This window comes from Methylophaga sp. UBA3192 (assembly GCA_002363955.1).
Lineage (GTDB): Bacteria > Pseudomonadota > Gammaproteobacteria > Nitrosococcales > Methylophagaceae > Methylophaga.
This window is the reverse complement of the sequence record DEXE01000004.1, coordinates 173,015-228,477: the sequence shown is the minus strand read 5'-3', so window position 1 is coordinate 228,477 and position 55,463 is coordinate 173,015. Positions and strand designations below refer to the sequence as shown.

The window sequence follows — 55,463 nt, the reverse complement described above, 5'->3', positions numbered from 1 at the left end:
CAACCTTATTTAGGACGGGTCACAGACATAAAAAAGGGCAGGTAAAACCTGCCCTTTTTGTTATGTCGAGAATGACTTAGTTAGAATTATTAGTGAATTCTGGGTATGCTTCCATACCACATTCCACCAAATCCACACCTTCGTATTCTTCTTCTTCGGTCACACGCAGACCCATAATCATTTTCAGTACACCCCAGACAATTAAGCTGGCAACGAATACCCAAACAAAGATGGTTACTGCACCGATGATTTGTGCTGAGAAAGTGGCATCTGGATTAGTCAGTGGCACTGCCAGCAGACCCCAGATACCCACTACACCATGCACAGAGATGGCGCCGACAGGATCGTCAATCTTGATTTTATCCATAAAGACGATTGAGAACACCACAATGGCGCCACCAACTGCACCGATAATGGTTGCAATTAATGGAGTAGGTGTATCAGGGCCAGCGGTAATAGCCACCAGACCTGCCAATGCACCATTCAGAATCATGGTTAAATCCGCTTTGCCAAACAGCAGCTTGGCAACGATAAGCGCAGCAAGCACACCACCGGCCGCCGCCGCATTGGTGTTCATGAAGACAACGGCAACAGCGTTTGCATCAGCAACAGAGGCAGTCGCTAAGACTGAACCACCGTTAAATCCAAACCAACCCATCCACAGAATGAATGTACCCAGAGTGGCTAAAGGCAGGTTTGCACCCGGAATCGGGCGAACTTCACCATTAGGACCGTATTTACCCTTACGAGCACCCAATAAGATAACGCCTGCTAATGCTGCAGCAGCACCGGCCATGTGAACGATACCTGAACCGGCAAAATCGAGATAACCAATATCACCCAGGTTGAACAAACCAAATACATCTTGTCCGCCCCATGTCCAACTACCTTGTAAAGGATAAATAAAGCCCGTTAAAACGACGGCAAATGCAGCAAAGGACCAAAGTTTCATACGTTCAGCTACAGCACCCGAAACAATAGACATTGCAGTCGCAACAAAAACTACCTGAAAGAAAAAGTCTGCAGAGGGAGAGTATGTCCACTCATCTGCAACACCATCTTCAAGAATCCCGGAGAGGAAGATTGCGCCATCGTACATAATGCTATAACCGACAATCATGTACATGGTGCAGGCAATAGCAAACAACATAACGTTTTTAGTCAGGATTTCAGTGGTATTTTTTGCCCGAACCAGACCCGCTTCAAGCATAGAAAAACCAGCTGCCATCCACATGACAAAGGCACCACTTATTACGAAATAAAAGGTATCTAAGGCATATTGGAGTTCAAAGATTTCATTTTCCATTATCAATACTCCCTAAGCTTACAGGGCATCTGGGCCGGTTTCGCCTGTGCGAATCCGAACCACTTGCTCAAGTGGGTAAACGAAGATTTTGCCATCACCGATTTTGCCAGTGTTAGCACCCTTGATGATAGCTTCGATAACCTGTTCAACGATGGCATCATCAATTGCGATTTCCAGTTTTAACTTCGGCAGGAAATCGACAACGTACTCCGCACCTCTGTATAACTCAGTGTGCCCCTTTTGACGTCCAAACCCTTTTACTTCAGAAACCGTTAAACCTTGCACACCGATTTCGGAGAGTGATTCACGGACATCATCAAGCTTGAACGGCTTGATAATAGCTACAACTTGTTTCATAAGCGTATTCCTTCTTTAGAATAATCGCCCTGCAATAGCAGGGCGATTCACAGATAAGGTCTTAGAATGTTTTCGAAACACTGAAAGAAAAGATATTGTCGACCAGATCTTTATCACCAGCGAAGTCTTCACCATCACTGTCAGTGTCAGTCCATGTTAAGGCGAAATCCAGGTCAAACATGGTTTTAGAAACACCAATCAGATAATCAGTGTAGCTTTCACCGATATCGCTATCTAAGTCCTGATAACCGATACCAGCCATCAGGGTGATGTCATATGGCAGACCGTATTCAAAACCAAGATTATAGTATGTGCCGTCTTCATCCAGATTCAGGAAGTTGCTGGAGTGTGCAATACCGAAACTGAAATAACTGTAGCTTAAGCTACCGTAGATTTCATTAAAGTCAGCACCGCCACCTGTACCAGGATAGTAGTAACGAATCGCACCGATATCATAGCCGATACCAGTTTCGCCAATTTCATTGGCAAAACCACCGTAAAGGTTGAACTCTGAACTAAAATCGGCATCATCAAAATCTACATTTGATGCCCAGGTACCGACATACAATCCAGAGGCATGGCCGTAATCAATCCCGCCTTGAATGGTTGGGTTGTTATCGGTTTGTGAAATACCACGGAAAATGTAATCACTACCTATTAAGACGTTGGCTGTTACTGAATGTGCACCGTCTTCGCTTTCCCATGCCATTGCTGATGAAGTCGCTAAAACTGTTGTGGCAGCAAGACACATTGCTGAGAGCGTTTTGAATTTCATGTATATCTCCTCGTTTGAATTGTTTTAGTCTTTTTTGAATCCGATGCGTTGATTTTTTACAACACCGTGTATTCAGACTGCCACAACTAACGCAGTTTACATGCCAGTTTTAAAAAGTATTTATAATTCAATTAGATATGGTAATTTGCGGCAAATATTTCATTACTGAAAGGATTATTTTGGTGCGACCATGAAAATCCCACGCCCAAAATTGGTGCAAAATTCTGTTAATGAAGATTCATAGCGGGCTTGTTATGATGCGTGCACCAAAGTCTATGAGAACAAAATATGAATTACCCGCAGATTGATCCTGTTGCGCTTGAGCTCGGTCCATTGGCCATTCATTGGTATGGTTTGATGTATCTGTTTGGTTTTGTCGCGGCCTGGATGCTAGCCAGATGGAGAGCGAATGATTATGGCTGGGAAAAATCTCAGGTAGAAGATTTGCTTTTTTATGGCGCGATCGGGGTGATCCTGGGTGGCAGGATTGGTTACGCCTTATTCTATGATTTACTCAATGTTATTAATAATCCACTGAACCTGTTTAAAGTCTGGCAGGGAGGCATGTCTTTTCATGGAGGCTTGTTAGGAGTTTTGATAGCCATCTGGCTATTTGGTCGAAAATCCGGAAAATCTTTTTTTGAAATCAGTGACTTTGTTGCACCATTAGTACCGTTAGGCTTATTTTTTGGGCGGATAGGTAATTTTATTAACGGGGAATTATGGGGCAGAGTATCGGATGTCCCCTGGGCAATGGTGTTTCCGACAGGAGGACCGCTGGCTCGGCATCCTTCACAGCTCTATCAGGCATTGTTGGAAGGCTTGTTGCTATTCGTTATTTTGTGGTGGTTTTCGGCCAAAACGCGTCCACGGGCGGAAGTATCAGGTCTGTTTTTATTAGGATATGGCAGTTTCCGCTTTGCAGCAGAATTTTTCCGGGTGCCCGATCCGCAATACGGCTATCTGGCGTTTGACTGGTTTACTATGGGGCAGCTGTTATGTGTTCCGATGATCATAGCCGGATTGGTTATGATGTTTTGGGCTTATCAACGATCTAATCCAGCAAAATCATCAACCAGGTAGCAGCACTCAATAACAAAGTCAGTAACACAGCAAGCGATCCATAGTCCTTGGCTCGGCCAGACAGTTTGTGTACATCGGTGCTTACCCGATCAACAACACACTCAATGGCCGAGTTAAGTGCCTCAACAATCAGTACAGCCACTAATGAGGCAATCATCAACAGTCTTTCCGCGGGTGTAACATCAAGAAAAAAACTGACGATTCCCAGCAATAACAGCAAAATAAATTCCTGCCGGAAGGCAGATTCATAACGAATTCCGGCATACAGTCCTTGTAACGAATAGACTAAAGCAAACATTAACCTTTTTATGCCAGTGTTTTTTTCAATCATGAGATCTCTGCCGGATTGTGATAATCAAAATTAATGAAGATTCAGTCAGGCATTTTTGTCATAACTGAACCATAAATGATTGAAATATTAGGCAAAGATTATGACTGCCATGTTAAAATCTGTAGTCTTTTACAAGTTTTTTATCGCGGGTGAGTTATGCAGTATCAGGATCAATATGATGTGATAGTCGTTGGCGGTGGTCATGCCGGCACCGAAGCTGCGTTAGCGGCAGCTCGCCAGGGCGTAAAAACACTTCTGTTAACACAGAACATCGAAACATTAGGGCAGATGAGCTGTAACCCGGCGATTGGCGGGATCGGTAAAGGTCATTTAGTCAAAGAGATTGATGCATTGGGCGGCATCATGGCCAAAGCGGCTGATCTCGGCGGTATTCAGTTCAGAATTCTGAATGCCAGTAAAGGTCCGGCAGTGAGAGCTACTCGTGCCCAGGCCGATAGAATCCGTTATAAAGCCGCCATTCGTGCTGTGCTGGAGTCACAACCCAATCTCTATTTATTCCAGCAGGCTGTTGATGATTTGATCGTTGAAAACGGTCGCGTTGCCGGTGTTGTCACCCAGTCGGGTTTACGGTTTGGTGGTAAAGCCGTGGTACTCACTGTCGGTACGTTCCTCGGTGGTGTAATTCATATCGGTATGCAACGTCATCAAGGTGGTCGGGCGGGCGATCCTGCCTCTGTTGCATTGGCTGAACGTTTGCGTGCGTTACCTTTCCGCGTTGATCGTCTAAAAACCGGTACACCGCCCCGTATCGCCAGTAACAGTATTGATTATTCACAATTAGCCGAACAGCCGGGAGATAATCCGACACCAGTATTTTCATTTCTTGGCAAACGTGAACATCATCCGCAGCAGATTTCCTGTCATATCACCCATACCAATGAAAAAACGCATGAGGTGATTCGTAACAATTTGGATCGTTCACCAATGTACAGTGGCGAGATCGAAGGCATTGGTCCACGTTACTGTCCATCAATTGAAGACAAAGTGGTGCGTTTTGCCGATCGTAACTCACACCAGATTTTCCTCGAACCCGAAGGGCTGGACTGTAATGAAGTCTATCCCAATGGTATTTCCACCAGCCTGCCGTTTGATGTGCAATATGAGATCGTGCGTTCAATGAAAGGTTTGGAAAATGCCCATATCACTCGTCCGGGTTACGCTATTGAATACGACTTTTTTGACCCACGTGATTTAACACCGTGGCTGGAAACCAAACACATGCCGGGCCTGTTCTTTGCCGGTCAGATTAATGGCACGACGGGTTATGAAGAAGCGGCTGCCCAGGGTTTGATCGCCGGTCTGAATGCCGGTTTGCAGACACGTGAACTTGAGCCCTGGTATCCACGTCGTGATGAGGCCTATATCGGCGTATTAATTGATGACCTGATTACTTCCGGCACCAAAGAGCCTTATCGTATGTTCACCAGTCGGGCAGAATATCGTCTGATGTTACGTGAGGATAATGCCGATTCCCGTCTGACGCCGATTGGTCGTCAGTTAGGTATTGTCGATGATGCGCGTTGGGCGGTATTCAGTGCCAAGCTGGAAGCGATTGAGTCTGAAAACAACCGTCTGAATACCACTCGGATCTCCCCGGAAAAGATAGATCAGCAACGAGCCATTTCAGTGTTGGGTGAGCCACTGGCCAAAAGTAGCACAGCGATTGAATTATTACGCCGTCCCAGTGTGGATTATCAAGGCTTGATGACCTTATTGAATGAAGAGCAATTGGTCGCAGATGATGTGGCCGAGCAGGTGATGATCCAGGTGAAATATGCCGGTTATATCAATCGCCAGCAGAATGAGGTCAACCGTCTGCAACGTAATGAAAGCACCATATTGCCAGCCGATCTGGATTATCACAATGTGCGGGGTTTATCCAATGAAGTTCGTGAAAAACTGCAAAATGCCAAACCCCAGAGTTTAGGTCAGGCTGCCAGGATTTCCGGTGTCACGCCCGCTGCCGTCTCGTTGTTATTGGTGCATCTGAAACGTTCCGGATGGAGTGAAGCGAGCTGATGGGTTCAGATTTAAAAGCACAGCTCGATAAGGGCTGTGCTGAACTGCAATTACAACTTTCCGAAGAGCAAAAAACACAGCTACTGGATTATCTGGCACTGCTGCAAAAATGGAACAAGGTCTATAATCTGACCTCGGTGCGTGATCCGCAAACCATGTTGACGCGACATATCCTTGATAGTTTGTCATTAATTCCGTATCTGAACTGCACTAGCCTGTTAGATGTTGGGAGTGGAGCAGGACTGCCCGGTATTCCAATTGCTATCTGTTTTCCGCAAATGTCAGTCACCCTGCTCGATAGCAATATCAAAAAAACACGTTTTTTACAGCAGGTGAAAGCCGAGCTGAAATTGAATAATGTGACGGTAATACATGGCAGAGTAGAACAAATAACTTTGCCAAAATTTGACGTTGTAACCGCTCGGGCATTTGCCACAATCGCTGAGATTATTGATTTAGCCGCGAGACACTGCGATGATGCTGGCAGCCTGGTTTTGATGAAAGGCGTCTATCCGGAACAAGAACTCGCAGCAATTAAAAGCGGTTTCAAACTGCAGGATATTGTCACGCTGAACGTACCGGGAGATCAGGCTGAAAGGCATCTGGTAAGACTGATTAAGGATTAGCATCAGTGGGAAATATATTCGCGGTTACCAATCAGAAGGGCGGTGTCGGTAAAACGACCACCACAGTAAATCTGGCGGCTTCACTTGCTGATTCTGGCAAGAAAGTATTAATGATTGATTTAGATCCGCAGGGTAATGCGACCACCGGTTGTGGCATTGATAAAGATGCCATCGAAATCAGCAGTTATGACGTTATTATGGCTGAAGCCAAAGCCAGTGATGCGATCATTCGCCCGGAAGGCTTGGGTTTTGATGTGATGCCAACCAATACCGATTTGACGGCAGCAGAAGTCCAGTTGCTGGAAATCAAACTTCGTGAGCACCGGCTTAGATTGGCGCTGGAATCCAGTAAGGAAAAATACGATTTTATCCTGATTGACTGTCCGCCATCTTTGAGCATGTTAACAGTCAACGCGCTGGTCGCTTCAAAAGGTGTCTTGATTCCGATTCAATGTGAATACTATGCGTTGGAAGGACTCACCTCGTTGTTGCGTACTATCGAACGGGTAAAACAACGCGCCAACCCGGCATTGGAAGTCACCGGTATGGTGCGCACCATGTTCGATGCGCGTAATAATCTGGCCAATCAGGTGTCACGCCAATTGATAAGTCATTTCCAGGGTAAAGTCTTTCATTCGATAATTCCGCGTAATGTTCGCTTAGCCGAAGCGCCCAGCCATGGTCTGCCTGTGTTAAATTATGATCGAACTTCGCGTGGCTCAATTGCCTATATGGCTTTAGCCAGTGAATTGATGCGACGTGATAAAAAAGCGACAACGGCAAGCTAACACACAGGTATTCCTAAATATGGTAAGTAAAAAAAGAGGATTAGGCAGAGGACTGGATGCACTGTTAGGTGACGTCAATCAGGACGAAAACAGCCTGAATGACAGCTTGCAACATTTTCCGCTGGACATGATTCAACCCGGCAAATATCAGCCACGCATGGATATGTCTCAGGAATCCCTTGAAGAACTTGCCGACTCCATCCGTTCTCAAGGTCTGGTGCAACCGATTGTGGTGAGACCGATTGACGGCGGGCATTACGAAATCATTGCCGGGGAACGCCGCTGGCGGGCTTCCAAGCTGGCTGGCCTGGAAAGTGTTCCGGTTTTGATCAAAGATGTGTCGGATCGCAATGCAATCGCGATGGCATTGATTGAGAACATTCAACGCGAAAATCTCAACCCGATGGAAGAGGCCAATGCCTTGCATCGACTGCGTGAAGAATTTGAATTAACCCATCAGCAAACGGCTGAAGCTGTGGGGAAATCCCGCGCCACCATCACTAATTTACTGCGTCTGCGTAATCTCAATGATGATGTGAAAAAGTTGCTGGAAAACTGCGATCTGGAAATGGGCCATGCCCGAACGTTATTGGCTCTGGAAGGTAAAAGTCAGTCAGAAGCCGCTTTGCAGATCGTTGAAAAGGGTCTGTCTGTCCGTGAGACAGAACAGCTTATTCGTCGTCTGTTGAAATCCTCCCCTGCAGATAAACAGGAAGTCCCTCAGCCATCATTGGAAGAAATCGAGCGACTCGAACAGCGTCTTGCTGAAAAACTGGGTAAAGGCTTTAGTATCAAGCACCGCGCCAATGGCAAAGGAAAACTGGTTTTCGATTATTCCAATGTTGATGAGCTAAAACACCTGATTAAACAAATTGGGGTTTAAATAGATAGTCAGAGATCAATTTGCACAGAACGTGTGAAGTCTATGTTTCACTCTGGTGCAACTTTGTTTACCTTACTGCAAGTTAGATGACCTCCATTCAGCACCGTTTTTTCTAACGTCTCATTTTTAAAAGCATTCCATATCCATTCACGCGTGTCAGTCATTGCTGGACTGACAATTGCATAGCTCTGTTGAATCGACATTTATGGAATCAGCAATGAAACTGTTGGACAGAATATTTAATTCATCAGAGTTCAATGAGCCTCCGATTGCAAATTCTTTGGAGCAGGATGAGGCGACATCCCCCCAACAATTTTCTGAGGCAGAAAAGCGTTTTTATCGTTCCCTGCAATTAGTAAGCAGCCAGACAGCACAGCTTTCACGACAGATTTTCCGCGCGCTTGAGGTACAGCAAAACTTTTTATCAGAAATCGGCCAGCGTACTGACAAACTGGATAGTGAACTCAGGCAGGCTAATGATTACCTGAATAGCTCAAACTCTACGGTTGGCGCATTACAGGCACAAATAGACGTGGAAGTGCGGGATGTGAATGGCGCTGTCGGGCAGGCAATGCAAGACATATCACTTACCCTCAATGAAAAATCCAATAGTGTTACGCAAGTGCTGGATGGCATTTTGGAAATCGGGCGTGGCGTGAATATGCTGGCGCTAAATGCGGCTATTGAAGCAGCGCGTGCCGGGGAGCACGGCCGGGGATTTGCCGTCGTGGCTGATGAGGTTCGAAGACTGGCTGCCGTAACCATGGAGCAGGCGCAGCAAGCAGCCAAACAGCTGGATTTTACAGAGGTTAACACTGAACTGGATCATATCCGCGAAACCAATACCGAAAGACTGAACAGTTTTGTTGAGGTTATTCAATCTGCTACCGGTCAGCTCACCGAATTGTTTCAATCTATCAGTGAGCAACTGCGAGCGATTATGGAAAACACGGCGGTGATTTTTGAAACGCTGGATTTAAACAAAGGCGTTATGCAGCGCATACATGGCAAGAACAAGATCATTAACGATGTGGTTGAAGATATGTCCAGCGGTTTGGAAAAAATTGATATTCAGTCAGCGCAGATCGAGCCAGCCGTAAAAGCAATGGATAACACGCTGAAAAAACTCTTTTTAGTGCCGGATGCATCGCATGACCAACTCGATGATATTTTGCGGCGAGGAACATTGCGAGTGGCGATAGAACCCAATTTTGTTGGTCTGTCATTTCGTGAAAAACTCGGTGAGCCACTGAAAGGGCTGGATGTAGATTACGCCAGAGCATTTGCACGGTTCCTTGGCGTTGAATGTGAATTTATCGAAGCGCCATGGGATATGTGTACTGAATTACTTACCGCAGGTAAAAAATATGGTGAGCCGCCTGCAGACGTTGTGATCAGCGCACTTCCCCCATCCGCAGAATACGACAATGTTGCTTATTCCGAGGCCTATACCTATCTGCATTGGGTGTTGGCTCGCAGAAAGGGTGACAGCAATATCTCCCGGCTGGAAGATCTCAATGGCAAAGTAGTGGGTATTATCAATGATCCAGCCGCTTTTCAGGTGCTTGAAGATCAAGGTTTGCGCTGGAGTAGCAACGAAGGCAAAGCGGATGGACGGATTAAACTGGAAAATTTAATTGCCTATTCCGATCAGACACGAATTCATAATTGTCTGTCGGATGGCGTTGTCGACGCTTTTGGCGTAGATCTGCCTATTTATTACTGGGCCTGTGAAAATCCAGCCAGCCCCTGGTTTGGCAAGATTGAAATTATTCCGGGAAATATTGCACCGCAACCGTATTACTACACGATGGCCGTGAATGCGTGGGGATCAAGCTATCGGCTGTTGGCCAAAGCCAATGAATTTATTGCCTGGTTCAAACAACAGCCTGAACGTAAACAAATTGAGCAAAAATGGCAGGGGTCGCCAGTCAGTGGTGAAATCAGCTATCGCGATGAACCGGGTAATTTGATGGGAGAAGCGGAGCTTAAAAAGTTATATCAGGCGCATTGTTTAAAATTCGATCTGCAACCTAAATCCCTTGATCTTCAAGATTAAGCCGGGTTCCCAATGCATCACCTTTAAAAGCCTGATGAGCTGAAATAATGCTTTCTTCGGGAAAATATCACAGGCAAGTTTTTGCAAAACCAGAATCATAAATGGAATCTTTCACAGTGAAAAAATCAGGATTAAGCGAATTCATAAATCTGCAAATTTAATCTGCCTGAAATAAATTAAGCGAGATAGTCGTTGACCATGCAAAGCATAGGTCTATATAATTCCCTGATTTGCTTAAGGCAAAACTAAGATCCAGCGGATAAAAATGGAGCAATTAACTAGGGTCAGGCCCGTCAATCAGCTGCTAAAAACCCAGTTTATAGCGTTGCTGATCATAGTGGCTTGTGTCTCATGGTTACATGGCAAGGATGTCGCCATAGCCGTATGCTTTGGAGGCATGATTAGTGTGGCTAACACACTATTGCTGAAATGGCATTTACTGAGAACAGTCATGAAGGCTGGTGCCAATCCGGCAAAAAATCTCGGTGGCATATACAGGTGTATTGCAGAACGATGGGTTTTTACCCTGGCCATGTTTGTGGTTGGCTTCGTGGTGTTTGAATTTACCGCGTTACCGCTACTGCTCGGCTTCGTCGCGATACAAGTGGTTTTATTGTTTGGAAATATGAAACGGGCTTGAGACAAACATGGCGGAAGAATTAACAACTTCAGGATACATCAAGCATCACCTTCAGAATCTGACTTTCGGTCAGAAACACGAAGAGATAGAGCCGGGCGTATGGGCTCCGACAGGTGATTATGGTTTTGCGATGTCTTCTGGTGAGGCGGCGCAAATGGGTTTTTGGTCCATCAACGTCGACACCATGTTTATGTCGATTTTACTTGGCGGTTTGATGATGTGGTTTTTCCGCAGCGTTGCCAAAAAAGTCTCCGCCGGCGTCCCGACCGGCACACAGAATTTCGCAGAATGGATAATGGAGTTTATTGACGACACGGTTCGTGGTTCATTCAGCGGCGGTAAAAATACTCTGGTTGCTCCGATGGCATTAACCATCTTTGTCTGGGTTTTCCTGATGAACCTGATGGACTTAATTCCGGTAGATGTTATTCCCCTGGCCGTGGCTCACGGTGCATCAGCCATATTCGGTGTTGATCCGCACGATGTGTTCTTCAAAATCGTCCCGACAACCGATCCAAATGCCACGCTTGGCATGGCATTATTCGTTTTCTTACTCATGCTTTATTACAGTTTCAAAGTCAAAGGCGTCGGTGGTTTCGTTGGCGAACTGACCTTGCAGCCTTTTGGTAAATGGGCGCTGCCTATCAACCTTGTGCTGGAAACTGTCACCTTGATTGCAAAACCATTTTCACTGGCATTACGGTTGTTCGGCAACATGTATGCAGGTGAAATGGTGTTCATTTTGATCGCTACCATGTACGGTGCCGGTCTTGTTCTGGGTTCTTTTGCCGGTCTGTTACAGGTTGGCTGGGCGATTTTCCATATTCTGATTATTACGTTGCAAGCATTCATCTTTATGGTGCTGACCACGGTATATATGGATATGGCACATCAGGAACATCATTGAGTTTGATTGAGTTGTAACTTTATTTTTTTAGTCTTTAGACGTTCGTAGGAGAGAAAAATGGATATGGGTTTAGTTTATATTGCGGGTGCACTGATGATTGGTCTGGGTGCTCTGGGTGCGGCCGTTGGTGTAGGTCTGTTAGGTGGTCGCTTCCTGGAAGCTGCTGCTCGCCAACCTGAATTAGTGCCAATGTTGCGTACACAGTTCTTCCTGGTTGCGGGTCTGGTTGACGCGGTACCAATGATCGCTGTTGGTTTGGCAATGTATGTACTGTTCGCGGTAGCTGGTTAAGATCATTAACTCAACTCCCAATAGCGATAAACAAGAGGTACAGGCATGAATATCAATGCAACCTTGATAGGCCAGCTAATTGCCTTTGCGATTTTCGTCGCATTCTGCATGAAGTACGTCTGGCCGCCTATCATGCAGGCGTTGGAAGAACGCAAAAAGAAAATCGCTGATGGTCTGGCTGCGGCAGAACGTGGTCGTCATGAACAAGAGTTGGCAGAAAAACGTGCCCAACAGGTAATTCATGAAGCAAAAGATCAGGCAAGCGAAATCGTTTCTCAGGCACAGCGCCGCGGAAATGAAATTGTCGATGAAGCCAAAGGCACTGCGCGTACTGAAGGTGAGCGAATTCTCTCTTCTGCCCGTGCAGAAATTGAGCAGGAAGCGAACCGCGCCCGTGATGAACTGAGAGCACAAGTTGCGACAGTTGCACTGGCAGGTGCTGGCAAAATCCTTAGTCGTGAGATTGATGACAAAGCCCACACCGACCTGCTCGATGAGTTGGTCAGCCAAATCTAGAGGAATCATAGGATGGCAGAATCAATAACCATCGCTCGCCCCTACGCATCAGCCGTATTTGCGATTGCACAAGAAAAAGGCGACATGCAGTCATGGTCTGAGCTGCTTAGTGTACTGGCGCAATGCGCTGCTACTCCCGAGGTGCAATCCATATTGGTGAGCCCTGCGGTCAGTGATGAACAGGCAGTTAATCTGCTTGCCGATATCACTGGTGAGCTCAGCACAGATGCTCGTAGTTTTCTGCTGCTTCTGGCAGAAAACAATCGATTGCTGCTGTTGCCGGAAATTGCAGAGCTATATGAACAGTTACGCGCCGATGCGGAACAAATGCTGTCAGCCGATGTGATAACCGCACGGCCGTTGACGGATGAACAAAAAAGCAAGATTGCTGCTGCACTTAAAAAACGCCTGGGTAAAGAAATCACCCTCAGCGAAAGCGTAGACGAAAGTCTGCTGGGCGGCGCAATCATTCGGGCAGGCGATCTGGTAATCGATGGATCTGCCTTAGGTAAATTGAACAGACTGGCCAGCGCGATAAGCTAAGCGGCCCGTAAAGAGGAAACAGAGATGCAACTGAATTCAGCAGAAATCAGTGACCTGATTAAAAAGCGAATTGAAAGCTTTGACGGGGCTACTGAAGCACGAACAGAAGGCACCGTAGTCGGTGTTACCGATGGTATCGTGCGTATTCATGGTCTTGCCGATGTCATGTCCGGGGAAATGCTTGAGTTTCCAGGCAACACTTTCGGTATGGCTCTTAACCTGGAGCGCGACTCAGTCGGTGCCGTTGTTCTGGGCGCATACCAACATATTTCTGAAGGCGACAAAGTCAAATGTACTGGTCGTATTCTGGAAGTTCCAGTAGGTGAAGGCCTGTTAGGACGTGTTGTTGACTCACTGGGTAAACCAATTGACGGCAAAGGTGACATTCAAGCCACCGGCTCTTCTCCAATTGAGAAAGTCGCGCCAGGCGTTATCGCACGTCAATCAGTTGACCAGCCATTACAAACCGGTCTGAAATCAATCGATGCGATGATTCCCGTCGGCCGTGGTCAGCGTGAGTTGATTATCGGTGACCGTCAAACGGGTAAAACAGCGATTGCGGTTGATGCCATCATTAATCAAAAAGGTACAGGCGTTAAATGTATCTATGTGGCGATTGGTCAAAAAGCGTCTTCTATCGCGAACGTCGTTCGCAAGCTGGAAGAACATGATGCACTGGGTCACACCATCATCGTTGCCGCTTCTGCTTCTGATTCAGCTGCTTTGCAATTTATTGCGCCTTACGCGGGTTGCTCAATGGGCGAATACTTCCGTGATAAAGGCGAAGATGCACTGATCATCTATGATGACTTAACCAAACAAGCCTGGGCTTACCGCCAAGTATCTTTGTTATTACGTCGTCCACCAGGTCGTGAAGCTTATCCTGGTGACGTTTTCTACCTCCACTCACGCCTGCTGGAACGTGCAGCACGGGTAAACGAAGATTACGTAGAAAAAATCACTAATGGTGAAGTAAAAGGCAAAACCGGTTCACTGACTGCGTTGCCAATTATTGAAACCCAGGCCGGTGACGTTTCTGCTTTCGTACCGACCAACGTAATCTCAATTACAGATGGTCAGATCTTCCTGGAAACAGATTTGTTTAACGCCGGTATCCGTCCTGCGATTAACGCCGGTCTGTCGGTATCACGTGTGGGTGGTGCTGCTCAAACCAAGATCATCAAGAAACTGGGTGGTGGTGTTCGTCTTGATTTGGCTCAGTACCGTGAACTGGCAGCGTTTGCTCAGTTTGCTTCTGACCTTGATGAAGCAACCCGTGCTCAGATCAGCCGTGGTCAACGTGTAACTGAGTTGATGAAGCAGAAACAATATCAACCATTGTCAATTGCTGAAATGGCGATTTCTTTGTTCTCTGCCAACGAAGGCTTCCTGGATGATGTTGACGTTAGCAAAGTCGGTTCATTTGAAGCGTCATTGCTGTCAACCATGCGTTCACAGCATGCTGAACTAATGGACACTATCAACACTACTGGTAATTTTGATGACAATATCGCTGGCCAGATGCGCAGCGCGATTGAAAAATTCAAAGCCAACGGTAGCTGGTAAGCGAGGCATAATTCATGGCTAGCGGTAAAGAGATACGTACGCAGATAGCAAGCATCAAAAGCACGCAGAAGATCACCTCTGCGATGGAGATGGTGGCTGCCAGTAAAATGCGTAAGGCTCAGGAACGCATGGCGGCAACACGTCCTTATGCTGACAAGATTTTAAATGTCATTCAGCATCTGGCTTACGCCAATCCGGAATACAGACATCCTTATTTGCAGGATCGTGAAGAGAAACAACGCGTAGGTTATATCGTGGTTTCTTCGGATCGTGGTTTATGCGGCGGTTTGAACAATAATCTGTTCAAGGAAGTGCTGCACGAAATCAAATCCAAGTCAGATAAAGGCCTGCAGGTTGATATCTGTGCAATTGGTCAAAAAGCCTCAGCATTCTTCAGCCGCTTGCCAGTGAACATGGTTGCACAAGTCACCCAATTGGGTGATGCACCACGCGTTCATGAATTGATTGGTAGCATCAAGGTTATGTTGGATGCTTACGAGTCTGGTCATATTGATAGTCTGTACCTTGTTTATAACCAGTTTGTGAACACCATGACGCAGGAAGACACGTTTATTCGTCTGTTGCCTGCGACTCCGGGTGCGCCAAGCGAGGAAATGTCTCATCACTGGGATTATATTTACGAGCCGGATGCGAAAGAAGTTTTGGATGATTTGCTGGTCCGTTACATCGAGTCAGTGGTTTATCAAGGCGTTGTTGAAAACATTGCTTCTGAACAAGCATCACGCATGATTGCGATGAAAAATGCGTCTGACAATGCCGGCGATCTTATTGATGACCTGCAACTGGTTTACAACAAAGCTCGCCAGGCTGCGATTACACAGGAAATCTCTGAGATTGTTGCGGGTGCCGCTGCGGTCTAACTGAATTAAAAGGGCTGAGCAGCCCGAACTTATTTGAAAGAGGAAGCAAGATGAGCTCTGGAAAGATTGTACAAATTATCGGTGCGGTCGTTGACGTGGAATTTCCCCGCGACAGTCTGCCAAAAGTCTACGATGCCTTAATGGTTGAAGAAGTCGGTTTGACCCTGGAAGTACAACAACAATTAGGTGATGGTGTTGTTCGTGCAATCGCCATGGGTACGACAGATGGTCTGAAACGCAGCCTGGCAGTCAGCAACACTGGCAAGGCGATCAGCGTTCCAGTCGGTCAAAAAACACTGGGCCGTATCATGGACGTATTGGGTAACCCAATCGACGAGAAAGGCGACATCGGTGAAGAAGAGCGTTGGGGTATCCACCGTAAAGCACCTGCATTTGATGAACTGTCTGCCAGTAACGAATTGCTGGAAACAGGTATCAAAGTTATCGACCTGGTTTGCCCATTTGCTAAGGGTGGTAAAGTCGGTCTGTTTGGTGGTGCCGGTGTCGGTAAAACCGTCAACATGATGGAGCTTATCCGTAACATCGCTATCGAGCACAGTGGTTTCTCGGTATTCGCTGGTGTTGGTGAGCGTACTCGTGAAGGTAACGACTTCTATCACGAAATGACCGATTCAAACGTAATCGACAAAGTATCACTGGTTTACGGTCAGATGAATGAGCCACCAGGTAACCGTCTGCGTGTAGCGTTGACTGGTTTGACCATGGCGGAATTCTTCCGTGATGAAGGCCGTGATGTATTGTTCTTCGTTGATAATATTTACCGTTACACATTGGCCGGTACTGAAGTATCCGCCCTGTTAGGCCGTATGCCTTCAGCGGTAGGTTATCAGCCAACACTGGCCGAAGAAATGGGTGTTTTGCAAGAACGTATTACCTCAACCAAAACCGGTTCTATCACGTCTATACAAGCGGTATACGTACCTGCGGATGACTTGACCGATCCATCTCCTGCAACCACCTTCGCTCACTTGGATGCGACCGTTGTATTGTCACGTTCAATTGCCGAATTGGGTATTTACCCTGCGATTGACCCGCTGGATTCAACGTCACGTCAGCTGGATCCATTGGTTGTTGGTAACGATCATTATGATATTGCTCGTGGTGTTCAAAACACCCTGCAACGTTATAAAGAACTGAAAGATATCATCGCGATCCTGGGTATGGATGAATTGTCTGAAGAAGACAAATTGTCTGTATCACGCGCTCGTAAAATTCAGCGTTTCATGTCACAGCCATTCTTCGTTGCTGAAGTATTCACCGGTGCACCTGGTAAATACGTTTCACTGAAAGATACTCTGGCTGGTTTCCGTGGCATTCTGGATGGTGAATATGATTCACTGCCAGAACAAGCGTTCTACATGGTTGGCACCATTGATGAAGCGATTGAGAAAGCCAAAAAGTACTAATCTCTTGGGAGGTAGCTGATGGCTATGACAATTCATGTTGACATCGTAAGTGCTGAAGAATCCATTTATTCTGGATTGGTAGAAGCGGTAATTGCCTCGGCACAAGAGGGTGAGGTGGGTATTTACCCACGTCACGCTCCATTGCTGACACGGTTAAAAGCCGGTGAAGTGCGGTTATTAAAAGACGGTAAGGAAGAGCAGTTTTATATTTCCGGTGGTGTGCTGGAAGTTCAACCTCATATCGTCACTATTCTGGCCGATACCGCATTACGCGCAGATGATGTAAATGAAGCCGCTGCTTTGGAAGCCAAAGCCGCAGCCGAAAAAGCGCTCAACGATAAATCAGCCAAAATGGACTTTGCGGAAGCACAAGTTCAACTGGCAGAAGCGATGGCACAGTTACGCGCCATTGAAAGAGCACGTAAAACACGTAAGCATTAATCACGAAAGTGATGACCCAGAAAAGGCTGTCTTCGGACGGCCTTTTTTGTTTGCAGGTCTTTGCTAAACTACAGAGCTGATACAAGGAATCTTTTATGTCTCTGGCTATTATTATTCTCGCTGCCGGTAAAGGCACCCGCATGAAATCCGCCAAACCCAAGGTGATGCACACTCTGGCAGGCAAACCCATGTTACAACACGTTATTGATACCGCTAAACAGCTTTCTCCAAGCCAGTTAGCCGTGGTCTGTGGTAATGGTGCTGACGAAGTCGTGCCGTACCTGCAAAATCAGCAAATCGATGTTGTGATGCAGCATGAACAGAAAGGCACCGGTCACGCAGTAGAGCAAGCCAAAGCCAGCTTTACTAATAGTGAACAGGTGTTGGTTTTGTATGGGGATGTGCCATTAATCACACCAGAAACATTGCAGGACTTGATTGAATCAGGCGACAACAACAGCCTGAAAGTGCTCACAGCAGTGTTGGATGATCCCACCGGCTATGGCCGTATTGTGCGTGATTATGATGACAATATGCTGTGCATCACCGAAGAAAAAGATGCCGATGAAGAAACCAAACTCATCAATGAAATCAACACCGGCATTATGTGCATCCCGGCTAAATGGCTCACAGAAGCCTTGTCCCAGCTTGATAACAACAATGCCCAGGGCGAATATTATCTGACCGACTTGATTGCCAAAGCCGTTAACCAGGGTATCGAAATCAACTCCGTCACCTGCGAAGATGAAATGGAAGTGGCTGGCATCAATAATCGCGTCCAACTGGCGGAAGTCGAAAGTTACTATCAGCAACTCAAGGCAACAGAGTTGATGATGTCAGGTGTCACTTTCCGTGATCCGGCAAGAGTCGATATACGTGGTGATATAAAAGCAGGGCAGGATATTACCATCGATATCAACGTCATCTTCGAAGGCAATAACACCATAGCCGACAATGTCAGCATCGGTGCCAACTGCATTCTTATTAATAGCATCATCCATGAAGGAGCAGAAATCCTGCCTAACAGTATTATTGAAAACGCCGAAGTGGGTGCTAACTGCTCAGTAGGACCCTTTGCCAGACTGCGCCCAGGCACTAAGCTCGCCGCCAAAGCCAAAGTCGGTAACTTCGTAGAAGTCAAAAATGCCAACATCGGCCTGGGTTCCAAGATCAACCATCTCAGCTATATCGGCGATACCGATATGGGGGCGGATGTAAATATTGGGGCAGGTACCATTACCTGTAATTATGATGGGGCGAATAAACATCGTACGGTGATTGGCGATCGGGTGTTTGTTGGTTCGGATACGCAGTTGGTTGCACCGGTTACTGTTGAGGATGGAGCTACGATTGGGGCGGGATCGACGATTCGGAAGACTGCTCCTGCTGATGCGTTGACATTGACTAAGTCGGAGCAGAAGACGGTTAAGGGGTGGGTTAGGCCGGTTAAGAAGTAATTATTAACTTAAAATATTGTTTATGAAAGGATAAATTAGTTAAAATTGTAATCAAATATTTTGCAAATTTGACTAATTAGTATGTAGAATCATTTCCTAGCAAATAGGAGAAATAGAATGGAAAGAATCCTTCAGCTTATAGGATTTGCACCTTCTGAGAATGAAAAGGAGTTATTGAGGGAGCTTGGTGTCAAGGCTCCTAAATCAATTCAAGTTGTTGGACGAGGAACTTTAACAATGAGTGTCAAGGATGCACGTAAAACTGAAGATTCACGGCGATTCATTTCAGAAAATTCAGATAAAAAATTCAATAAATCATAATGATACTTTTATTACTGCTACCAATATTGGTGGCAGGCTTCATTGTGATTACGAAACATCCAGCATGTTTTTATAAATTACATAGATATGATGGGCAACTACTTTACTTGAGCACTGCATATCAAGGCCTAATCTGTACATTGATTGCAGTTGTAATCGTATTTTTACTAAATACATATATACCGAGTCATATATTGGTAGCCAATAAAGCTATACCAATGGATATTTTTGGTTGGCTTGAAAATCTTATAACCCCCCTTAACCCATCTGATCAGATTGCTTGGTTTATTTTGATCTCTGTCACTTCAATACTTGTAGCTCAAATAAGAATTATTTTATTTAGGATCAGAGCTTGGATTAAATATTCAGGTATAAATTGGAAGAAGCAAAACAAATCTGAGCTCAGCTCAAAAGTACTTTCAGAGATTGCGTTAATTAGATCGATTCTTAAAGACAGTCCCCTAGATTCAATGTTATATGACTCATTCGTTTCTTCCTCCCCAGAAAAATATTTAATGTTGACCATGGATGATGGGAAAGTATACGTAGGTAAAGTAGTGAGCCTAGGTGAGCCAACTGAATCTGAAGGGATGGATCAAGAAATTGTGATAACACCTTATTTGAGTGGTTATCGAAAAAAAGAAACTTTAAAAGTTAATTTCACAACAAAATATTCAGAAATTGATGAAGATATAGCTCTTGTTTTAAAGCAAGATAAAATAATATCTGCCACCGTATACAACTCAAAGATATATGATGAATTTCAAAAGCATAATCATTACAGGAGCAAGAATAATAAAACCACATTTAGACAACGTTTAAGGTCCTTAAAAAAGAATACGTAAAAATCAATTGAGCTATTACGATATGTTGGGTTGAGGAACAAAGCCCAACGTTAAATTCTATATCTCAATTCACATACATCGGTAACAGTTTAATTCAACTACATCGGTTACACCCGGATCGCCCAATAACTTGTAGTGTGACCCCCAACTTAGCGATTTCGGACTAAAGCACGGTAGGTTGGGTTGAGGAACGAAACCCAACAATCAGAACCATACTCATAATTTTATCGCTGCCGCTGGGCGTTCATTTATTTTGCTTGTCCAAAATAAACGAACCAAACAAAAAGACAGCCCATGCTCGCCCTGCGGGTACCCTGCGCTTCTCGATCTGGTCGGGCATGACGGAAACTCCCTTCGGTCAAACAGCCGTCATGCTGATCCGACCAGCTCTCCGATGCTCGGCTTCGCATCAGGGCGTTAGGGAGAGCCGGTGAAGTTGGAGACAAAATCCCCTTTTGTATTGACGACAAATTTGTCTGGAACAAATTTGGACGCTGAAAGCGCCCGAAGGGTGAGTGGCACGGATGCCACGAATTAGTAGCGGCTTTTTGTCAGGATTAGAGACTTACCTGTTTGAGCGAAGCGAGTTTGGTGAGTCTCCCTGACAAAAAACGCAACGCAGTGAAGCCGCAGGCCAACACAAGGGGTGCCCTTGGGTTGTTAGGGGAATGGGCACGCATTCCCCTGACTCGACATTTAGTCGAAACCAAAGTTGTACTGTTAAAAACCTATTTTTAGGTTTCGTTCCTCCGCACAACATACGTATTTAAATAATCAAAATTCACCATCATCATTTCAGGAAAATTCCTATATAAAATCGGATTAATACTGAGCAACTGTTTTTATAACAAAGACTAATATTGGACGATTTCCAAAACAACAGATTTATCTCCATACCAACTTTTAAAAGGACATTATTGTGAGAATTCTACTAATCATTTCAATGTTGTTTAGCTTTACTGCAACGGCATTTGCAGAAGACCAGATTGAGCGGATGACGGCGGAGAAAATGCAGTCATTTCGTGCTGATGAGGTAAATTGGCAACCAGAGGCGATTCTGCCAAAAGGTGCTGAAAGCGTGATTTTGCTGGGGGACCCGACTAAAGAAGGTGTGTTTATCGCCTGGTTGAAATTCCCACCAAATTACCCGATTCCAGCCCATACGCATCCCTACACTGAAGTTATTACCGTGCTGAAAGGCCAATTAGGTAATGGCATGGGTGAGACGTTTGATAAGGAAAACGGTGAGGTGTTGAACGTAGGTGACAGCTTTGTGTTACCAGCAGGGCATGCTCATTATGTATGGACTTCGGAAGAGGAAACCATTGTGGAATTGATCGCTACCGGACCGTGGGATATTACCTATATTAATCCAGAGGATGATCCGAGGAAGTAAACTTACAGCTTTCCCGGATCTACATTTCGAGGGTAGGTTGGGTTGAGCTTGCGAAACCCAACATCTTATTTACGATTGTTGGGTTTTATTGCATTCAACCCAACCTACCATTCGGTCATTAATGAAATCTTCAGGCTTCAGCCAAGGTCATGGCCTGCTGGTAATTTCTCAAACCCATCTTATCAATCAGGCCCAGTTGCTGTTCCAGCCAGTGGGTGTGATCTAACTCAGTATCTTCCAATTGTTTTAACAGCATCTGACGGGTTTCGTAATCTTCTTCCGCTTCACACAACGCGATGCCTTCTCGAAGATTTTTGACCACAGCGTATTCCAAATCCAGATCGTTTTGCAGCATTTCCGGGACAGTGTGGCCGACATGTAATGGTTCACGATGGGCCAGATTCGGCATGCCTTCCAGAAACAAAATGCGTTTGATCATCTGATCGGCATGATCCGTTTCATCCTGCATTTCATGGGCAATGCGGTTGTATAATCTTGTCAGGCCCCAATCTTCGTACATTCTGGAGTGGATGAAGTATTGATCCATTGCGGTCAGCTCACCGGCAAGTAGCTTGTTGAGCAAATCGATAACTTTCTGGCTGCCTTTCATAAGCGTTTTCCTTTTGTTGCTCTCTGGGGCTTCAGAGCGTGTTAAGAGTAATAAGCTTGCATTATCTGCGACTGGTTGTCACTGTTTTGCCGATATTTAGGACATTCTGGCGGCATGCGTAACCCGTAATTGTCTAGATCTGAGAAGGAGCGATGGTCACACTAAAACCTCCTTATAGTGTCTTCTCTGACATAGTTTCCGGCAATAATGCTCAGGCTGTAAAAACAATGCCGTGCCTGTAAGACTCCCGCAAGATCAACAGAAAGATTAAGCATTGTAGTGACAAGAAATAGATATGATGTATCATAGCTATTAGTGTTTTAACCAAATTCTGCAATGAAGCGGCGTCTCTGAACACCTTGCATCTTATTTTCGAGCTTTGAGAACTGAAATGAAAAAACAAACTCTGATTTCCAATGAGTTAGCTGTCTTAATGCCTTCAAAATTCCGGCTACATCGACTTTTCTTAGCCAGTCTCGCGTTAAGCTGGTCGTTTAATGCGAGTGCTGAAAGCAGCGTGAAAGCAGATCCTCAGAGTGACGAAACATTACCTTCGATCACGGTCAGGGGCTGGGCTGATGCTACCACTGAAGGAAGCGGCAGTTATGTATCACCGGTTTTGACTATAGGGGGGAAAGCTGCCGTGCCGGTGATGGAAATCCCCAATTCAGTCAGTGTGATCACGCGCCAACGTATAGAAGATCAAAATATAGTCCGGGTGGAAGATGCATTGGCCCAGGTCACCGGTGTTACCGTAACCCCTTGGGATGGTGCGACTTACCAGATTCGTTCACGCGGTTATTTTCTGGAACCCAGCTATGATGGTGTACCGGCTTTTGGCGGTCTAAACGCCACCCAGCAATATGATGTAGCAATGTTTGATCGGATAGAGGTGTTGCGTGGGCCGGCGGGTTTGTTTCAGGGATCTGGACAGCCAGGCGGAACAGTTAACTTCGTTCGCAAGCGTGCGCCTGGTGAGACACAGGGATCTCTGGCGCTGACTCATGGTTCGTGGTCGAATAACCGGGCCGAGTTCGACGCTGGCACCCCATTAAACGATGACGGCAGTCTGCGGGGACGGTTCGTTGCCACCTTGCAGGATCGCGAGTTCTATTATGATGACGCAAAGAGTCGTAAGAACTTTGTATACGGCACACTTGATTACGATCTGACCTCATACACTAGTTTCTCATTTTATGTGGCATCTCAAGACGATAAAACCAACCCGTTTATGGGGCTGCCTGCCTATACCGACGGAACACTGATTGATACATCTCGATCAACCACAACCATGCCGTCATGGGCGCGCAATGAAACGAGAAATACCACCATAGGATTTGAGGCTGCCCATCATCTGGATAACGGATGGCAACTAAAAGCACTGGTTGGACATGCTTCGCGGGATTGGCGCTTAAATGATGCTTTCCCCACCGGCGGTGTCGATCCAGCGACTGGACTAATTGGCAATTATTTACGCAGAGGTTGGGATTACGAGTCCACACGTGAATCGTTTGATGTCTATGGCACCGGTCCATTCTCATTACTTGGCAGGCAGCATGCCGCGACTGTTGGATTTAATTATGAACGTTTAAGTGAAGAAAGACTTTCCGGGGCGAACTCTTCCATTGCCAACGTTCCGTTCGGACGTGCAGATCTGGTACCCAAAAACAGCATTAAGCCCTATGTCGGAGGTTTTGGGTATGAAACGACCCAAAACGGTATGTACAGTCAGCTCAGATTTTCATTGACTGACCCGTTAACTGTGGTGCTTGGCGGCCGATTTAGCAATTACACATACCGTAGCCGAAATGTTTCACCTTCCCCTTCCACATCATGGGATGAAAGGTCACGTGAACGTAATATCTTCACGCCTTATGCTGGTGTGGTCTATCGCATAAACCAGCACCTTGCCTTGTATAGCAGTTACGCTGATATCTTTATGCCACAAACGCAGCAAGCGGTCAGTGGCAGAAATCTGGACCCTCGCGAGGGTAGGCAGATTGAAGTCGGTATCAAAGGCGAATTCAATGATGGCAAGCTACAGTTTGGTGCATCGGTCTTCCGGACCCGCGATGTTAATCGCTCGTTTAACGATCTTGATAATCCCGGATTCTTCCTTTCTGCTGGTGAAGTCGAAGTAAAAGGTGCCGAAGTAGAGATCAGTGGCAGTCCGACAGCTAATCTGCAACTGATGGCTGGTTATGCCTACATAACGAGCAGCTTCGAGGTTGACCGCCTTAGGGAAGGTGAACGTTTCTCGCTGTTTGAGCCGCGGCACTCGCTCAAGCTCTACGGGACCTATCGGTTTGCCGGTACACCCTGGCGCGCAAGTGCTGGTATGACGGCAAACTCAGCGGTCATCGGAACAGGCGAAAAAGGCCTAAGAGAAGGCACCGGTTACGCTGTTTTTAACGCCCAGCTGGGATATGACATCACTCAGAAAACCAGCCTTACAATTGCCGTGAATAACCTGACAGATCGCAAATATTACGAGCGTATTGGCGGGCTAAATACCTACAACACCTATGGTGAGCCACGTAGTGTCTCGCTTAATCTGAGAACCAGCTTCTGATCGATAACTTAAATACTCTTCACGGACGAAGGGCAGCTAACTATTCGAGAGATTATTTGACGTAAATTAAGAAAATCGCTCATAGCTTTAACGGAATATAAATAGTCATTTTTACTATTTGTCTGCTGGCAAATTATCTTCAAAATCCCATTATCACTCGAAAGTAAAGCAAGTAGCTGGATATAAGTTTATCTACGACAGCCCTTACATTTATATGGTTGGTTAAGGGAGTTTCCCGTAAAGCCACAATTGACAGGCTTGTTACACTCCTTTACATTACGCAAATCTAAATCACTATCATTTAGCTTTAATTTAAACAAACTGGGAAATGTAATGTATCCACCTGTTCAAAAGCTCCGGCTGTTTTGTGCGCCTGCCGTATTGGCTATGTTTGTATTTACACCAAATGCAATCGCTGAGGAAACTGAAGAAAAGTCATTGGATCTGCCTACCGTTGAGGTTACATCGACAAACGCAGATACGTTAGGTTATATCGAGCTGGAAAAAGAGCCTGTTGTTGGAAAGTTAAATGTGCCGATTATGGATCAGCCCTTTTCCATGTCCATCATCGATGATGATTTCATGAAAGATACCGGGGCAAAAAATATCCAGGATGCGTTGCAATATACTTCCGGTGTTTACTCTGGCGCTTTTGGAGCTGATACCCGCATTGACAGTGCCAAGGTACGTGGTATTGCTCCAGGGCTTTACCTTGATGGTTTAAGACAGATTTATGGTTCTTATAACAGTGTGCGAACCAATGTTTATGCGTTGGAAAGCATTGAGGTACTAAAAGGACCCTCTTCAATGTTGTATGGTCAGGGGGATCTGGGTGGGGTTATTAATTCGGTATCAAAATTACCCAAAGCCGAGCAGCAAGGTGAGATATGGGGACAATATGGTTCACATAATCGTAAGCAGATTGCGTTTGATGTAACGGGACCTGCAACAGATGATGGCAAACTGCTCTACAGGGTTGTTGGCTTGCAACGCGATGCCGATACTCAGGTGGATCATGTTGAAGATGATGGCTATGTAATTGCTCCTTCAATTACGTGGAAACCAACAGACGATACAACGTTTTCACTCTTATTAAACCGCCAGGAAAACAGAGGCCAGGTATCTGCTCAGTTTTTGCCACAAACCGGTACGCTTGATCGAGGACCTTTTGGTTATGTTGGATCAGAAACCTTTGTCGGTGAGCCTGACTGGGATAGATATGACAGAGAGAAAACAGAATTAACGTTCTTTTTTGATCATAAATTCAATGATAGCTGGTCATTTTCCACAACAGCCCGTTACACAGAATCCAGTACCAAAACCCGTGAGCATTGGGCACAAGTTGGAGGCGTTGTTTCTCCTGAAGGCAATATTGCACGCAGTATTCATACAGCCGATCGTCAGACCCGGATATTTAATCTGGATACACGTCTGTCAGGTGTCTTTGATCTGGGGATAACCCGTCATAATGTCATTATTGGCTGGGATAGACAGGATGCGTTATGGGAAGAAGAAAATTATGTTTCTAATTCAACCGGTGGCGGAATTATTAATCTTTATGATCCACAGTATGGGAATTTAAATACTGCTGCATTAGCCAATCCGGTTGACCGTGATGATAATGAAATACAGCAGGTTGGTATCTATCTGGCTGATCATATTGAAATCGGTAAAGTGGTGTTATCTGCTGGTTTACGACGTGATTTCGCCAAAAATCGGAAACTTGCTGTAACCGGACCCAATACTACCAGTGATGAACAGGAGACAACCGGACGTATTGGTTTGATGTACCGGTTTGATAATGGGCTATCTCCATACATTAGTTATGCTGAGGCCTTTAGCATGAACCTCGGTACCGACGGCACCTCGGCCGCCAATACCTTAAAGCCAACTACGGGTGAACAGGAAGAAATCGGTATTAAATATCTTTCACCAGATAAAACCTTGGCTGTGACAATGGCCTATTTCGATATTACAGAAACCAACCGGATCGTGCAGGGACAGACACCAGGTGGTGTTGAACAGGTTGGAGCAGTAATTGATGGCTGGGAACTGCAAATTAATAAACGGTGGAATAACTTTGAAACCCAGTTTGCCTATACTGATTTAAATGCCAAAAATGATAGTACCGGAGATCGACTGTCTGCTTTGGCTGAGAAAACGGGTTCATGGTGGAATAAACTCTATCTGGGTAATCATTGGCGCGTTGGTGCCGGCATTCGCTATATTGGTGATGTTGTCGGCGGTAGTGGGGCTCCTGAGATTCCATCCGAAACCTTATATGACGCAATGATTGGTTATGCTGTGGGTGATTGGGACTTTACCGTTGATGCAAAAAATCTGACGGATGAAGAGTTTATTTCATGGTGCCGTGGCGAAGGCTTCGATTGTGGCTATGGTGAACGCCGCTCTGTAGCTGCCAATGTCCGTTATAGCTTCTAGGATTAAAATAACAAGGCCCCTGAATTGGGGCCTTATTCATTTCAAATCATACTAATCTGACTTCGGATTATCGATAGTAGCGATGATCCCGATGTCCGTAATTCCGATGATTTCCTCTGGATTCATATCGATAATGGTCACGGTTATGTCCGTGTCCACGGTAGGATTTCGGATGATGTTTATTTTTTGAATAATATTTTTTTGGCTGGTGGTAATGGTGTTTATGTTTTGAATAATACTTTTTCGGCTGATGGTAATGATGCTTGTGATAGCTGTATCGGGGAGCATGGTGTTGCACAACATAACCATGATGTCGATGATCTACATAACCGATTGGATAACCTAATCCTATATTGATTCTGACATCTGCTTTGGCGGTATTGACTGAAAAGCCGATAAGTAACAGTGAAAACACCATTAAAGTTAATGTTTTTGTCTTTGTTGAATTTAACATTGTGTTTACCTCGCTTGATAAGGCCGTCACTGGAAATCAGGTTAAGCCTTTTCTCTGTAAGTTTGGTTCAAGCTATGTAAATGTTTGTAAGTGATATAAAAATTTTTATGGGCTGGTTTATCACGAATCTGAATATCAACTAACACGATCATTCAGTTATCCAAATTAATAACTGAAAATTGTTCATCAAAGTGTCATAGATGAGCATTAAATTGCATGAGTGAATTTCAATAAGAGTGATCGCTCATGTCTACCATTACCCAGCAAAACCCCTCATTAAACGCACAGGCATCACAATCTAATTGGCAGGCATGGTTGATGGTGGCGGCATTGATTTATCTGTTGCTGGCTTCAGTGGGTGCCATTGGCAGTGGTTTTAAAATGGCGACAGCCAGTAATGCCAAGGAATTATTTTCTTTTGCCTCAAATCCGGTTATTGCTCTCATTATCGGTGTTGTCGCTACTGCATTGATTCAAAGCTCCAGTACGGTCACCTCCATTATTGTCGGTATGGTGGCCGGTGGATTGCCGTTAAGCATTGCCATTCCTATGGTGATGGGCGCGAATATCGGTACCTCATTAACCAGTACATTGGTGAGTCTGGGGCATGTTCGTAACGGAGAAGAATTCCGCCGTGCCTTTGCCGCTGCCACAGTGCACGATAGCTTCAACATCCTTGCTGTACTCATACTGTTACCGCTAGAGCTTTTATTTAAACCCTTACAGAATACTGCTGAGTTTATGTCAGGGTTTTTCATTTCGGATGCCAGCGTCAGCATGAGTAATGTAAATTTCATGAAGATCTTGCTGGCACCGGCAGACGATGCATTGAAGTTTATAACGGGTTGGCTGCCTGAAGTCTGGGCGGGTATTGCGTTGATAGTGATCGGTATTGCGTTGATCCTGTTTGTGGTTTCAGCGATTGGTAAGTTACTGCGTAAAGTGATGGTGGGCAAAGCAAAAGACATTTTGCATAAGGCGGTGGGCAGGGGGCCGATTGCTGGCATGACCTCAGGGTCAATTATTACGGTTCTGGTCCAATCTTCTTCCACCACCACTGCTTTAATCGTTCCGCTGGCAGGAACCGGTGTGTTCTCAATTAAACAGATCTATCCATTTACTTTAGGGGCAAACGTCGGCACCACCATCACTGCCTTGCTTGCAGCAACGGCGATATCGGGCCCAACGGCTGAACTTGCTTTGCAGATAGCTCTGGTGCATCTGTTTTTTAATTTGATGGCGATTCTACTGATATATGTGTTGCCGGTATTTCGTCCGTTACCGGTCAAAATGGCCGAGACCCTGGCGATGTATGCCCAGAAAAACAAGCTTTATGTTGTTGCCTATATAGGCGGTGTGTTTTTTGTGCTTCCATTGTTGATCATTGGCATAAGTCAGATCTTCTAATCAGAACAAATCATTTTGAGGTTTAAGCCATGTCCAATTTAACGCCACATGAAAGACAAGTCCGTATTCGTGAACTAAAGCAAGCCATTGAGGAACTTGAAGCGGGCATGCCCAGTGAAATGGATGCACAGCAACACGAGAAAATTGATGAGCTGGAGCACTATTTTGATGCGGTGGAAACCAAGTTCACCAGCTTGAAAATTTTCTGGGAAGATTTAAAACAATCGTTGAAAAATCCCAAACATGACTAATTCGACAAGGCGGAGTAAATCTCAGTGAAACAACAATATGTAAGCGTGATTGCCGGTCTAGTTTTAGCTATGCTGACCGGGTGCTCAGAGCAGCATGACCTGTCTGAAGTCAAGATTACTGAAAATACCCTTGTCATTAATGGATCCAGTACCGTTTTCCCGATCTCCACGGAAGCCGCCAAACGCTTTATACGAGAGCAACCGGAAACCGAAATCTCGGTTAAGTTTTCTGGAACCAATGCCGGTTTTCGTTTGTTTTGTGAAGGAAAAAGCGATGTCAGTAATGCTTCCAGGCCTATCAATGCTGAAGAAGTTGCACTCTGTGCAAAAAATCAGATTGAATATGTCGAGCTCCCATTAGCTCAGGATGCCCTGGCGGTGGTTGTGCACTCGGGCAATGATTGGGTGGATTCACTGACGCTGGAAGAGTTAAGAACTATCTGGTCTAAGCAAAGCGAAGATGAAATTATGAGTTGGAATCAGGTGAGACCGGAATGGCCTGATAAGTTGTTATCGCTATATGGCAGAGGTCAGGATTCCGGTACCTATGATTACTTTACAACGCAGGTAACAGGAGTCACCCGGGAAAGTCGTTCCGACTATGTTGCCAGCGAGGATGAAGAGTATTTGGCAGAGCATATTGCTAAAGATAAAAATGCCCTGGGATTTTTTGGTATTGGTGGCTATCACCGTCATTGGGATACTTTGAAACTGGTGCCAATTGATAATGGAAATGGCCCTGTTTACCCCTCAATTGAAACCGTGGCAAATGGACAATACACCCCATTTTCAAGACCATTATTTCTGTATGTGAATAAACAGTCTCTGGAAGACAAAGCTAACCTGAAGGTGTTTTTAACACACTATTTTTCTAATATGGTCACCTGGTTGCATTTCACCGGTTATATGCCATTAACAGAAGCGCAATATGCTGAAAATATTCAACAGCTGCTTAAATAATGGAACAATTATTTTTAACTAAGATAAGCGGCCAACACAATCCAGGCCATATCTTTTGCCTTGTTTGCGGCCGTTAAATCTCCCTGGACATGGGCCATTACGATGGCTCCTTCTTTTAACAGGCTGATTGACTGTGTCACCCGTTGAATAGCTGGTTCAAGTATTCCCAGGGCGCGGATCTGTCTTTCGATTAAAGTATTTATCCGTTGTTTATGTTGCTGACATTGTTGATGGAGTGGGTGATGCGGGTCGTTAAATTCAGCACAGGTGTTAATAAAAAAACAGCCATGAAAGTCAGCGAGTAATTTGACGCGGTTATTTATCCAGTCATCTACCGCATCAAACAGTTCATTAAGGCCATCATATCCAGGTTTGACCTGTTCCAATCTGCCAGCTAACCAGTAATAGAAATTTTCATCGCGGTATTCGACTACTGCCTGAATCAATTCATCTTTACTGGCAAAGTGGTTGTATAGCGTTTTTTTGGCGATACCTGCTGTCTGCAGGATCTGATTAATCCCAACAGCATGAATTCCATTTCGGTAAAACAGATCAAATGCGGTATGAATTAATTGCTGGCGTTTATCCATAATCATTTCTCACAAATTTAGTGCCAGTTTGACAGAGGTAGACTGATCTGTCTATTCTGTGGGTAGACAAATCGGTATACATCTATTGCAGGAGATAAAATCATGCAGCAAACAGAACAGAAACCACCGTTTCCCCCGTTTAACGCTGAAACCGCCAAACAAAAAGTCCGTATAGCTGAAGATGGCTGGAATAGCCGGGACCCGGAAAAAGTATCCTTGGCCTATACCGTTGATAGCCAGTGGCGTAATCGCTCGGAGTTTCCAGTGGGCCGAGAGCAGATCAAATCATTCCTGGAGAGAAAGTGGCAAAAGGAAAGAGAATACCGACTGGTTAAAGAACTTTGGGCATATAGCGAAAACCGGATTGCTGTGAGATTTGCCTATGAATGGCACGATGAAAGTGGCCAATGGTTTCGATCGTATGGAAATGAAAACTGGGAATTTGATGAAAATGGGTTAATGAAAACCCGTTTCGCCAGTATTAATGATCTGGCTATTGCGAAAAGTGAGCGGAAATTAACCTGGCCTTCAGGTCGAAGACCAGATGACTATCCGAGCCTCAGTCAAATGGGATTATAGCCTTAGCATAGATACGAGGGTGCGGAGTTGATCCTCCGCACCCTATAGTTTTTTATCTTAGCAACAGGAACATCGCTTGATTTTCCCGAACAATATTCAATAACAATTCCGGTTGATTGGTCACCATCTGTTTAAATTGTTCCAGATTACTGACCGGTTGACGGTTTACCGAGGTGACAATGTCATAACTGCGTAACCCAGCATTCCATGCCGGACTGCCACGTTGGACAGAATACAGCATAATGCCCTGTATTTTACCGTAAGCCGGTGAGTCCTGTTCAATATCACCAAAGGTTGCACCAGCCAGTTTAGGGTGAACATCACCGGATTGTGTGCTGGTGGTGCTCCGTTGCATTTCCGTTACTTTAGCTGTCAGAGTCTGCGGATTTCCGTCACGAATAATATCCAGTTTGATAGTTTGCCCAACCATTAACAAACCGATGGTATTTCGCAGGTTATCCGCATTTAATAGCGAGACACCATCTACAGCGGTGACTACATCGCCCACTTGTAATCCGGATTTTTCAGCGGCTGATCCGGGTATGACATTGGTGACTACAGCACCCCCACGATTATCTTCAATCCCAAAAGCTTGTGCGAGTTCTGGCGTAATGTCCTGCATCTGTACGCCCAAATAAGCACGACGTACTTCGCCATGCTCAAGTAACTGGTCGGTAATCTGTTTGACTAAATTACTGGGGATGGCAAAACCGATACCGATATTGCCGGATTGATTTGGTGAAAAGATTGCTGTGTTAATTCCTACCAGTTCACCACGTAAATTGACCAGGGCACCACCCGAATTACCCGGATTGATTGAGGCATCGGTTTGAATAAAGTTTTCATAGCCTTCGAGGCCAAGACCACTTCGGCCCAAGGCACTGACAATACCGGACGTTACGGTTTGGCCCAGCCCAAATGGATTGCCAATGGCCACCACAAAATCACCTACACGCAGGCTATCTGAATCCGCTAAAGGCAAGGCAGTAAGATTTTCAGGCGGAATACGAATGACAGCAACATCGGTAGCTGGATCACTTCCAACCACTTCAGCCTGAAAACTGCGACCATCATGCAGTGAAACAGTAATTTCATCAGCACGTTGAATCACATGATTATTGGTTAATACCAATCCTTCTTTGGCGTTAACAATCACGCCACTACCCAGGCTTTGTGCCTGACGGGTTCGAGGTCGTTGTTGCTCTGGTAAGTTAAAAAAACGCCGGAAAAAAGGATCGTTTAATAATGGGTTATCCTGAATTCGCACTTCGCTACGTGTGGCAATATTCACCACGGCGGGTTTGGATTGATCCAACATGGGGGCCAGAGTCGGCATCTGACTATCATCATCAAGCCAGGGAAAAGGCAGTGCCGCAACAGCCACCTGTGTTAAAAGTGTAATACCAGCTAACCAGACAACAGCAGATTTCAGCTTATTCATCATTTTGTTTTCCTCAAAATGCTTTATCAATGTTCTCACGAGGGTTAAAAGGTAATTTTTCAGCCATTTGCTTATAAAGCTTTTTAGCTTCAGCAGACGTCGCTGGGGGAGTCATTATCTGCAATACCACAAACTGATCTCCAGCCGTTTTGCCGGGCAGGCCACGACCTTTCAAACGCATTTTTTGCCCACTCCGGGCACCTGCCGGAATATTCAGACTAATTTTTCCGGCTAAAGTTGGCGCAGTGATTTTGGCCCCCAATGCTGCCTCCCAGGGAGCAATCGGCAGATCCAGATAAACATCCTTACCTTCCAGTCGGTAAAGCGCATGAGGAGCAATCTGGATTTCCAGGTATAAATCCCCGGGCTTACCGTTCATATTGGCTTTACCCTGGCCGGTTAAGCGAATTTTCTTGCCGGGTTCAATGCCCGCAGGGATCTTGACACTGACAGTACCGGTTTGAGTTGCGCCCGCAGGACGACGGATAGACTTATTCGCCCCGTTAAAAGCATCTTCCAGTGAGATGGTAATTTTGGCGTTAACATCTTCGCCCCGGGCAAAGAAATTATCGTGTCGGCCGCCACCCATTCCGCCCATGCCACCGAACATGTTTTCAAAAAAACTGCTGAAGTTACCCTGTCCGAAACCACCGACATTTTCTTCCCAGCCGGGAGGTGGTGAGAATGATTGACCATGACGAAACTGTCCGCCAAACTGATCGTACTGGGCACGTTTTTCCTTATCGCGCAGAACCTCATAAGCCTCACCGACTTCCTTGAATTTATCTTCGGCATTTGCTTCTTTGCTGACATCAGGATGATATTTACGCGCCAGTGTACGGTAAGCTTTTTTAATCTCCTCTGGTGTCGCAGTGCGGCTTACGCCAAGGATCTTGTAATAATCTTTATATTCCATGGGCTCTTTCGGATAAAAATTGATCTGGGTCAATAGATGGGGATGATAGGACGTTTTTCAACGCCTTTTAAGGATTTTTCTGATGTGTTGCAAAAACACCACATGAGAAAATTACAAAACTACATAAAACAACAATGTCAGGAACTACAGCTCATGCCGATTTTACGAAAACTACCACTATTAATGGCCTTGGCCAGTCTGAATATTGCCTTACCAGCACACGCCCAGGAAGAAGAGGATTTATCGCTTGACGAACTGGTTGTGACCGGAACACGTTCAGGCACACCCATTCTTGAATTAGCGGGAAATACCGGAAAAGTTTCGGAAGAAGAAATCGATTTGGTGCGTCCCGATCACATCACCGAAGTCATTAATCGTATCAGCGGTGTGAATATTCAACGGGGTAACGGGCAGGAGCATCTGACCTCTATTCGTTCACCTGTATTAACCGGTGGTGCTGGTGCCGGTTCATTTTTGTTTCTTGAAGACGGTATTCCTTTACGTGCAGCAGGTTTTGCCAATGTAAATGGTCTGTTTGAATCCAATTATGAACAGGCTGGTGGCATTGAGGTGGTACGTGGTCCGGGCAGTGCGTTTTATGGTTCCAATGCGGTTCATGGTTTGGTTAATGTCCTGACTCGCGCACCATCTCTGGATTTAGAGCGTCAAGTCGATTTTTCAGTTGGCCCCCATGATCTTTATAAATTTAAAGGCACCGTCAGTGACACTGTTGGCCGCCATGGCTACCGTGTCAGCGTTAATGGCACAAAGGATAATGGTTATGCCGAAGATGCTGGATATGATCAGCAAAAAATCACATTACGTCATGACTATTACGGCGATCAGGACAGTTTCAAAACCATTTTCAGTGCAACCAATCTGAATCAGAAAACAGCGGGTTACATTGAAGGTTTTGAAGCCTACAAAGATGGCAGTCTTGCCAGAAGTAATCCTAATAAAGAGGCAGGGATTGATGCCTACCGTAATGCCAAATCTTTCCGCTTATCAACTGAATGGGAGCGTCAGTTGAATGAGAGCACCTCACTCCGGTTGACTCCTTATGTGCGTCACACCGAAATGGATTTTTTGATGCATTTCTTGACTGGCCAACCGGTTGAAAAGAACAAACACACCAGTGCAGGCTTATTGTCTGCTCTAACCAAAGAGCTGGATGGCGGTCATACCATTATTGTGGGTACCGACATTGAATATACGGAAGGCGATTTATCCGAAGTGCAGTTCAACCCAACTGTAGGCCCATTTGCGCAGGGCGTGCACTACGACTATGAAGTCGATGCAACCGTACTCGCACCATATATTCATTCTGAATGGCAGGTTTTAGATAAAACCCGTGTAACTGCAGGTGTTCGTTATGAATACACCAAATACGATTACACCAACAATACCGATTCCGCGACTATCCCGGGTAACACCCGATATTTACGTCCGGATAGTGGCAAAGACACTTTCAGCAACCTGAGTCCCAAACTGGGTTTGGTGCAGGAACTGACTGACAATACCGCTGCATTTATCAATTATGCGCGCGGTAATCGTGCACCACAGACAACAGATCTCTATCGGATTCAGCAGCGTGGGGCTACCGGCGGTTCAGCAGATTCTGAACAAATTGATAGTGTAGAGATAGGGGTTCGTCGGGTTGGTGAGGGTCTGCAATATGAAATCGCGGCTTATCAGATGAAGAAAAAAGATTACTTCTTTACTGACAGCACACAAATCAACGTACCAGATGGCAAAACCAAACATACCGGTCTGGAACTGGGAATGTTTTATCCGTTTAATGAATTATTTGATATCGGTGCCAATGTCACCTTTGCCAAGCACGAATATGACTTTGACAGAGAGACCAGTAATATCGGAAAAGGTAACTATCTGGTGACAGCTCCTAAACGTATGGCCAATATCCGGTTAGGCTGGAATGTAACACCAAAAAGTCGTGCTGAACTCGAATGGGTGCATATGAGTGAGTACTACCTGAATGATGCAAATGATAAAAAATATGAAGGCCATGATGTGTTTAATTTACGTGCCTCACATGAAGTGACTGAGAGTCTGACACTTTATGGCCGCGTACATAATCTGTTCGATACGGATTATGCTGAACGCGCAGACTTTAACGGTTTCAGTCAACAATACCGTTACTTTGTTGGCGAACGCCGTGGCTTGCATGTAGGTGCCAGCTATTCGTTCTAGGTTTGACGATAAGCTGAACCAAAAAAGCGGTGGCTGAATAATCAGCCACCGCTTTTTTATTTCAACGTAGCCGTTTATTGGCGATGGGATTTACGCGCTTCCAGTCTTCGCAAAAACTCTCGCATAATATCGTCATATAAAGCTGGCCCCAGATAAGCATCTTCCACACCGCTATCGATGCTCGGATTGTCGTTAATTTCAATTAACACCACCCGGCTGCCACTTTGCTTAATATCGATACCATAGAGCCCATCTCCCACCAATTTCGCCGATTTTGTAGCAATTTTTAGCACTTTTTCCGGTACTTCGGAAATTGGCACAGCGGCTGATTTACCTGAATCGGTGCCTTTTTTGGTGTTGTGGTTATAGATCTGCCAGTGGCCTTTACTCATAAAATACTGACAGGCATAAATTGGCTTGTTGTTGAACACACCAATTCGCCAGTCGTAATCAGTGAACATAAATTCCTGCAGTAAGATTATCGCCGATTGCTGGAAAAACTCTGCCGCGTTACTTCGCAGCTCATCAACATTATTGACCTTGATAACCCCTTTGGAAAATGCACCGTCAGGAATTTTCATGACCAGTGGAAAAGTGGCTTCTGCCCCGATTTTTTCCAGACCGGCTTTATCATTGCGATACAGCAGATGCGATTCCGGCATTGGCAAATTATGTTTTTCCAGCAGTTCTTTCAGATAGATCTTATTGGTGCAGCGGATAATTGAGGTCGGGTCATCAATGACAACCAACCCCTCGCTTTCAGCCCGCCGGGCAAATTTATAGGTGTGATTATGGATCGCTGTTGTTTCACGGATAAACAAGGCGTCATACTCAGCAATCCGAATATAATCTCGCGGTGTGATCAATTCCACATCAATACCGATACGCTTACCACTGGCGATAAAACGTTTTAATGCCGTCGCATCGCTGGGCGGCATTTTTTCATCCGGGTTATGCAAAATGGCCATGTCATAACGATATTGGCGACGTTTGGAAGGTTTGCGCCATAATTTATGACTGAACGCATCCAGCGCATTGGCAAAATTATCCTGTTCACTGTCACTGAGCTGATTGAGTGGAGCCGCTTTAATAGACGAAATCAGCCAATGACCTTTATGACTGAATTCGATTTCGATGATTGGGCAGGGATACTGTTCAAAGATCTGTCTGGCCAGCTTTTGCAGACCCTTAAATTCACACTGGCCAAAAAAAACTTTGAGATTAAAGCTGGTCTCGGATTGTTTATCGCTGGCGGCGATGACTTTATCGAGCTGTGTTCCAAAATCGGATAAGTCGTAGGCATACAGGCTTTTGCGAGATAAATCATTGATGGTTCGCAAACTTGGCATTACCCGATGCCCACGTGCTTCGGCCACCATGGAACAGTAATAGCCGGGGCTCAGGTATTCCAAGCCATGACAAAGGTTAATAATTTGCGCACGCTCGCTCGCAGTAGGTGAGGGCGTTTGCAAATAATCATCCACAGCGATGACCTGCGCACTGGGAAAATAAGGCGCCCAGTCTTCAATATTTTCCAGGATTATCAGATGGTTAGTCATATGATGTTAACGTTGCTCCGATTCAGGTTAGCCAGACGATTTGTGCATCATAAAGTGATTGTGTCATGGTTGTGATAAATATTTTTGCCACTATGCAGTTTATCTGGTCAAAATCATAAAAGTCGCCTATTCTTCGCCGAAATTTTATGTACAGGAGAGTTGTTGCCATGTATGCAGATGCCGTTCTGAGCGTGTTTTCACAACGCTATGCTGACGCAAGAGACAAGTTTATCTCAGCAGTGGAAACAAGCTCCATTGTCGAGCGGGTCAATAATATTGTCCACCCGCTACGTGGGCCGAAAAACGAACGCTTATTCTGCGATATTGCCTGGGCCGGCAGCCCCAAGGCAAAAAATATTCTGGTGTTAGTGTCCGGAATACATGGTGTTGAAGGTGGTGTGGGCTCTGCCATTCAATCGGATTTTGTGGGACGTCATCGACGATTACCTGCTGATGTGTGTGTGGTCATGGTTCATGCATTAAATCCCTGGGGATTTGCCTGTGCCAGTCGCAATGATCATGAAGGTATCGATATCAATCGTAATTTTGTCGACTTTGATTCCAAGTTACCGGATTCTGATGAGGCGGTAGCCATCTGGGAAAAACTGAGTAAACAAAAGGATGCCGTTGAGCAGGTTGGTGACCAGCGGGAGCAGTTTGATAAGCTCAGCCAAGGCCAATACACCAAAGCCGATGCCCTATACTATGGTGGCGATAAACCCAGTTGGTCACGCCAGACCATTGAACAATTAATGACTCAGTTAAAGCCGGAAAAACGTGAAAACGTGGTTGTTATTGATATTCATAGCGGCCTGGGACCTTATGGCTATGGTGAATTGATCTGTGACCACCTTCCTAAAACGGCTGGTCAAAAAAAGGCGCGTGAATTATTTGGCCCCACGGTAACGGAACCGGCTCTGGGTACCTCTACTTCGGGCGTAAAACATGGCCTGCATGATTATTTCTGGCATCAGCAAGGTGATAATGTGTGTTTTCTGACGCTGGAATTCGGCACGTTTAGCAATCAGCAAATGCTGAAAGTCCTGTTTGCTGATCAACAGCTACAACAATCCGGCAAGGTTGACTGGTCTGATCAGAAAACACTGGATATCAAACATGCCATGCAGGATTTTTTCTGTCCTGATGAAACACAATGGCAGGAGTTAGTATTGTTCCGTGGACGCCAAGTCATTGAAATGGCTTTGGAAGGTTTAACCGCCAATGCAAATGGTCGTTAACCAACAGACTGATCCGATAATTTTTCGTGCGGCCACGTTAGCTGATGTAGATGCCCTGCTGGCAATTGAAAATGTCTGTTTTGATAGTGATCAACTGTCCCGACGTAGTTTCAAATGGATGATCAATAAGGCTAACGCCTTATTATTAGTGGCCGAGCAACAACAAAAATTAATGGGCTATGTGCTGTTGCTATATGCCCGAGGCACTTCGCTGGGGCGTATTTATTCGCTGGCGGTATTACCTGAATATCGTAATCAGAAAATTGCCAGAGCATTGATGCGGGAGGCCGAACAGGCTGCATTGACCGCCGGCAGAAGCTTTATCCGTCTGGAAGTGCGACCTGATAATGTGGGTGCCATCAAACTATATGAGAGCCTGGGCTATCACCAGTTTGAAATTGTCACCGACTACTATGAAGATCATGCCAATGCGCTACGTATGATGAAAGTATTGCAGCCACAACCAGAAGAGTTGCATCAGCAAGTATTTCATTATTCTCAAAGTACCGATTTTACCTGTGGTCCTGCCAGTTTGATGATGGCGATGAAAACACTGCAACCGATAATGCATCTGGATCGTGGACTGGAATTACAACTTTGGCGAGAAGCGACCACCATATTTATGACTTCCGGACATGGTGGCTGTAGTGCTCAGGGGCTGGCCCTGGCCGCATGGCGACGCTATTTCAAAACCAGCCTGATTACCAATAGTGATGATGTGCCGTTTGTTAATGGTGTGCGCAGTGAAGATAAAAAAGCGGTAATGGAGTGTGTGCATCAGGACTTTATGCAACAACTGGAAACCTCGGATGTTGAGCAACAGATGCGTCATATTGATGTGAATTTATTGCGGGAGTACCTGAACCAAGGTGCGCTGGCCGTCGTGCTGATTAGCTCGTATCGTCTGAACCAGAACAAATCGCCACATTGGGTGGTGCTGGTGTCGATTTCAGATACCTTTGTTTATTTTCATGACCCTGACATTGATTGGGATGATGACAAAACGCTGACGGACAGCTTTTATGTGCCAGTGACCCATAAAGAATTTAATCGCATGTTGGGTTACGGCAAGCCTCGCTATCAGGCGGCTGTTATCTTGCATTCGACCAAATAAACCCCATTTATTATTCGAACTTGCCCCCTATAAACAAGTCTCTGCAGTACAGGAGAACCTCATGATCGATAAACTCAAACAATTCTTACAACGTGAATTACTCAGCGATAACGATACCGGAGATGGTGCGCAAGTTTCGGTCAAACTCGCTGCAGCCGCGTTGATGGTGGAGGTGATTGCCTCTGATTATCATTTCAAAGACGAAGAGCGGGAAATGCTGTTGACCATTTTGCAGAGACGCTTTTCACTCGATAAAACTTCGGCAGAAAGTTTGCTTAATGAAGCTGAGCAAGCTCACAAATCAGCCACTGACTATTTTGCTTTTACCTCAGAAATCAACCGCCAGTTCAGCCAGAAAAAGAAAGTTGAACTGATACACTTGCTTTGGCAACTCGCTAATGCTGATAACGAAATTCATCAAATAGAACAACACGTTATTCGTCGCATCAGTAATCTTTTACACGTTGAGCACAGTGATTATATCGCCGCCAAGCTGGCGGCAACAGGGCATACTTAATAAGCTTGAAACTTTGTGTGGAAGCATTCCACTTTCCAATGTTGAGCAAAGATTTGAACGAGTCCTGGTCCTGTTTATAGTCCTAACGCTGCAATCTCAATCCGTGCTGCAGCACCATACAGTTTAGAAGCATCACCATCCACATCGCCCTCTGGGGCAATACTTGGCCATAAATCAGCAAGCTCATCCAGATAGCCTTCAACCTGTTTAACAGCCTCAGCTGATTCATTGCGAGTGGCTTTAGGCAATTGTTCCAGACGGCGATTGGCGATTTGGGTAAAGCCGTAAGCATCCTGATATTCATGCAGATTAACGAGTTTGCCGTTTTCAACGCCCAGGGCATATTCTTCACCTGCCGTGCGGACCAGGTCTTTGATACTCTGCAGAGTGTTTTTTAAATCGGGTTTCACCACAGCTTCAGCCGCTTTGATGCCGGCTTCCAGTTGTTTGTATGCCTCATCCACTTCTTTCTGAGGAGCTTGGCTGGTTACTGTGTCAGCCAGATTGCTCAGTGCAACATCAAAACGTTCGCCACCACGATATTCAATAGAGGGAACCAGCCCGGCATAAAGCTCATCACGGGGATGTTTCATATGGGTAATCGCCATATCGACCTGGCCTTGTTTATACAACTCATAACCCACCAGCAAGTGACCGCGAATCAGACCCAAGCGTGTTAAAAAAGCGACATCATTGGTTTTCAGATCGGTCTCGCTGACACCGCCACCTTCACCCTCACCAGCGGCTGCCAGCGTGATATTTTCGTGGGTGAAGTGTATATCATGGGACACATCCGCGGCAGCGGCATTCAGGCTGATGCCGCTGGCCAAAGCCACGCCAATGCTTAACCATTTTTTACGATTTTCTTGCATAGTCTGTCTCTCTGAGTGGGGGTATGATAAGTTATCTACTTTGCCATAAATGAGAAGCATTCTCAATATGATCCTGCATCTTTCACAGTGTTTATCAGCGATTGATCTCGACGCTATTAATGCATCTATAAAGGATATCCTGTTTCATGACGGACAGAGCACGGCTGGCCGGGCTGCCATTCAGGTAAAACATAATCAGCAGGCTGATATGGTGGAAGTTGGCGGTGTGTTAAAGCTGGTTGAACAACGCCTGCTGGCAAATGATTTATTTTTACAGACCACCCATGCACAACAATTTGTTCGACTGCTGGTAAGTCGTTATAAACCCGGCATGCGTTACGGCACCCATGTCGATGAAGCATTGATCAACAACCAGCGCACGGATATTTCATTCACCTTGTTTTTATCGGACCAAACCCAGTATCAGGGCGGCGAGCTGGTGTTAGAAGACAGTAGCGGGGAACGTAGCTGGAAATTAGATGCGGGTGATTTACTGTTATATCCCTCGACGTATCTGCACCGGGTTAATGAAGTTACCGACGGTGAAAGACTGGTTATTGTTGGTTGGCTCACCAGCCGGGTACGGGAGCCAAATCAACGGGAAATTCTGTTTGATATGGAGCAGTCAGTCCGTCAAGAATTCAATTTAAACGGTAAAACAGAGCAATATGATCGCCTTTCTCGAGTACGCAATAATCTGTTACGACAATGGCTGGACCGTTAAAACCTTCAACATTTATCGGCAAGGCCATTCAAAAGTTAGATATTTTTAGGGATTGCTCTCATTAATTAATTGCCCTAAAATGCAACTGCGAATCATTATCATTAACAGTTGCGAATAATTACTATGAATGCCCCTTTGTCGCCACCCCCTACAGAAAGCTTGGAAAAACTCTATCAAAACAATTTCAGCTGGTTGCAAAATTGGTTGCGTGAGCGGTTAAGTTGTTCTCATCAGGCCGCTGATTTGGCACAGGATACGTTTGTCAGACTGCTTTCTGCACCTGACTTTCATGGCAAAGTTGAAACGATTCGTGAGCCTCGTAGTTATCTTGTGACTGTTGCAAAACGGGTGATGATTGATCATTTCCGTCGTCGCACGATTGAACAATCTTATCTGCAGGCCTTGATGCAACAACCCGAACAGGAAGGCATTTCGTCAGAGCAAAGTTTAATTGTTCTGGAAACGCTGTATCGCATTGATGCGATGCTGGATGGTTTAGGGGCCAAAGTGAAAAGGGCATTTTTGATGTCCCAGTTGAAAGGCATGACCTACCGCGAAATCGCTGAGGAAATGGGCATGTCAGAAAGCTCGGTGAAAAAATATATGGCCAAAGCGACCCAGCATTGTCTGCTGTTTTCGCTATATGAGCAGTTTGATGCATGAAAAGTGCTGGTGCAAAGTTAACACCGCAACAGCAAAAAGCCCTGGCGGATGCAGCCCAATGGCATGTCGAACTCACGGCGGGATCGACTAGCCACAAAACAAAAGACTGGCAAAGCTGGTTAGCGAAACAGCCTGAAAATCATTGGGCCTGGCAGCAACTGGAAAAACTGCAAAATCAACTCAAGCAGTTGCCTGGCGAGCTGGCATTTAAATCACTCAAACCTGACACAGAGGCACCCCCTGCCAAAGCTCGAAGAAACGTGCTGAAAAGCCTTGCTGGTATTGGTGTTATTTCCTCGTCAAGCTGGTTGGCCTGGCAATATTCTCCTGCCGGGTTGATGCTGGCAGATCATTTCACGCACACCGGCCAAATCCGGGAAGTAAAGTTGGCGGATGGTTCAACAGTTATACTGAACAGTGCTTCAGCAATTAATGTTGATTTTTCACCAGTAGAGCGACGGATTAATCTGCAACAAGGTGAGATCATGATCTCCACCAGTCCAAACCACGATATCCGGCCTTTTTATGTGCAAACCCGGCAAGGTTTATTAAAACCGCTGGGTACTCGGTTTTCAGTTCAGCAACAACAGGATAAAACGGTACTGTCTGTGTTTGAGCATCAGGTGAAAGTCAGCTTGCCGGATAAACAGCAAATTATCTGTCCTGCCGGGCAAAAGCTGGCCTTCACCAATAAACAGTTTGAAACACTGACCACTATCGTCGATGGGGAAGATGCCTGGCTGCAGCAAAAGCTGATTATCAACGATATGCCTCTGAGTGAGTTTTTAGCTGAACTTGCCCGTTACCGGCCCGGTGTGATTCGTGTTGAACCTGAGCTGGCGAAATATCATATCAGTGGCACATTTGATCTGACCAATACCGATCAAGCATTAATAGCAGTAAGCCGATTGTTTCCGGTGGACGTCACGTTTAGGAGTCGCTATTGGGTGTCTGTCCACCCGGCATAATTTCATAACTTATACCTTTTCAAATACCCGTCCGTCTTTGTGAGTATCCCATTAACTTGCGTTATTCATACAAGAGGACTTATGCAAACCAATCTATCGATACCCCAAAAAACGCCTGTCGTTCGAGCTATTCAGCGGATAACCGGATCCAGCAGACAATTATTGTTATGCAGTGCGTTATTAATGCCGGTCATGACCTATTCGACCAATATCTATGCTGAAACAGTCACACAGAGCTATTCCATTCAGGCCGGTGAGTTGGGCAGTGTGATAAATCGTTTTGCCAGTCTGGCAGGTGTGGTTATTTATTTTGATGCAGCGTTAACCCGAGGCCTACAAAGTTCAGGCCTCACTGGCGAACATTCAATTGATTCGGCTTTGCAGCAATTACTGCAAGACACCAATTTACGGGTTGTTAAAACTTCTGCAGATAGTTACCAACTGCAAGCAAGTTCCTCATCTACATCATCAGAAGTCGAAAGCGTGACATTGGCACCGGTTCAGGTCAGCGCCACCGGTATTGGTAATACCACCGAAGGCACCAATTCCTATACTACCGGCTCAATGAATACCGCTACGCGACTGGGCCTATCAATTCGGGAGACACCGCAGTCGGTGACCGTTATTACCCGCCAGATGATTGATGATATGCAGCTGGAGTCGCTGACCGATGTAGTCAACACAGTGAACGGAGTCACTTCAACCAATCAGGACAGTTCAAGAAACAGTTTCTCAGCTCGTGGTTTTGCGATTAATAATTATCAGATAGATGGTGTGCCAACGACTTGGGAAGGTGGTTATTCTGCGGGTGAATCGCAAATAGATACGGTACTTTATGATCGTATTGAAATAGTGCGTGGTGCCAATGGTTTGATTTCCGGGGCGGGAAATCCTTCAGCGGCGATTAATCTGGTGCGTAAAAAGGCTGATAGCAAAGAATTTACCGGACATGCATCAATCAGTGCCGGTAGTTGGGATCGCTATCAGGGTACGGTGGATATTTCGACACCATTAAATGAAGCCGGAACAGTGCGTGGGCGAGTGGTTGGCAGCTACCTGGATGAGCGTTCATTTGTTGATTTACTGGAAAATGAAAAAACCGTGTTTTATGGCACGTTTGCAGCCGATTTAACGGATAGCACTTTGTTAAATGTTGGTATTAGCCAACAACAAAACAAACCCACTGGCTCAACCTGGGGTGGTTTACCGGCCTGGTTCAGTGATGGCAGCAGAACGGATTGGTCCCGTTCAAAAACGGTTGGAGCCGATTGGACTTCATGGGGTTCAGAAGTCACCAACTATTTTGCCAATATCGAACATAACTTTGATTCCGGTGCATCGATTTACGCTGCCTACAGCAAAAGCATCAATGAAGGTGATTTACAACTGATGTGGCTGCCCGGCGCACCGGATAGACAAACGGGTCTGGGATTGAATCCAAGTCTAAGCTGGTATGACAACGAACGTGAGCAGGACAATATCGATATTTATGGAAACCTTCCGATTTCATTGTTTGGTCGTGACCATGAGGTGACTATCGGTTTGATGCAGAGCAAACAGGATTTTATCGCCAACCGTAGACCTGCTCTGAATGTCGCATCAGCAGGGAGTTTCTATGAATGGGATGGCTCATATCCTGAGCCTGAGTGGGGGGAGAAAAACCCCTATACGACGCAAAAAACCAAACAGTTGGGTGGCTATGCTGTTGCTAAGTTATCACTTGCCGATCCATTAAAGTTGATATTGGGGACTCGACTTACCAACTGGGAAATTGAGGGTATGAAATGGAATGGCGAGCTTTATAACTTTGACCATAATCAGATTGTCACACCCTATGCAGGTTTGATCTATGAGATTAATGATGTCTATTCAGTTTATACCAGCTATACCGATATCTTTAATCCACAGAACGCTCAGGATCGAAATGGTGATTTTCTTGATCCATTGGAAGGTGAAAATTATGAAGCGGGTATCAAGGCAGAATATCTGCAAGGTCGGGTCAATGCCTCGCTTTCGGTATTTCGTATAGAGCAGGATAATCTGGCACAGACCGATGCAGGGTTCCTGATTCCCGGAACCACTAATCAAGCCTCATTCGCTGCTGAAGGCACTACCAGTAAAGGCTTTGAGGTAGAAGTGTCAGGGGCCATTACTGATAACTGGAATCTGCTGGTTGGCTGGTCACAGTTTCAGGCTGAAGATGCTGATGGCACAGCAGTGAATACCAACTATCCTCGCCGTACCGCGACGTTGTTCACTACTTATCGCATGAACCAATTGACGGTGGGTGGCGGTGTGAACTGGGAAAGCTCGAATTATACTTTGGCGACTAATCCATTAGGCCAGAGTGAAAAGTTGAAACAGGACAGCTATGCTTTGGTTCGCTTGATGGCTAAATACCAGATGACACCGGCATTGAGTGCTCAGCTGAATATCAATAATCTGTTTGATGAAAAGTATTACACCAATATCGGTTTTTACAGTCAGCTGGCCTATGGTGCTCCACGAAATGCCAATCTGACATTAAAATACGATTTCTGAGTAATATAGAAATCAGTCAGTCCATCCAGGCTCTGTCGGTCTTACCGGCAGGGCCTTTTTGTTATGTGAAAGAAGATGTTACCATCGAAGTCAGGCATATTCTCTGTGCCGGTCAGCCTTAAATCCCATACTTTTACACTACTGAAATCCACCGATAAGGAGGTTTCCGATGAGTCAGCCCGCCTTTAAACAACGTCAGCAGGATCGCGGTAAACACCTGAAAGATTACTGGCCATTACTGGCATTAATTTTAATCAGTGCAGTTGCTGCGCTGGCGATATGTTATTCAACTCAGGTCACCATGCTCAATTGGATGCACTATTTTATGGGCATCTTTCTGTCGATTTTTGCTTTGTTAAAACTGTTTCATCCTTCGGCGTTTGCTGATGGCTTTCAGATGTATGATTTGCTGGCCAGGAAAAGTCGGACATATGCCTATGTTTATCCTTATCTTGAGCTGTCTCTGGGCCTGGGCTATCTGTCATTTTTTATGCCGCAACTGGTTTACGCATTAACCATATTGATATTGGGATTCGGTGCAATCGGGGTGATTCTGGCGTTACGCAAAGGCCTGGATATTAATTGCCCTTGTATGGGGTCGATTCTGGATGTTCCGCTAAGTACGGTTACTTTAACCGAGGATATAGGCATGGTGCTGATGGCCTTGGTAATGTGGATGATGCTGGTTTAATACGATGAACAGGAGGAACACATTATGGTTGCCGAATGGACAGATAAAGACGAACGTCAATATGAACACATTAAAGAACAACAGAAAAAAACTGGTAAAAAAACCGATAAGGCTGAAGAAATCGCGGCTCGTACAGTCAATAAACAACGCCGTGAAGAGGGTCGAACGCCGTCAAAAACAACTAAGGGAACGGGAAACCCAAATACTCCTTTGGAGTCACGAACCAAGCAAGAGCTTTATAATCGCGCCAGCCAATTGAATATCAAGGGGCGTAGCAAAATGAGCAAGTCGGAACTGGTGACCGCTATTCGTAATAACTGACGAATAACGGCTTTTTATCAAAATGGCGACAGGTTGTTAATTAATCGCATTGTTCCCACATAGGCTGAAGCTGGCAGTTCACCGCTTTTGTTTCAGTTTCAGAATCATTGCGAGATTCAGGTTCTGTGGTTTTAACTTCCGATGGGGATGTATCAGAATTGGTTTCCCTGCCAAAATCACTCTCAAATGCATCCACAAAGGCATTTTGCAAGATGGCGAGAAAAGCCTGCCAGGCACTGGTATCAGGGTTATCAAGATTGCCACGGATTTCAATTTGGGTGGCAATGCGGTCTCTGGGTTCATTGCGGAATATCTGGCCAAATGCACCGACAATCGCTTGCCAGGCCGCACTGAAAACGCCGTCTTCCAGATCTTTTTCCAAATCAAAGATTTCAACATTATCCATAACGGGTTTTGCATAGCCGGTTAACTGGGCCTCATCGGCTTGTAATTCCATCACAAAGTCACCGTTACCGGATTTGAAATTAAAATTGCCGTAGGCCTCGGAAACCTGATTGAACTTGGTCAGATCGATTCCGGTGATTTTAAGCTTCAGCTCAAAATTATAAAAATCTCCTAATGGGTCTAAGCGGCCGTTCAGTGTGGCATCGGCGTTATCCAGCAATCGTCCTTGCACGTCAAAATTGGCATATTGCAGCCCTTCGCTGCGATCGGCATTACTCAAATTGGTGATCTCACCATTGAGTTGATAAAACACCAGATAAACGGGGGGATCAGAGGTAAAGTTATGAAAATGGATTTCACCATTATCAATATTTAATCGATCAATCTGTAATGGAATAATCTCCTGCACCGTCTGACGCCAGGTGGATTTTTCTTCGGGTTTGTCGTCAGTTTCGTCATCCACCAGATGAATTTCGGCATTCATCAAATCCACATCGGCAACGATTTTGCCGCTTAATAAAGCGGCCCAGCTCACTGACGTATCGATGGTTTGTGCTTTAAAAAAGACCACGTCAGGCTGGTCTTTTTTGGTGATTTCCAGTTGGTCGACAGAATAGGCACCGCGCCACAGGTGTATATCCACATCGGCTATCTTTCCCTGATATTCGCCCATATCCGCCATTTTGCCATTTAAATAGTCCTTCACCATGGACGGCAATTGCATACGCAGAATAATCAACGCGACCACCAGCAACATGACAATAATCAACGTATAGGAATAGCGTCTGGCGACCATGGTGATCTCCTGTTAAGACGTCTTAGATGAATCACAACAGAGCAAAATCACCCGCCAGATTATTCAGACGGGTGATCAGACTCATATGGCTATTTCATCCTAAAAACCTAGGGTCTGTTTATCTTTCAGAGCCACCACTGCTGGAGGCTATTTTTTCGTCCAACAAGGCGGAAATGATGCGATGTAGTTGTTCTACATAAGTCATTTCCAACACCGTGGGGCGGAAAAATAGTCCCAGCCCTTCGGGTTGTGGCTGAAAATCCACCACTCTGCGTTACTCGTCATTTATTTAGAATGACTAAATGACATTCCTCGCGCCTTGATTGGTGCATTTTCAGTCACAACAGAGGCGGCTATGAAAGATCAACAGACCCTAGCCTGCCCGTTGCCAAAAACGAATATCACGACAGTTTTGGGTGAATTCGTCCGTGGTTTTGTTATTGGTTAACTGCATACAGCCTTCGTCCAGCATTTCACTGAGACCGGCTTTTTTCATAAGCGGCATGGCATCTTCTATGTAACCGATAAATTTCTTGTGATTAAAAGCATCACTGACAAAGGTGATGGCCGGTGGCATATCTGCCAGCATTTTCACGCCGTCGCTGCCGGGCAGAATCACAATGGCATCAAATAGCACCGAAGGGCCGCCATCCACTTTTTCATCGACCATGATACTGTCACCGTCGCTGCTGGTGATTTCACCGGTATGTGGGGCAACCACTTCCAACATGGCTCCTTCTGCTTTAAGTGACTTCTTAAGCGATTTGAAAATATCGGCATCAAAGCCATCGGTCATCAGCATGCCGACTTTACGGCCCTTGAAACTATCGGGACCATTTTTGAGAATGCTCAATTTGTCAGAAGCGGGCAGATCATCACGCGTTGGCATCGCTGCATCAGCCGGTTCCGGCAACGGGTCGATGCCCAGTTTTTCAGCGACATTTTCGGCTAATTGTTGATCAATGTTCAGCAGATGACTGACCATGCGTTTACGGATTGCCGGTGTTTTGACTTTACTGAGCTCAAACGCAAATGCATTGATAATATGTTGCTGCTCCGTTTCAGTCTGGCTTATATAAAATTGTCTGCCCTGGCTGTAGTGATCGGCAAAGGTTTCACAACGTTCACGGACTTTTGGGCCAGATACATCTTCAGGATAACTTTCGAAACCTTTTACAGGACATTCACGTGGACCACCTTCTTCTGCACCCCAGCTATTCGGTTCATAGTTGGCTCGCCCGGTCGGATTACTCATTGCCATATGACCATCCTGCTGGAAATGATGCATCGGGCATTTCGGTGCGTTGATTGGAATGTGGGTGAAATTGGGTCCACCCAGACGTTTTAACTGCGTATCGAGATAGGAAAAATTTCTGCCCTGCAGCAGGGGATCATTAGAATGATCGATACCTTTGACGATATTCTGGGTACAGAACGCAACCTGTTCAGTTTCAGCAAAGAAGTTACTGACCACCCGATCCAACACTAAACGACCGACAATACGAATAGGTACCTGCTCTTCCGGGATAAGCTTGGTGGCATCCAGCACATCAAACTCAAATTTTTCGGCAAATTCTTCATCAAAAATCTGCAGTCCCAGTTCCCACTCAGGGTAATCTCCCTGACTGATGGCGTTCCATAAATCACGTCGATGGAAATCCGGATCGGCACCGTTGATTTTTAACGCTTCATCCCATAAAACAGACTGCATGCCCTGTTTTGGCTTCCAGTGAAATTTAACAAACTGGGACTTGCCGTTTTTATCTACCAGTCTAAAGCTGTGTACGCCAAAGCCTTCCATAAACCGGAATGAGCGTGGAATCGTACGATCTGACATTTGCCACATCAGCATATGCATGCTTTCCGGCATCAATGACGCAAAATCCCAGAAATTATCATGGGCCGATTGCGCCTGTGGAAATCCGCGATCGGGTTCTTCTTTGACGGCATGAACCAGATCAGGAAATTTAATCGCATCCTGAATAAAAAATACCGGGATATTGTTACCCACGATGTCCCAGTTGCCTTCTTTGGTATACAACTTGACGGCAAAGCCACGAACATCACGCGCCAGATCAGCTGACCCCTTACTGCCGGCAACGGTCGAGAAACGTACAAAAGCCGGGGTTCTTTCGCCTTTACGCTGGAAAATATCAGCAGAGGTAACGTCTTCTAATGTTTCTGTTGTTTCGAAATAGCCGTGAGCACCAAAGCCACGGGCATGAACGACCCTTTCTGGAATACGTTCGTGATCAAAATGAAACAGCTTTTCGCGCAGGATATGATCTTCCATTAATGTCGGACCACGGGCTCCGGCTTTTAGGGAATTCTGATCGTCGGCAATCGGGCCGCCTTGCTGGGTAGTGAGTGTGGAGGTATTCCCGGTCGCTTGCTGATGGGGTTCGCCACCATGACCTCGGTTTGTTTTCGGATCGGTTTTGTCCATGACTTCTCCTTGATTATTTTTTGGGTGTACAGAAGATGTGTCGCGAGAAATTTCGCGATTGGTAAAGGCCTGTTGATCTTGGATCGCAACGCTTAGTTGCAAGTACAGCCACAACCCATTCTGCGCCGGCCCCAACTAATTACATTAACCTGAGTAAAGTGAGCTGGGTCACAAAATTGAGAATTAGTGGCAGACAGTGTTTACAGGTTACAAAGAATTTTTAATGGGGCAGGTGGATAAGGAGAGAGCGTTCTTATTGTCTGAGAAAAGGCAATTAATAAGCGTTTTTAATCAGCTTTATAGTCCGGAAAAATAGCCTTGCGGATAATCGCATGCACGCCCAGATTGCCGTCCACTACCTGGGTAATACCAAAATCCACCGCTACCGAAATTAGTGATATAGCTTCATCTTCACTAAGCTCATGTTCCTTCATAAGATAGTGACGGGCTTTTCTGAAGGCGTCACGCATGGCGGCTTCCATAGAGGAGTTTTTATATACTTGCGTCTGGGCATTCGGGCCAAGCTCGGCCTGATAGTCGGAGAAACTCATGCCCTGTAATACCCATTCATCCGGCGTTTCCAGAAACGGATGGCTGAGGCCGTCCATAAAACTGTCTTTCAAATCACGTTGTTTGTGCAACACCAATTGAAATACACCGGTTAAAGAACATTCAATTGCAGTACCGCATAATTCCGAATCACCCTGCGATGCGTGGGGATCGCCGACCGAGAACAAAGCACCCGGAGTAGCAACAGGTAAGAACAATTTGGTGCCTTTACCTGCTCGCCAGTTATCCATATTGCCGCCAAAATAGCTGGGAGGAATGGAATCAACCATACCGCTTTCACGCGGGGCGACGGCCATCACACCAAAATGCGGTCTGACCGGAATAACGGCTTTGTCGAGAATACCGAACTGTTTGTCGATACTGGAATGATCAACCGGTATGCCGGGGTAATCAATGGTTGGGTGCACAATGCCATAGGGATCGGTTTGCGGTGTCCAGCGAAAGTTATAAATCGCCTTGGCATGCGGTGAATGGGTGTGTTGGTGTACTTCATATACCGTGACCACCTCACGCTTTTTGGGTTCGGTGAGCAGATCGTCATATTGAAAGCCCCACCAGGTGGCGGCATTGCTGCCAAAGTGTTTGCCTTGATATTTCGGGCTGCAGCTGGGACGTGGCTGAATATCCAAAATGCGTATTTCCAGCACATCACCGGGTTCGGCATCGCTGACATAAACCGGACCAGTACAGATATGCACCCCAAAACCTTCACCTGCACCACGGCCAAATATCGTGGCATCCATCGGCCCGGCACCCCGCCGGTCAACATTCTTTGTTGTACCCGTCCAGTGAAAAACACTCTGTGCTCCGGCATCGCCGTCGATCATACGTTCGCAGTCATCAGACGCATGCTGGGATAAGGTTTCAATGGTTACAATATCACCGGAACGAACGGTTAATACCGGTTTGATCGCATTGCTGAAATAGCCCCAGTGAACGGTTTTATCGGACACTGGCAGGTAATATTGTCGAGGCGAGTGAGTGTCGGTTTGAGCAGGCGCAGTGTTATCTATGTCGGAAACCCGTTTAGGTGAAAGTCGCAATGACAGCGCATATTTAGCATGATCATCCAATACTTCCTGAAATGGCCTGCGACGTTTTTGGATGTCATCATCGGATTGCGGAGCTGATGCAGCCGAACGAGCTGATGGTTTGGTTTGTGGACAACCACGGCGAAGTTGTTCATGCAGATCCTGCGGCGGTGCAGCGCGATAACTTTTCGGTGACACGCCCATAAATTGCGAAAAGGTACGGCTGAAGTTGGCCGCATCATTAAACCCCCACCGATAGCACAGCTGAGCAATGCTGAACTGGGCGAGGGCAGGGTTAGCCAGATCAATACAGCAGTGCTGTATCCGCCGGCTTTTCAGATATTCACTGAACGTTGTGCCACTGTTTTTGAACAGCTTTTGTAAGTACCTGGCTGATAATCCTTCCTGCGCAGCGATTTTTTCAATATTCAGATCCGGATCGTCCAGCCGTGAATCCACCGTTCTGCACACCCGACGCAAATGGGCCAATTGCACATCGGTGGCTTCTTCATTGGCAGCAGATTGTTTATGGGAAAGACAGGCCACCAGTAACTCGGCCAGCGTGACTTCTAATGCGGGTAGTTCATTGTTATCCACATGATGTAACTGTTCGGTCAGCGATTGCAGCATATTCAGACATAACGCGCCGATACCTTGTTGTGTGCTGATGCGATTTGCTTCCTGTCGTCCGGTACGCACCAGCCTGAGCAGAAAACTGGATGACTCCAGTTTGATCAGCATGATGCGAAAACGGGTTTGCAAAGCCAGTCGCCAGGATTGAGTCGGATCCAGCAACATGATGTCGCCGGAACCTAATTTGACTGTTTGATCGGCATCCAGCACCTGTGCGGTGCCATCCAGTAAAGCGAGCACCAATACAGTGCCTTGTAAGGGTTGAGTGGCTTTGGCTGCGATAGGTGCCAGAATCTGTGGCGTTGCGGTGAGCTGTACAAATACTGAGTCGCGTGCCGAGACCGACAATGCCATATGGCCACTGTCGTCATTACGAATGGAGCTTGCAGCATCACTCGCCAGACCGAGCCTGGAAAGGATTTCATTCCAGGCTGGCTGGCGTAGCTCTGCTGGTATAGCACTGGCAGAAAAGCGTTTCAGGTCAGTCACGGTCGTGTCTTATTCCTTGAATACTGAAGCATCCTTTCGCAAGTGTTATGCCATAACTATTAACGAGGGTATGTAGAAGATAAACCGACTCTAGCTACGCGCCGGGAACATGGATTTTTTCAGGATCGCATGTACACCCCAGTTGCCATCCACCACTTGGGTGATACCAAAGTCGACTGCGACCGTCATCAGTGATATCGCTTCATCTTCATCCAGCTGCTGAGTGGTCATTAAAAAGTGTCGCATCTTGCGATAGGCATCACGTAATGCCTTATCAACCGATGATTTGCTATAGATATCATCCTGAGCATTGGGGCCCAGTTCAGCAAGATAGTTGGCATAACTAAAGCCGTGTAACACCCAATCATCCTGAGTTTCCAGCAAGGGGTAATTCAGTTCAGCCAAAGAGGTGCCAGGCAGGTCAGCTTTTTTGTGCAGGATAAACTGGAAAGTGCCGGTCAAAGAACACTCAATGGCAGTACCGCATAATTCGGAGTCACCCTGTGATGCATGTGGATCACCCACTGAGAACATGCCGCCATCCACTGCGACCGGGAAATAAATCTTCGCACCTTTGCCAATCCGCCAGTTGTCGATATTGCCGCCAGTGTAGTTGGGCGGAATCGAGTTCACCATATCGGCTTCTGCAGGAGCAAGGCCAATGGTGCCAAAGTGAGGCCGGATCGGAATACGGATATCACGCAGAATATTTTCTTTTTTGGTGATGGTACTGTGATCAACCGGTACGCCCGGATAATCGATAGTCGGATGGACCACACCGAATGGATCGGTTTGTGGTGTCCAGCGATAGTTGTAGACGGCTTTGGCCCAGTTGCGCTCACCCGTTGCATCGACTTCGTAGATGGTAATGACTTCCCGTTGTTTTGGTTCGGTAAGCATATCGCCGTAATGAAAGCCCCACCAGGCAGCGGCATTACTGCCAAAGGTCTTACCTTTGTAATCAGGGTTGCCACTCGGTCTGGGGGTGACATCAACTATGCGCACCTCAAGAATATCGCCGGGCTGAGCGCCTTTGATGCGTACTGGTCCGGTACAGATATGCACGCCGGCTCCACCACCGGCACCAATCTTGGCATCCATCGGGCCAGCACCACGTCTATCGACACCTTTGCGCTTTGCATCCCAATGAAAAATACTTTCTGCGCCGGGGTCACCTTTTACCATCCGTTCAGCATCATCGTTGGCATGATGGGTGAGTGTTTCCATGGTGACAAAATCACCGGACTCGATTTCAACGGTAGGCTTGGCATTCTTGCTGAAATAACCCCAGAGAACTGTTTCCGGGGTGGTAGGAATGTAATAGTGCATCTGGCCAGGTGCGTCAGCATTAATTGGTGTATTGGCGCCTGCGGCAAAACTCATTGGTGACATGGACATGCCCATGGCACCCAGAGAGGCGGCACCACCGCCAACAAACGCGTTACGGATAAATGAACGTCTTGCCGTATCAAATTCCTCGACGACGTCTTTTTTATTTTCTTCGGTGATGCCGTGTGTACAGCCTGGAGTGCAAATATGCTCTGTCATGATAAATCCCCTCGGATAACTGCTTGATGTCGGAGGTGCCCCGGCAGTGCGGCACGTGCAGATATTATGTTCCGGAGAGTGAGAGTTCTTCTTGTCGGCTGGCGCACTAATTCTTGTCGAAGATAGTTAATTGAGGTTTGTTGCTACCGCTCAATAACCTTCAATAAAACTCTTTCTGGAAGTTACCCAATCCAAACTTTTACCGTTAAACATTTACGGATAGAAAACTCGAGACTTGTTAATTACGAATGCAAACGATAATCTATCGCATTAGCTGTTGTTGTGAAAACACTAAAAATGTTGATAAACACCATGAAAATGGCCTTTTTATGCAGGTCATTCGACTTGTTATTAACTGAAAACATCTGAGTCGGCAGCGAAGCCATTATCTCATCGAAAAAGGCTTTGCTCGCTTAAAACCGTTT

At 45.9% G+C, this 55,463-nt stretch carries 50 protein-coding genes; 35 read left to right on the top strand and 15 right to left on the bottom strand.

The window, feature by feature from the left end; translation table 11 throughout:
- Positions 1–76 precede the first annotated feature (76 nt).
- The 3 genes from B2337_RS06805 to B2337_RS06795 form a co-directional block, all read right to left on the bottom strand.
- Positions 77–1,306, bottom strand: coding sequence for an ammonium transporter (locus tag B2337_RS06805; protein WP_292414994.1), 1,230 nt, complete (start codon positions 1,304–1,306; stop codon positions 77–79).
- Positions 1,307–1,324: 18 nt separating this feature from the next.
- Positions 1,325–1,663, bottom strand: a complete 339-nt coding sequence (locus tag B2337_RS06800) for a P-II family nitrogen regulator (RefSeq protein ID WP_292361381.1) — start codon at positions 1,661–1,663, stop codon at positions 1,325–1,327.
- 61 nt (positions 1,664–1,724) lie between these two features.
- Positions 1,725–2,438 (bottom strand): TorF family putative porin, encoded by a 714-nt coding sequence (locus B2337_RS06795; protein ID WP_292361380.1) that lies wholly within the window; start codon positions 2,436–2,438, stop codon positions 1,725–1,727.
- Positions 2,439–2,726: 288 nt separating this feature from the next.
- On the opposite strand from B2337_RS06795, the gene lgt reads away from it, so the two are divergent.
- Positions 2,727–3,521: a prolipoprotein diacylglyceryl transferase gene (gene lgt, locus B2337_RS06790; RefSeq protein WP_292414993.1), complete on the top strand. Its 795-nt coding sequence runs from the start codon at positions 2,727–2,729 to the stop codon at positions 3,519–3,521.
- On the opposite strand, the gene B2337_RS06785 is transcribed toward lgt, so the two are convergent.
- Positions 3,493–3,852 (bottom strand): diacylglycerol kinase, encoded by a 360-nt coding sequence (locus B2337_RS06785; RefSeq protein ID WP_292361378.1) that lies wholly within the window; start codon positions 3,850–3,852, stop codon positions 3,493–3,495. The two genes, lgt and B2337_RS06785, sit on opposite strands and share 29 nt — an antisense overlap.
- 156 nt (positions 3,853–4,008) lie before the next feature.
- On the opposite strand from B2337_RS06785, the gene mnmG reads away from it, so the two are divergent.
- The 18 genes from mnmG (at position 4,009) to B2337_RS06695 (ending at position 21,479) form a co-directional block, all read left to right on the top strand.
- Positions 4,009–5,892 (top strand): tRNA uridine-5-carboxymethylaminomethyl(34) synthesis enzyme MnmG, encoded by a 1,884-nt coding sequence (gene mnmG, locus B2337_RS06780; protein ID WP_292361377.1) that lies wholly within the window; start codon positions 4,009–4,011, stop codon positions 5,890–5,892.
- Positions 5,892–6,518 carry a 16S rRNA (guanine(527)-N(7))-methyltransferase RsmG gene (rsmG, locus tag B2337_RS06775; protein ID WP_292414992.1) on the top strand — a complete coding sequence of 209 codons (627 nt, stop codon included), beginning with the start codon at positions 5,892–5,894 and terminating at the stop codon, positions 6,516–6,518. The genes mnmG and rsmG overlap by 1 nt, the downstream gene beginning before the upstream one ends.
- A gap of 5 nt (positions 6,519–6,523) precedes the next feature.
- Positions 6,524–7,306 (top strand): ParA family protein, encoded by a 783-nt coding sequence (locus tag B2337_RS06770; RefSeq protein ID WP_292361375.1) that lies wholly within the window; start codon positions 6,524–6,526, stop codon positions 7,304–7,306.
- 19 nt (positions 7,307–7,325) lie between these two features.
- Positions 7,326–8,189, top strand: a complete 864-nt coding sequence (locus B2337_RS06765) for a ParB/RepB/Spo0J family partition protein (RefSeq protein ID WP_292414991.1) — start codon at positions 7,326–7,328, stop codon at positions 8,187–8,189.
- A 217-nt stretch (positions 8,190–8,406) separates the two neighbouring features.
- Positions 8,407–10,248, top strand: coding sequence for a methyl-accepting chemotaxis protein (locus tag B2337_RS06760; RefSeq protein ID WP_292361373.1), 1,842 nt, complete (start codon positions 8,407–8,409; stop codon positions 10,246–10,248).
- A 265-nt stretch (positions 10,249–10,513) separates the two neighbouring features.
- Positions 10,514–10,888: an ATP synthase subunit I gene (locus tag B2337_RS06755; RefSeq protein ID WP_292361372.1), complete on the top strand. Its 375-nt coding sequence runs from the start codon at positions 10,514–10,516 to the stop codon at positions 10,886–10,888.
- Between the two features lie 7 nt (positions 10,889–10,895).
- A complete protein-coding gene (atpB, locus tag B2337_RS06750; RefSeq protein WP_292361371.1) occupies positions 10,896–11,795 on the top strand; it encodes a F0F1 ATP synthase subunit A in 900 nt (299 codons plus the stop codon).
- Between the two features lie 57 nt (positions 11,796–11,852).
- Positions 11,853–12,086, top strand: a complete 234-nt coding sequence (atpE, locus tag B2337_RS06745) for a F0F1 ATP synthase subunit C (RefSeq protein WP_292361370.1) — start codon at positions 11,853–11,855, stop codon at positions 12,084–12,086.
- Positions 12,087–12,131: 45 nt separating this feature from the next.
- On the top strand, positions 12,132–12,602 hold the full coding sequence (locus B2337_RS06740) for a F0F1 ATP synthase subunit B (RefSeq protein WP_292361369.1): 471 nt from the start codon (positions 12,132–12,134) through the stop codon (positions 12,600–12,602).
- A 12-nt stretch (positions 12,603–12,614) separates the two neighbouring features.
- Positions 12,615–13,145: a F0F1 ATP synthase subunit delta gene (locus tag B2337_RS06735; protein WP_292414990.1), complete on the top strand. Its 531-nt coding sequence runs from the start codon at positions 12,615–12,617 to the stop codon at positions 13,143–13,145.
- 24 nt (positions 13,146–13,169) lie between these two features.
- Positions 13,170–14,711, top strand: a complete 1,542-nt coding sequence (atpA, locus tag B2337_RS06730) for a F0F1 ATP synthase subunit alpha (protein WP_292361367.1) — start codon at positions 13,170–13,172, stop codon at positions 14,709–14,711.
- Positions 14,712–14,725: 14 nt separating this feature from the next.
- Positions 14,726–15,592 (top strand): F0F1 ATP synthase subunit gamma, encoded by an 867-nt coding sequence (gene atpG / locus B2337_RS06725; RefSeq protein ID WP_292361366.1) that lies wholly within the window; start codon positions 14,726–14,728, stop codon positions 15,590–15,592.
- A gap of 50 nt (positions 15,593–15,642) precedes the next feature.
- Positions 15,643–17,019: a F0F1 ATP synthase subunit beta gene (gene atpD / locus B2337_RS06720; protein ID WP_292361365.1), complete on the top strand. Its 1,377-nt coding sequence runs from the start codon at positions 15,643–15,645 to the stop codon at positions 17,017–17,019.
- An 18-nt stretch (positions 17,020–17,037) separates the two neighbouring features.
- Positions 17,038–17,460 (top strand): F0F1 ATP synthase subunit epsilon, encoded by a 423-nt coding sequence (locus B2337_RS06715; protein WP_292361364.1) that lies wholly within the window; start codon positions 17,038–17,040, stop codon positions 17,458–17,460.
- Positions 17,461–17,555: 95 nt separating this feature from the next.
- Entirely contained in the window at positions 17,556–18,917 is a 1,362-nt protein-coding gene (gene glmU, locus B2337_RS06710; protein ID WP_292414989.1) for a bifunctional UDP-N-acetylglucosamine diphosphorylase/glucosamine-1-phosphate N-acetyltransferase GlmU, read from the top strand.
- Positions 18,918–19,034: 117 nt separating this feature from the next.
- Entirely contained in the window at positions 19,035–19,238 is a 204-nt protein-coding gene (locus B2337_RS06705) for a hypothetical protein (protein ID WP_292414988.1), read from the top strand.
- A 44-nt stretch (positions 19,239–19,282) separates the two neighbouring features.
- Entirely contained in the window at positions 19,283–20,083 is an 801-nt protein-coding gene (locus tag B2337_RS06700; protein WP_292414987.1) for a hypothetical protein, read from the top strand.
- A 919-nt stretch (positions 20,084–21,002) separates the two neighbouring features.
- Positions 21,003–21,479 carry a cupin domain-containing protein gene (locus B2337_RS06695; RefSeq protein ID WP_292414985.1) on the top strand — a complete coding sequence of 159 codons (477 nt, stop codon included), beginning with the start codon at positions 21,003–21,005 and terminating at the stop codon, positions 21,477–21,479.
- Between the two features lie 130 nt (positions 21,480–21,609).
- On the opposite strand, the gene bfr is transcribed toward B2337_RS06695, so the two are convergent.
- Positions 21,610–22,089 carry a bacterioferritin gene (gene bfr / locus B2337_RS06690; RefSeq protein WP_292414984.1) on the bottom strand — a complete coding sequence of 160 codons (480 nt, stop codon included), beginning with the start codon at positions 22,087–22,089 and terminating at the stop codon, positions 21,610–21,612.
- Between the two features lie 391 nt (positions 22,090–22,480).
- Here bfr and B2337_RS06685 point away from each other — a divergent pair, with 391 nt between their 5' ends.
- Both B2337_RS06685 and B2337_RS06680 read left to right on the top strand, forming a co-directional pair.
- A complete protein-coding gene (locus B2337_RS06685) occupies positions 22,481–24,661 on the top strand; it encodes a TonB-dependent siderophore receptor (protein ID WP_292414983.1) in 2,181 nt (726 codons plus the stop codon).
- A gap of 333 nt (positions 24,662–24,994) precedes the next feature.
- The gene (locus B2337_RS06680; protein WP_292414982.1) at positions 24,995–27,103 is read left to right on the top strand and encodes a TonB-dependent siderophore receptor; all 2,109 of its coding nucleotides are present in this window, start codon (positions 24,995–24,997) and stop codon (positions 27,101–27,103) included.
- Positions 27,104–27,170: 67 nt separating this feature from the next.
- Here B2337_RS06680 and B2337_RS06675 read toward each other — a convergent pair whose 3' ends face one another.
- Positions 27,171–27,557, bottom strand: a complete 387-nt coding sequence (locus B2337_RS06675; protein ID WP_292414980.1) for a hypothetical protein — start codon at positions 27,555–27,557, stop codon at positions 27,171–27,173.
- A gap of 246 nt (positions 27,558–27,803) precedes the next feature.
- Here B2337_RS06675 and B2337_RS06670 point away from each other — a divergent pair, with 246 nt between their 5' ends.
- From B2337_RS06670 to B2337_RS06660, 3 genes are read left to right on the top strand one after another with little or no spacing between them, the layout of a single operon-like run.
- The gene (locus tag B2337_RS06670; protein ID WP_292414978.1) at positions 27,804–28,964 is read left to right on the top strand and encodes a Na/Pi symporter; all 1,161 of its coding nucleotides are present in this window, start codon (positions 27,804–27,806) and stop codon (positions 28,962–28,964) included.
- A 29-nt stretch (positions 28,965–28,993) separates the two neighbouring features.
- The gene (locus B2337_RS06665; protein ID WP_292414975.1) at positions 28,994–29,215 is read left to right on the top strand and encodes a hypothetical protein; all 222 of its coding nucleotides are present in this window, start codon (positions 28,994–28,996) and stop codon (positions 29,213–29,215) included.
- Positions 29,216–29,239: 24 nt separating this feature from the next.
- Positions 29,240–30,175 (top strand): PstS family phosphate ABC transporter substrate-binding protein, encoded by a 936-nt coding sequence (locus B2337_RS06660; protein WP_292414974.1) that lies wholly within the window; start codon positions 29,240–29,242, stop codon positions 30,173–30,175.
- 14 nt (positions 30,176–30,189) lie between these two features.
- On the opposite strand, the gene B2337_RS06655 is transcribed toward B2337_RS06660, so the two are convergent.
- Complete coding sequence (locus B2337_RS06655) at positions 30,190–30,765, bottom strand: TetR/AcrR family transcriptional regulator (RefSeq protein WP_292414972.1); 576 nt, start codon at positions 30,763–30,765, stop codon at positions 30,190–30,192.
- 102 nt (positions 30,766–30,867) lie between these two features.
- On the opposite strand from B2337_RS06655, the gene B2337_RS06650 reads away from it, so the two are divergent.
- On the top strand, positions 30,868–31,344 hold the full coding sequence (locus tag B2337_RS06650; protein ID WP_292361351.1) for a nuclear transport factor 2 family protein: 477 nt from the start codon (positions 30,868–30,870) through the stop codon (positions 31,342–31,344).
- A gap of 52 nt (positions 31,345–31,396) precedes the next feature.
- Here B2337_RS06650 and B2337_RS06645 read toward each other — a convergent pair whose 3' ends face one another.
- Both B2337_RS06645 and B2337_RS06640 read right to left on the bottom strand, forming a co-directional pair.
- Positions 31,397–32,788, bottom strand: a complete 1,392-nt coding sequence (locus tag B2337_RS06645; RefSeq protein WP_292361350.1) for a DegQ family serine endoprotease — start codon at positions 32,786–32,788, stop codon at positions 31,397–31,399.
- A gap of 10 nt (positions 32,789–32,798) precedes the next feature.
- On the bottom strand, positions 32,799–33,701 hold the full coding sequence (locus B2337_RS06640) for a DnaJ C-terminal domain-containing protein (protein WP_292361349.1): 903 nt from the start codon (positions 33,699–33,701) through the stop codon (positions 32,799–32,801).
- Between the two features lie 153 nt (positions 33,702–33,854).
- Here B2337_RS06640 and B2337_RS06635 point away from each other — a divergent pair, with 153 nt between their 5' ends.
- The gene (locus B2337_RS06635) at positions 33,855–35,912 is read left to right on the top strand and encodes a TonB-dependent receptor (protein WP_292414971.1); all 2,058 of its coding nucleotides are present in this window, start codon (positions 33,855–33,857) and stop codon (positions 35,910–35,912) included.
- Positions 35,913–35,986: 74 nt separating this feature from the next.
- On the opposite strand, the gene B2337_RS06630 is transcribed toward B2337_RS06635, so the two are convergent.
- Positions 35,987–37,471, bottom strand: coding sequence for a RimK family protein (locus B2337_RS06630; RefSeq protein WP_292361347.1), 1,485 nt, complete (start codon positions 37,469–37,471; stop codon positions 35,987–35,989).
- Between the two features lie 167 nt (positions 37,472–37,638).
- Here B2337_RS06630 and B2337_RS06625 point away from each other — a divergent pair, with 167 nt between their 5' ends.
- From B2337_RS06625 to B2337_RS06615, 3 genes are all read left to right on the top strand, one after another.
- Positions 37,639–38,709: a DUF2817 domain-containing protein gene (locus B2337_RS06625; protein WP_292414968.1), complete on the top strand. Its 1,071-nt coding sequence runs from the start codon at positions 37,639–37,641 to the stop codon at positions 38,707–38,709.
- Entirely contained in the window at positions 38,693–39,823 is a 1,131-nt protein-coding gene (locus B2337_RS06620; RefSeq protein WP_292361345.1) for a GNAT family N-acetyltransferase/peptidase C39 family protein, read from the top strand. Before B2337_RS06625 ends, B2337_RS06620 begins: the two co-directional genes overlap by 17 nt.
- A 61-nt stretch (positions 39,824–39,884) precedes the next feature.
- Positions 39,885–40,340, top strand: a complete 456-nt coding sequence (locus tag B2337_RS06615; RefSeq protein WP_292361344.1) for a TerB family tellurite resistance protein — start codon at positions 39,885–39,887, stop codon at positions 40,338–40,340.
- A gap of 74 nt (positions 40,341–40,414) precedes the next feature.
- Here the strand turns inward: B2337_RS06615 and B2337_RS06610 are convergent, their stop codons facing one another.
- Positions 40,415–41,212 carry a hypothetical protein gene (locus B2337_RS06610; RefSeq protein WP_292414967.1) on the bottom strand — a complete coding sequence of 266 codons (798 nt, stop codon included), beginning with the start codon at positions 41,210–41,212 and terminating at the stop codon, positions 40,415–40,417.
- Positions 41,213–41,279: 67 nt separating this feature from the next.
- Between B2337_RS06610 and B2337_RS06605 the strand changes: the two genes are divergently transcribed.
- The 6 genes from B2337_RS06605 to B2337_RS06580 all read left to right on the top strand — a co-directional run bounded on the left by B2337_RS06605 (position 41,280) and on the right by B2337_RS06580 (position 47,120).
- Positions 41,280–41,936 carry a Fe2+-dependent dioxygenase gene (locus B2337_RS06605; protein ID WP_292414966.1) on the top strand — a complete coding sequence of 219 codons (657 nt, stop codon included), beginning with the start codon at positions 41,280–41,282 and terminating at the stop codon, positions 41,934–41,936.
- Between the two features lie 123 nt (positions 41,937–42,059).
- On the top strand, positions 42,060–42,599 hold the full coding sequence (locus B2337_RS06600; RefSeq protein ID WP_292414965.1) for a sigma-70 family RNA polymerase sigma factor: 540 nt from the start codon (positions 42,060–42,062) through the stop codon (positions 42,597–42,599).
- Entirely contained in the window at positions 42,596–43,567 is a 972-nt protein-coding gene (locus B2337_RS06595; protein ID WP_292414964.1) for a FecR domain-containing protein, read from the top strand. The genes B2337_RS06600 and B2337_RS06595 overlap by 4 nt, the downstream gene beginning before the upstream one ends.
- Before the next feature lie 81 nt (positions 43,568–43,648).
- Positions 43,649–46,108, top strand: a complete 2,460-nt coding sequence (locus B2337_RS06590) for a TonB-dependent siderophore receptor (RefSeq protein WP_292414962.1) — start codon at positions 43,649–43,651, stop codon at positions 46,106–46,108.
- Between the two features lie 169 nt (positions 46,109–46,277).
- On the top strand, positions 46,278–46,799 hold the full coding sequence (locus B2337_RS06585) for a MauE/DoxX family redox-associated membrane protein (protein WP_292414961.1): 522 nt from the start codon (positions 46,278–46,280) through the stop codon (positions 46,797–46,799).
- Positions 46,800–46,823: 24 nt separating this feature from the next.
- On the top strand, positions 46,824–47,120 hold the full coding sequence (locus B2337_RS06580; protein WP_292414960.1) for a Rho termination factor N-terminal domain-containing protein: 297 nt from the start codon (positions 46,824–46,826) through the stop codon (positions 47,118–47,120).
- A 40-nt stretch (positions 47,121–47,160) separates the two neighbouring features.
- On the opposite strand, the gene B2337_RS06575 is transcribed toward B2337_RS06580, so the two are convergent.
- The 4 genes from B2337_RS06575 to B2337_RS06560 form a co-directional block, all read right to left on the bottom strand.
- Positions 47,161–48,321 carry a DUF748 domain-containing protein gene (locus B2337_RS06575; protein WP_292414959.1) on the bottom strand — a complete coding sequence of 387 codons (1,161 nt, stop codon included), beginning with the start codon at positions 48,319–48,321 and terminating at the stop codon, positions 47,161–47,163.
- 373 nt (positions 48,322–48,694) lie between these two features.
- Positions 48,695–50,767 carry a catalase gene (locus tag B2337_RS06570; protein ID WP_292414631.1) on the bottom strand — a complete coding sequence of 691 codons (2,073 nt, stop codon included), beginning with the start codon at positions 50,765–50,767 and terminating at the stop codon, positions 48,695–48,697.
- 287 nt (positions 50,768–51,054) lie between these two features.
- Entirely contained in the window at positions 51,055–53,490 is a 2,436-nt protein-coding gene (locus B2337_RS06565; RefSeq protein WP_292414632.1) for an acetamidase/formamidase family protein, read from the bottom strand.
- A gap of 90 nt (positions 53,491–53,580) precedes the next feature.
- Entirely contained in the window at positions 53,581–55,038 is a 1,458-nt protein-coding gene (locus B2337_RS06560) for an acetamidase/formamidase family protein (RefSeq protein ID WP_292414633.1), read from the bottom strand.
- Positions 55,039–55,463 lie beyond the last annotated feature (425 nt).

Excerpts from the sequence above, each read along its gene's own strand:
- B2337_RS06615 (WP_292361344.1), top strand. The coding sequence starts at position 39,885 with ATGATCGATAAACTCAAACAATTCTTACAACGTGAATTACTCAGCGAT.
- B2337_RS06685 (WP_292414983.1), top strand. The coding sequence starts at position 22,481 with ATGAAAAAACAAACTCTGATTTCCAATGAGTTAGCTGTCTTAATGCCT.
- B2337_RS06570 (WP_292414631.1), bottom strand. The coding sequence starts at position 50,767 with ATGGACAAAACCGATCCGAAAACAAACCGAGGTCATGGTGGCGAACCC.
- atpA (WP_292361367.1), top strand. The coding sequence starts at position 13,170 with ATGCAACTGAATTCAGCAGAAATCAGTGACCTGATTAAAAAGCGAATT.
- B2337_RS06640 (WP_292361349.1), bottom strand. The coding sequence starts at position 33,701 with ATGGAATATAAAGATTATTACAAGATCCTTGGCGTAAGCCGCACTGCG.
- B2337_RS06785 (WP_292361378.1), bottom strand. The coding sequence starts at position 3,852 with ATGATTGAAAAAAACACTGGCATAAAAAGGTTAATGTTTGCTTTAGTC.
- B2337_RS06665 (WP_292414975.1), top strand. The coding sequence starts at position 28,994 with ATGTCCAATTTAACGCCACATGAAAGACAAGTCCGTATTCGTGAACTA.
- glmU (WP_292414989.1), top strand. The coding sequence starts at position 17,556 with ATGTCTCTGGCTATTATTATTCTCGCTGCCGGTAAAGGCACCCGCATG.
- rsmG (WP_292414992.1), top strand. The coding sequence starts at position 5,892 with ATGGGTTCAGATTTAAAAGCACAGCTCGATAAGGGCTGTGCTGAACTG.
- B2337_RS06655 (WP_292414972.1), bottom strand. The coding sequence starts at position 30,765 with ATGGATAAACGCCAGCAATTAATTCATACCGCATTTGATCTGTTTTAC.
- B2337_RS06635 (WP_292414971.1), top strand. The coding sequence starts at position 33,855 with ATGCCGATTTTACGAAAACTACCACTATTAATGGCCTTGGCCAGTCTG.
- B2337_RS06800 (WP_292361381.1), bottom strand. The coding sequence starts at position 1,663 with ATGAAACAAGTTGTAGCTATTATCAAGCCGTTCAAGCTTGATGATGTC.
- B2337_RS06670 (WP_292414978.1), top strand. The coding sequence starts at position 27,804 with ATGTCTACCATTACCCAGCAAAACCCCTCATTAAACGCACAGGCATCA.
- B2337_RS06760 (WP_292361373.1), top strand. The coding sequence starts at position 8,407 with ATGAAACTGTTGGACAGAATATTTAATTCATCAGAGTTCAATGAGCCT.
- atpD (WP_292361365.1), top strand. The coding sequence starts at position 15,643 with ATGAGCTCTGGAAAGATTGTACAAATTATCGGTGCGGTCGTTGACGTG.
- B2337_RS06795 (WP_292361380.1), bottom strand. The coding sequence starts at position 2,438 with ATGAAATTCAAAACGCTCTCAGCAATGTGTCTTGCTGCCACAACAGTT.
- B2337_RS06600 (WP_292414965.1), top strand. The coding sequence starts at position 42,060 with ATGAATGCCCCTTTGTCGCCACCCCCTACAGAAAGCTTGGAAAAACTC.
- B2337_RS06650 (WP_292361351.1), top strand. The coding sequence starts at position 30,868 with ATGCAGCAAACAGAACAGAAACCACCGTTTCCCCCGTTTAACGCTGAA.
- B2337_RS06705 (WP_292414988.1), top strand. The coding sequence starts at position 19,035 with ATGGAAAGAATCCTTCAGCTTATAGGATTTGCACCTTCTGAGAATGAA.
- B2337_RS06630 (WP_292361347.1), bottom strand. The coding sequence starts at position 37,471 with ATGACTAACCATCTGATAATCCTGGAAAATATTGAAGACTGGGCGCCT.
- B2337_RS06585 (WP_292414961.1), top strand. The coding sequence starts at position 46,278 with ATGAGTCAGCCCGCCTTTAAACAACGTCAGCAGGATCGCGGTAAACAC.
- B2337_RS06560 (WP_292414633.1), bottom strand. The coding sequence starts at position 55,038 with ATGACAGAGCATATTTGCACTCCAGGCTGTACACACGGCATCACCGAA.
- B2337_RS06595 (WP_292414964.1), top strand. The coding sequence starts at position 42,596 with ATGAAAAGTGCTGGTGCAAAGTTAACACCGCAACAGCAAAAAGCCCTG.
- B2337_RS06625 (WP_292414968.1), top strand. The coding sequence starts at position 37,639 with ATGTATGCAGATGCCGTTCTGAGCGTGTTTTCACAACGCTATGCTGAC.
- atpG (WP_292361366.1), top strand. The coding sequence starts at position 14,726 with ATGGCTAGCGGTAAAGAGATACGTACGCAGATAGCAAGCATCAAAAGC.
- atpE (WP_292361370.1), top strand. The coding sequence starts at position 11,853 with ATGGATATGGGTTTAGTTTATATTGCGGGTGCACTGATGATTGGTCTG.
- B2337_RS06605 (WP_292414966.1), top strand. The coding sequence starts at position 41,280 with ATGATCCTGCATCTTTCACAGTGTTTATCAGCGATTGATCTCGACGCT.
- B2337_RS06715 (WP_292361364.1), top strand. The coding sequence starts at position 17,038 with ATGGCTATGACAATTCATGTTGACATCGTAAGTGCTGAAGAATCCATT.
- B2337_RS06735 (WP_292414990.1), top strand. The coding sequence starts at position 12,615 with ATGGCAGAATCAATAACCATCGCTCGCCCCTACGCATCAGCCGTATTT.
- B2337_RS06575 (WP_292414959.1), bottom strand. The coding sequence starts at position 48,321 with ATGGTCGCCAGACGCTATTCCTATACGTTGATTATTGTCATGTTGCTG.
- B2337_RS06755 (WP_292361372.1), top strand. The coding sequence starts at position 10,514 with ATGGAGCAATTAACTAGGGTCAGGCCCGTCAATCAGCTGCTAAAAACC.
- B2337_RS06620 (WP_292361345.1), top strand. The coding sequence starts at position 38,693 with ATGCAAATGGTCGTTAACCAACAGACTGATCCGATAATTTTTCGTGCG.
- B2337_RS06740 (WP_292361369.1), top strand. The coding sequence starts at position 12,132 with ATGAATATCAATGCAACCTTGATAGGCCAGCTAATTGCCTTTGCGATT.
- B2337_RS06805 (WP_292414994.1), bottom strand. The coding sequence starts at position 1,306 with ATGGAAAATGAAATCTTTGAACTCCAATATGCCTTAGATACCTTTTAT.
- B2337_RS06765 (WP_292414991.1), top strand. The coding sequence starts at position 7,326 with ATGGTAAGTAAAAAAAGAGGATTAGGCAGAGGACTGGATGCACTGTTA.
- B2337_RS06680 (WP_292414982.1), top strand. The coding sequence starts at position 24,995 with ATGTATCCACCTGTTCAAAAGCTCCGGCTGTTTTGTGCGCCTGCCGTA.
- mnmG (WP_292361377.1), top strand. The coding sequence starts at position 4,009 with ATGCAGTATCAGGATCAATATGATGTGATAGTCGTTGGCGGTGGTCAT.
- B2337_RS06675 (WP_292414980.1), bottom strand. The coding sequence starts at position 27,557 with ATGTTAAATTCAACAAAGACAAAAACATTAACTTTAATGGTGTTTTCA.
- B2337_RS06645 (WP_292361350.1), bottom strand. The coding sequence starts at position 32,788 with ATGATGAATAAGCTGAAATCTGCTGTTGTCTGGTTAGCTGGTATTACA.
- B2337_RS06590 (WP_292414962.1), top strand. The coding sequence starts at position 43,649 with ATGCAAACCAATCTATCGATACCCCAAAAAACGCCTGTCGTTCGAGCT.
- B2337_RS06580 (WP_292414960.1), top strand. The coding sequence starts at position 46,824 with ATGGTTGCCGAATGGACAGATAAAGACGAACGTCAATATGAACACATT.
- bfr (WP_292414984.1), bottom strand. The coding sequence starts at position 22,089 with ATGAAAGGCAGCCAGAAAGTTATCGATTTGCTCAACAAGCTACTTGCC.
- lgt (WP_292414993.1), top strand. The coding sequence starts at position 2,727 with ATGAATTACCCGCAGATTGATCCTGTTGCGCTTGAGCTCGGTCCATTG.
- B2337_RS06610 (WP_292414967.1), bottom strand. The coding sequence starts at position 41,212 with ATGCAAGAAAATCGTAAAAAATGGTTAAGCATTGGCGTGGCTTTGGCC.
- atpB (WP_292361371.1), top strand. The coding sequence starts at position 10,896 with ATGGCGGAAGAATTAACAACTTCAGGATACATCAAGCATCACCTTCAG.